The organism is Kyrpidia sp. (assembly GCF_023512215.1).
Taxonomy (GTDB): domain Bacteria; phylum Bacillota; class Bacilli; order Kyrpidiales; family Kyrpidiaceae; genus Kyrpidia; species Kyrpidia spormannii.
In genome coordinates this window covers 55251-101076 of the sequence record NZ_JAILZZ010000006.1, presented here as the reverse complement: position 1 = coordinate 101076, position 45826 = coordinate 55251, and the positions used below count along the sequence as shown (strand labels likewise).

Here is a 45826-nt window from a genome sequence, read left to right as displayed (position 1 = left end):
GGAGGTTTGGCACCTCGATGTCGGCTCATCGCATCCTGGGGCTGAAGTCGGTCCCAAGGGTTGGGCTGTTCGCCCATGAAAGCGGTACGCGAGCTGGGTTCAGAACGTCGTGAGACAGTTCGGTCCCTATCTGCCGCGGGCGGAGGAAACTTGAGAGGGGCTGTCCTTAGTACGAGAGGACCGGGATGGACCGACCGCTGGTGTCCCAGTTGTGCCGCCAGGCGCACCGCTGGGTAGCCAAGTCGGGGAGGGAGAAGCGCTGAATGCATCTAAGCGCGAAGCCCGCCTCAAGATGAGGTTTCCCACACCGCAAGGTGGTAAGACCCCTTGGAGAAGACGAGGTAGATCGGTCCGGCGTGGAAGCGCCGCGAGGCGTGAAGCGGACGGATACGAATCGGTCGAGGCTTTCTCAAGCTGTGGTGGCTTTTCGGTTTTGAGGGAACGAGGGTCGGGTGACGAGAGCGGAGGGGAAACACCTGTCACCATTCCGAACACAGAAGTGAAGTCCTCCAGCGCCGATGGTACTTGGGCCGCAGGGCCCTGGGAGAGTAGGACGTTGCCGGGCGCGTTCCCGCAAGCCCCGCAGGATCTTTCCTGCGGGGCTTTCCTATATGCACGTCGTCCATCGAAATCGACTGCCATGGGCTCCCACTGTACACCGAGCTTCGATATGTTATAACAACCTATCGGACACAGATATTTAAAAATAAAGGGGGGTCAGTTGTATGAGAAGACTTGCTTTTGGACTTGGGGCCCTTGTGTTGGGTCTAACCCTGGCCGGTTGCGGTACAGGGTCGTCAACGTCTTCGAGCAGTGGTCAGAGTGGCCAAGCCCAGCCGGTCACATTGCACGTGGGGGCCGATACGACATTTCCGCCTTTTGAAACGGAGAAAAATGGCCAGGTTACCGGTTTTGATATCGATTTAATCAAAGCCATTGCGCAGAAGGAGAATATGCAAGTCGACCTGAAGACGATGGACTTCCAGGGGCTCATTCCCGCCCTACAGACCGGGGATATTGACGTGGCCGTCGCCGGTATCACCATTACGGACGACCGCAAGAAATCTGTGAATTTCTCGGATCCTTATTATCATTCCGGGCTATCTATCCTTGTGAAAAAGGATAATACCACAATTAACGGCCCCGACGATCTCACCGGGAAGACTGTTGCCGTAAAACTGGGTACCACCGCGGATCTGATGTTTAGCAAGAAACCCGGTGTCAATGTGAAACGGTTTACCAACATCAGCGACGCCTACAGTGAACTGCAGAATGGCGGGGCAGATGCTGTCGTGTTCGACAATCCCGTTAATCTGAACTATATCAGGACGGGTCACGATAACGTAAAGATCGTAGGCCCGCTGTTGACCGGTGAGGACTACGGGATTGCTGTGCGGAAGAACGCACCAGACCTGCTTCAGAAAATCAATGACGGTCTGAAACAGGTGATGGCCGACGGCACTTATGACAAACTGTATCAACAGTATTTTGGCGACGAACCCAATGGCAAGATTAAACACTGAGAGGTAAATCTTCACCTGGCATGGAATTGGCGGCCGTCAGGATCGCTCCGGCGGGTTCTGACGGCCGATTCATGTTCCCCAGGGGTTGGTTCCGCCGGCTAGAAGCTGTAAGGAGGGGAAACATGGAAGCTTGGCAATCGGTATTGCAGAATTCCTCCATGCTGATCCAGGGACTAGGTTATACCCTGGAGTACTCCTTGTACGCCGTGGTTCTCGGGACAGTTCTGGGCTTGATCTTCGCTCTTTTTCGTCTCTCGGGTAGTCGCATTCTTCGCGCCTTGGGTACGGTATACGTTGATATTTTCCGAGGCACTCCGCTCTTGGTCCAGATCTTTTTCATTTATTTCGGCTTGCCCCAGGTCCTCCCCCTCCACCAATGGTTTGGGGATTTTTACACGTTACTAGCCGGGGCTGCAGCGCTGGCGCTGAATGAAGGCGCTTATATCACCGAGATTATCCGGGCGGGCATATTATCCGTCGATAAAGGCCAGTGGGAGGCCGCGGAGAGCATTGGTATGACGTCGTACCAAAAAATGCGATATATCATTTTGCCCCAAGCGTTCAAACGAATGATTCCGCCCCTTGTCAACCAGTTTATTCAAACGATCAAAGACACGTCTCTGTTGTCGGTCATTTCCATCACGGAGCTCGTTCGAGCAGCACAAAGTGTCATCGTTACCACTTATTTTGCTCTACAGTTCTGGACGGCGGTGGCGGTGTTGTACCTTATAGTTATTCTCCTGCTGACCAAGCTTTCGCAGTATCTGGAGAGGAGGCTGCAGGTTGATCAGCGTTAAAAATCTTCGCAAACAGTTTGGCGACCACGTGGTTTTGCAGGACATTTCCGTGGAAGTGGCGGCTCAAGAGGTTGTGGTCATCATCGGACCATCGGGTTCAGGAAAAAGCACGTTCCTGCGCTGTCTCAATGGTCTAGAAAAACCCACCTCCGGCCACATTGTCATCGCTGGCCACGAGTTGACGGGCCATAAAGCGGACTTGATCGAGATTCGAAAACAAGTCGGCATGGTGTTCCAACGCTTTAACCTGTTTCATCATTTGAACGTTATGGATAACATCACCATTGGCCCGATCAAAGTTCTGGGGAAATCAAAGGCGGAGGCCACGGAATTAGCCGAGGAACTGCTTCGTAAGGTCGGTATTCCTGAAAAGGCTAACGCAATGCCGGACCAGTTGTCGGGCGGACAGCAACAGCGGGTGGCTATCGCCAGGGCTTTGGCCATGAAACCCAAGGTGATGCTGTTTGATGAGCCCACTTCCGCCCTCGATCCGGAAATGGTCGGGGAAGTCCTCGCCGTCATGAAAGACCTGGCCAGGGACGGTATGACCATGGTGGTGGTCACTCATGAGATGGGGTTTGCCAGGGAAGTGGGCGATCGAGTGTTATTCATGGATGGCGGTTATGTCGTGGAGGAAGGCACTCCGGCGGATGTGTTCGACCATCCTCAACAAGAGCGAACCCGGGCTTTTTTGTCCAAGGTTCTGTGACCAGTATTCCGACATCCGCGGGCTGGGGGTGTCTGCCAGCCCGGGAACCATTCTGGTGCGATTCCCAGTCGCGGCCACCTGTCACGTCCTTCCCTTTTTGAGGCCGTTTAAAAACAGATCCGCCATCTGATCCGCAATCTCTTCGGCGGTGTATTTTCCTTCTTCTTTAAACCATCGGTACACCCAGTTACACGACCCCAGGATGGTGAGGGCTGCAATGCGGCTGTCCTTTACGTAGAAAACTCCTGCCGCTACCCCTTCATCAATGATCTGGGTCCAGAGGTTCAGGTAGCGATCGGTTAGATCCCGAATGACCTCATTATGAGGTTCCCCGAGTGAAAAAGCTTCCCGGAGCAGTACTGTGGACATGGAAAGGTACTGGGTGATATACTGCATGTGCGTACGGATTCCCTGGCGGAAGCGCTCTTCCACAGGCAGGTCCGTGTCAATGATCTCCTCCAGCCTGCGCACGAATCCGCTGATGGCCTGGTGGGTGATCTTGAGCAGCAGTTCTTCTTTGCTCGCGATATAGTGGTAAAGACTGCCTTTTTGAAGTCCTACCGCATCGGCGATGTCCTGAACTGATGTAGCATGGTACCCCTTTTGTTCAAACAGCTGGATGGCCGCTGCAGCGATTTCTTCGTACTTATTCCCCGCCATGGTTGGATCTCCCCTACCAATCGTTCGTTTTGTCCCAGTGTACTCAAAAATTCCACTTCTTGCAAGGGGCATGAAGGCCGCTGATCGGACGGATATCTTGAAGTATACAACCCATACTAGAAAAGAAACAGGGTGGATAAAAAATTTTCGCCGCCCTCTTGCATCCTCCCCCAAGAAAAGGTTATAATGAGGCCGAAGGTCAAAGTTAGTCAAAGTCAAACGCCTCCATAGGGCGACTCTGAAGGGGGAGGGTCGATGCGTAATATCACAGATCTGATCGAGCAACATCTAAAATCGATCCTTCAACAGAGCCGTGATGGCGTCGTAGAGATCCAGCGAGGCGAACTCGCCGAACAGTTCAATTGCGTTCCTTCTCAGATTAACTATGTCATTAGCACACGGTTTACTGTGGAACGCGGTTACATTGTTGAATCCAAGCGAGGTGGAGGCGGCTATATCCGCATCCGAAAGTTGGAATTCGGCCAGGAACGGCCCATCCACGACGAGCTCATTCGCCTCATTGGCGAGGAAGTGACACAACGAGAGGCCCACGATATTATCGATCATCTGTTTGAAGATGGATTCGTGACCGAACGGGAGGTGCGCCTGTTGCACGCCGCCGTGTGCCGGGACGTGCTGCGGGGACCGATTCCCTATCGCGATCAATTGCGCGCCAGATTGCTTCGAGCGATGCTGGTGGAGCTTCTGAGAGGGTGAGGATCGTGATTTGTCAACAATGTGGCAAACGGCCTGCCACGGTGCACATGACGAAGATTGTAAACGGCCAGAAATCGGAACGACACCTATGCGAGATTTGTGCCAACGAATCGGGGGAGTTGCAGTTTGTCCCCGGGGCGTTTTCTTTTCCTAACCTACTCGGGAGCTTTTTTAGCGGGGAGGCGGCTCCTGGGGTTCCCCAGGTTCAGACCCTTCGTTGTCCGACTTGTGGCTTGACCTATCAGCAGTTCACCCAGGTGAGCCGTTTCGGTTGTCCAAACTGTTACCAGGCCTTTGATCCAGTCTTGGACCCAATGCTCCGCCGCATCCACGGCAGCACCACTCACACCGGCAAAGTTCCGCGCCGCGGGGGCGGGAAGTTGCGGGTGCGGCGGGAACTGGAGCATCTGAAGGAGCAGTTGCAGGAAAAGGTTCGCTTGGAACAATTCGAAGAAGCGGCTCGCCTACGGGATCAAATCCGGGCTCTCGAGCAACAGCTCGGCGGGTGAACCGAGGGGGGATGTGAGGTGTCATTGGAGGATTTTGTCCATCGGACATCCAGCTATTGGATGCGCGCCGACGGTCCAGAAGATGAGATGGTAATGAGCACAAGGGTCAGGCTGGCTCGGAATCTGGCTGACCTTCCCTTCCCCATGTTGGCCACCGAGGGACAGATGGATGAGGTTTTGGAGCGGGTGAACCGGGCCCTTCGCCATCCGTCGGTCCAGGACTTGGGTCACTTTGAGATGTTGCCGATGAATCGAGTTCATGAGTTAGACCGAGAGGTGTTGATGGAAAAACATTTGATCAGCCCGGACCTCGTGGAACACCCCAGGCGGAGTGCCGTAGTGCTTCGGGACGATGAAATCATCAGCATTATGGTGGGCGAAGAGGACCATTTGCGCATCCAATGCCTTTTCCCCGGGCTACAACTCAAACCTGCCTGGGACATGGCCAGTCGGGTGGATGATGCGCTGGAAGCGACGCTCGATTGGGCATATGATGAAAAAAGAGGATATCTGACTGCCTGCCCCACGAACGTCGGGACGGGAATGCGGGCCTCGGTGATGATGCATTTGCCCGCTCTGGTGATGACCGATCAGATTCGCCGGGTCCTTCATGCCATCTCCCAAGTGGGACTCGCTGTCCGGGGGATTTATGGGGAAGGGACGGAAGCAGTAGGAAATCTCTTTCAGGTGTCGAATCAAATTACTTTAGGACAGTCTGAAGAGGAGATCGTTCACAATCTGTACGGGGTAACCCGACAGCTGATCGAACATGAACGGCGGGCTAGGCAGTTGCTGCTAGAGCAAAACAGGCCCGAGTTAGAGGACCGCATCGGTCGGTCCTACGGCATCCTGCGGTACGCCAAGCGCCTCGATTCTAAAGAAACGATGCAACGATTGTCGGATGTCCGTTTGGGGATCGACCTCGGCATCATCACCGGGGTGCCTAAAGGAATTTTGAAAGAGCTGATGGTGTTAACCCGACCGGCCCTTCTGCAGACTTATGAAGGCCGGGAACTTTCTCCTCAAGAACGCGACGTGCACCGGGCGGCCTTGATTCGAGAGCGGCTGCGTGCGCTGTCCGCCTGAAGGGCGGTGTCACGACGTGATCTGGAGTGGAATTTGGACCCCGCATCATGCGGTTAGTTGGTATAGGACAGGACATACACAAGACGATGGGGGTGTTGACGAATGATGTTCGGACGTTTCACCGAGCGGGCACAAAAAGTATTGGCCCTGGCGCATGAAGAGGCGAGTCGCCTCGGGCATTCGGGAATTGGGACCGAACATATCCTCCTGGGTCTCGTCCGGGAAGGGGACGGAATCGCAGCAAAAGCCCTGATGAGTTTAGGGCTGAGCAGCGAGAAGATTCAGCGGGAAGTGGAGAAGATCATCGGTCGGGGCCCGGGGCAAGGAGCGGCCATGACCTATACTCCCCGGGCGAAGAAAGTGATTGAGCTCTCTATCGATGAGGCTCGGAAGCTGGGCCATAACTATGTGGGGACCGAGCATATTCTGCTGGGCTTGATTCGCGAGGGCGAGGGGGTGGCCGCCCGGGTGCTCAATAACCTCGGGGTGAGCCTTCCCAAAGCCCGGCAGCAAGTCATTCAGTTGCTCGGCGGGGATTCCGCGGAAACGAATCAGGAGAATCAGCAGTCTGCCAATACGCCGACCTTGGACAGCCTCGCCCGGGATTTGACCCAGATGGCGAGGGACGGCAAACTCGACCCGGTGATTGGGCGCAATAAGGAGATCGAGCGGGTCATTCAGGTACTGTCCCGGCGCACGAAGAACAATCCGGTGCTCATCGGCGAGCCGGGAGTCGGCAAAACGGCCATCGCCGAAGGTCTGGCCCAACGCATTGTCGCCAACGAGATTCCCGAGATACTCCGCAACAAGCGGGTTATGGTTCTGGACATGGGAACGGTGGTGGCCGGGACGAAGTACCGGGGGGAATTTGAAGATCGCCTGAAAAAGATCATGGATGAGATTCGCCAAGCTGGAAACGTGATCCTGTTTATTGATGAGCTGCACACCCTCATCGGCGCCGGTGGGGCGGAAGGGGCCATTGATGCGTCCAATATCTTGAAACCAGCTTTGGCCCGAGGCGAATTGCAATGTATCGGCGCCACGACACTGGATGAGTACCGAAAACACATTGAGAAAGATGCGGCCTTGGAACGGCGGTTCCAACCGATCATGGTGGATCAACCGACGCCGGAGGAAGCTATCCAGATTCTTCACGGTCTGCGAGATCGGTATGAAGCCCATCATCGGGTGAAGATCAGTGACGAGGCCCTTGAAGCAGCGGTGCGCCTGTCCGATCGGTATATCAGCGATCGTTACCTTCCGGACAAGGCCATTGATCTGATCGACGAAGCGGCCTCCAGGGTGCGGCTCCGGACCCATACGGCACCGCCGAATCTCAAAGAGCTCGAGGAGCAGCTGGAAGAGGTGCGCAAGGAGAAAGAAGCCGCGGTGCAGAGCCAGGAATTCGAAAAGGCGGCTGCCTTGCGGGATCGGGAACAACGGCTGCGGGAAGAACTCGAGAAACGGAAGCAAGAATGGCAACAAAAGCAAGCCTCCAAGGATTCAGTGGTCACCGAGGAGGATATCGCGGAGATCGTGTCCAGTTGGACCGGTATTCCCGTGAAGAAATTGGCCGAAGAGGAGTCCGAGCGGCTGTTGCACATGGAAGAGATCCTGCACAAGCGGGTGATCGGCCAGGATGAAGCGGTGGAAGCCGTGTCACGGGCGATTCGCCGGGCGAGGGCAGGGTTGAAAGATCCGAAACGGCCCATTGGTTCTTTTATCTTCCTTGGCCCCACCGGGGTCGGGAAAACGGAGCTGGCCCGGGCCCTGGCAGAAGCGATGTTTGGCGATGAGAATGCCGTCGTCCGCATCGACATGTCCGAGTATATGGAGCGCCACACGACTTCGCGGTTGATTGGGGCGCCTCCCGGTTACGTGGGATATGAAGAGGGTGGGCAACTCACCGAAAAGATCCGGCGCAAACCCTACTCGGTGGTTTTGTTGGATGAGATCGAAAAGGCACACCCCGAGGTGTTTAACATCCTGTTGCAGGTTTTGGACGATGGGCGTCTGACTGATGGCAAAGGGCGGACCGTGGATTTCCGAAACACGGTGATCATCATGACTTCCAACGTCGGGGCCCAGAGCATCCGGCGGGGTGGCCCCCTCGGATTCGCTGCCCGCTCGGAGGAAGAAGACGCCTATAAGGATATGAAAAATAAAGTGATGGAGGAATTGAAACGCCAGTTCCGGCCGGAGTTCCTCAATCGAATCGACGAAGTTATCGTCTTCCACGCCCTGACCCAGCAAGACATCATGCGCATTGTCGACCTCATGGTGGATGATCTGCGGAAGCGGTTGCGAGACCACGATATCGATTTTGAACTCACGGACGACGCCAAGGCATTCCTGGCAAAGGAAGGGTTCGATCCCACCTATGGGGCGCGGCCGCTCAAGCGGGCGATTCAGCGGCACATCGAAGATCGACTTTCGGAAGCGCTGCTGAACGGAACCATCGTGAAGGGCGACCGGGTCCGGATCGACTTCCAAGATGGCGCTTTGACCGTACGAAAACTTGAACCGTCGTCTGCGCCCACAGTCTGATGTCTGGCCGGGGGATCCCCGGTTGGGCCGGTCCCCGGTTCCGCCGCCGGACTGCGGGTCCAAAGGCCGTCCCTGGAGGGGTTTCCCCCTCGGGGGACGGCCTGTTTCTTCTCCTTGCTTTACATTGGGATAAAAACTGGCGATCAAATAAAAATGGGTATATATTAGAAAATGGATTTTTATGCATATAGAGAAAGGACGATATCCCGTGGCCAAGGTCAAAACCCGTTATGTCTGTCACGGGTGCGGATACCAAACGGTTAAGTTTTTTGGACGGTGCCCGGGATGCGGCGAGTGGGGCACTTTATTGGAAGAAGCCATTGAGGAACCGACCCCGGGGGGGAGGGGCTGGCTCCGCCCAGCCCACCGTTCGGATCCGGTACCCATTACCGAGGTCCCGGCGGCATGTGAAGAACGCTGGCCCACCGGGTTCGGGGAGTTGGACCGGGTGCTGGGAGGGGGTCTTGTTCCGGGATCCCTCGTCCTCATCGGCGGGGATCCGGGAATCGGAAAATCGACCCTTCTTTTGCAAGCATCGGCACAAATCGCTCAGGCCAGAGGGCCGGTGCTCTACGTCTCCGGCGAGGAGTCGAGCCGGCAAATCCATCTGCGGGCCAGGCGGCTGAAGGCGATGGAACCTTCCCTTCTGGTGTTGCCCGAAACGGACCTCAGCGCCGTGGAACGGGCGGTGGAGCGTATCGATCCCAGGTGTTTGGTCATTGACTCCATCCAGACGGTCCACGATCCCGATGTCTCTTCCGCTCCGGGGAGTGTAGCCCAGGTCCGGGAATGCACCGGGCGTTTGCTGCGCTTGGCGAAGGAACGGGAATTGGCTACGTTGATCGTCGGCCACGTGACCAAGGAAGGGGCGATTGCCGGACCTCGGTTACTCGAACACATGGTGGACGCCGTGGTGTATTTTGAAGGGGCGCGCCATCATACCTATCGGATTTTGCGGGCGGTCAAGAATCGATTTGGCTCCACAAACGAGATTGGGATTTTCGAAATGCGGGATGGCGGCCTGCGGGAGGTACATAATCCCTCAGAACTGTTTCTCCCGGATCGGCAAATCGCCTCGACGGGGTCTGCGGTGGTGGCTGGGCTGGAGGGCACGCGTCCGATCCTCGTGGAGATCCAGGCTCTGGTGGCAGACTCAGGCTATGCAGTGCCCCGCCGGACGGCGTCTGGGATCGATGTTCAACGGGTGGCGCTCATGCTGGCGGTGTTGGAGAAGCGATGCGGTCTGTATCTCAGAAACCAAGACACGTACGTCAACGTCGCTGGCGGGGTGCGTCTGGATGAACCCGCCGTGGACCTGGGATTGGCTGTTAGTTTGGCTTCCAGCTTTCGCGACCGACCGGTGTCGCCCCGAGATGTGTATATTGGTGAAGTTGGCCTGACCGGAGAGATCCGTACCGTATCCCGTATGGAACAGCGATTGGGAGAAGCGGTCAAACTCGGTTTTCAGCGCTGTATCGTTCCCGCCGGGAACGCCCGGGAACTGCACGGGCCACCGGGCATGGAGATCATCGCGGTGGAGACGGTGGAGGCGGCTTTTAAGGCCGCGTTTGAGGGGTGAAAGGATGCGGGATGACCTCACTGTCAAGCAAGAGAATTTATTGATTAAGATGTTGCGGTTTATCGCGCCCGGAACGCCGCTGCGGGAAGGGTTGGAGAACGTTCTGCGGGCGAAGACTGGCGCATTGATTGTCGTCGGCAATACGCCGGAGGTCCTGCAGCTGGTGGACGGAGGCTTTCAAATTAATTCCGAGTTCACCCCTGCGAGTTTGTACGAACTGGCGAAGATGGACGGGGCCATCATTCTCAGTGAAGATGGAAAGCGTATCCTGTACGCCAATGCCCAGCTGAACCCTGACCCGTCGATTCCTTCTTCGGAAACGGGCACGAGGCATCGCACGGCGGAAAGGGTCGCCAAACAAACCGGGCAGCTTGTGGTCAGCATTTCTCAGCGCCGGGGTGTCATTACCTTGTACCAAGCCAATCTGCGCTATGCTTTGAAAGACCTGGGAGTGATTCTGACCAAGGCGAATCAGGCGATCCAGACATTGGAGAAATATAAAACGGTTTTGGATCAAGCCCTCACGAATCTGAGCGCCTTAGAATTCGAAGAGCTCGTGACGTTGCAAGAAGTGGCCCAGGTGATCCAGCGAATTGAAATGGTGTTGCGGATCAAGGCAGAAATCCGCCGTTATATCGTCGAGTTGGGGACGGAGGGGCGGCTGATCTCCATGCAACTGGAGGAGTTGGTCTCCCGGGTGGATGAGGAAGCGTACCTTCTTGTAAAGGATTATTGCCGTGAAGGGGTGGACGTCACTCCCCACCACATTCTGACCAATCTGCACGAACTGAGTGCCGAAGAATTGTTGGATCCCGGTGCCATCGTCCGGGTACTCGGGTATCCGGGTGGCGTGAATGTGGCGGAAGAGACGGTGTATCCCCGAGGCTATCGGGTACTGAATAAGATTCCTCGGCTGCCCCAGCCGGTTGTGGAAAACTTAGTAAAGCAGTTTCACGGTCTGTCTGGTGTTATGGGGGCGACGATTGAGCAATTAGACGATGTCGAGGGAATCGGGGAGGTGCGGGCTCGGGCCATCCGGGAGGGGCTGAAACGGGTCCGGGAGTTGGTGCTGATCGATCGACATATGTGACGATGCCGGCCGGAGTACGGCCGGAAATTTTTTCGTCGCGTCCCGGGGTCGGACATTGACGAATTGTGTCGGCGCGTGATATTATGTAAATTTAAAAATTGACACAAACAGTCAGATGTGATATGCTGGAGGCGTATCCCGTTGAATTCTAAACCCAGAGGTGCATGCACTTGTTTAATGTTGGGGACCGCGTGGTCTATCCGATGCACGGAGCGGGTGTGATCGAGTCGATTGAAGAACGCGAAGTGTTGGGGAAGACGGGACGGTACTACATTATGCGGATGCCGGTGGGAGACATCAAGGTGATGGTCCCCATTGAACAAACCGGGGCTGTGGGGTTGCGGGAGGTCGTCGACGCCGAAGGTGTTCACAAGATCCTCGAGATTTTGTTCGATGAGGGGATCCAGGAGACGGCTGCCTGGAATCGCCGCTACCGAGACAATATGGACAAGATCAAAAGTGGCGATGCGTTTGCCATCGCCGATGTCGTCAGGCAGTTGGCTTGGCTGGACCGCCACAAAGGCCTGTCCACGGGGGAGAAGCGGATGTATGAGATGGCCCGGCAGATCCTGCTGAGTGAATTGAGGCTGGCGGCTCCAAAGGAAGATGCGGATCGACTGGAGGAACTCACGGCTCGGCTGGGTGGGAACCGGAGAACCGGATGCTGAAAGGTCGGCGACAAAACCAGAGGGCGAAGGTTGGTGTGCCGCGGCACTGTCTATAATGGATACGTAGGAGGTGACTTCATGATCAAGCGCATCGTCCAACTGTTTTTTATCGTCATCGGCCTTGTGCTCGGGTATGCGTTGATCCCAGTGCTCTTTGAAACAGTGGGAATCAGCCGACCTCCTTTCGACAACCCATACTTTGGAGCGGTTCTTGGGGGCAGCATATTTGCGATCGTAACCGGGTGGCTCGTGGGGTACATGATGAGCTTGATCCGCTGGGTAGAGGACCGATTTCAGAGGATGCCGTTGCCCGACATGATTGCCGGCATCGTGGGATTAATCGTCGGTTTGATCGTGGCCTATCTTTTAACGCCGACAATGGTCCGGATCCCGATCGTCGGATCGGTGGTTCAGATATTCATGAGCGTTTTGTTTGGATACTTGGGATTTCGGGTGAGCTACGCCAAGCGCGAAGAGCTGAAATCTTTTCTGCCGGGAAAGATCGGCAGTAAAGAGAAGAAAACTGGGTCCCGCCCGGGAGAGCACAAGATTCTCGACACCAGTGTGATCATTGACGGACGGATCGCGGATATCGTGGGCACGGGATTTTTGGATGGGGTTCTGGTGATTCCGTCTTTCGTCCTGGAGGAACTCCAGCATATTGCCGACTCCTCGGATGTGTTGAAGCGCAACCGCGGGCGCCGAGGGTTAGACATTCTGAACCGGATTCAGAAAGAAGCCACCGTCAAAGTTCAGATTGTCGAAACCGATTTTGAGGACGTTCAGGAAGTGGACAGTAAACTCGTCCGCCTGGCGAAAAAGATGCAGGGTAAGGTTGTGACGAACGATTTTAACCTGAATAAGGTCTGTGAATTGCAGGGCGTTCCGGTGTTGAACATCAACGATTTGGCCAACGCCGTCAAACCTGTCGTTCTGCCTGGCGAGGAGATTGTCGTCCAGGTGATCAAGGATGGCAAGGAGCACGGTCAGGGAGTTGGGTATCTGGACGACGGCACGATGATTGTCGTCGAAGGAGGCCGGGACTACATCGGAACCCATGTGGACGTGCTGGTGACCAGTGTTCTCCAGACGTCTGCGGGTCGCATGATTTTCGCGAAACCGAAGTTATTGGAAAAGGCACTTTGAGCCCGGAGGCGCAGTTTGTTGAGGCAAGCGTCGGGCCGAACAAGATCTGCAGATCAGACAAAGCGGGGGAAAACCCCGCTTTGCGTCGTCATATGCCTTTCTCCAAAAGAGCTTCAGCCAGTGTGAGGTCCTCAGGGGTCGTGATTTTGAAGTTAAAAGGGGAACCCGTTACAATGTGGACGGGGATGCCAAGCTTTTCGACCAGGGATGCGTCGTCCGTTGCCGACCAATGTTCGGCCCGGGCTCGCTCGTGGGCCAGACGGAGGAGATCACTGGCAAAAGCTTGCGGGGTTTGGGATAGCCACAGTTTTTCCCTGGGAAGGGTTCGCTCGGCCCGCCCGTTTTCCACCCATTTCACGGTGTCTTTGACCGGGGCCGCAAGGATGGCGGCAGGATGATCGTGAAGCGCGGCGAGAAGCCTGCGGACGTCGTCCTGTTGGACCAAGGGACGAGCTCCGTCGTGAACGAGGAGATGGGAACTGTCTCCGGCTGCGAGGATGCCCTGGTAGACGGACTCCTGGCGTTCCGGGCCCCCGGCGGTGATCCGCGTTGGCACCGGGATATGGGCCCGTTCCACAAGATGGCTAGTGCGGACAATGTCCTCGGCGGCAGTAACCACGACGATGTCCCGGATGGCGGGAACTTGGGAGATCCGCTCGACGGCGTGGAGGAAAATCGGTTTCTGCCCGAGAAGCAAAAACTGTTTCTTTTCGGCGGCGCCCATGCGGCGGCCTCGGCCCGCCGCAACGATGATGGCGGTGACATTCATCGATTCGAAAACCTCATCTGATCAGTCATATCGTCATTATATCACGGGGAGAGGAGAGCGTGGGCGGTGAGGATTGGCATCGGGGTGGATGTCCACCCATTTCAGAACGTGCCTGGCCATTTGCGGCTGGGTGGGATCGCGATTCCTTTCGAGAAAACCCTGGCGGGCCATTCGGATGCAGACGTGGTGTTGCACGCGGTCATCGATGCGGTCTTGGGGGCCCTTGCCGAAGGGGATATCGGAGGCCACTTCCCGGACAATGATCCGACCTATCGGGGGGCGGACAGCGGGGATCTCTGTCGTCGGGTATGGGGAATCGCCCGGGAGCGCGGCTACCGACTGGGGAACGTCGACGTCGTGATTCTCGCCGAGCGTCCCCGGATCGCTCCCCATGTCCCGGCGATGCGGGGGAGATTGGCGGAGTTGCTCCAGGCGGACATTAGCCAGGTTAGCATTAAGGCGACGACCACCGAAAAAATGGGATTTATTGGCCGGGAGGAAGGACTGGGCGCGCAAGCGGTGGTTCTGTTGCTCCCAAGGTGATATAATGCTGACAGATTGTCGGGGAATCAGGCCCGGCGAGGAGGGACCCATTGGCGTGCGCATTCGGGTGCGGTACGCGCCCAGTCCCACCGGCCATCTGCACATCGGTGGGGCGAGGACGGCGTTGTTCAATTGGTTGTTCGCCCGCCAAAGCGGTGGGCAGATGGTGTTGCGCATCGAAGATACCGACCGTTCCCGGGAGGTTGCCGGGGCGGAGGGAAAGATGGTCGATGCGCTGCGCTGGTTGGGGTTGGACTGGGATGAAGGGCCGGATATCGGCGGAAAGTTTGGCCCGTACCGGTCCATGGAGAGGCTGGATTTGTACCGTTCACTGGTCAATCGCCTTCTCGAAGACGAACGGGCGTATCCGTGTTACTGTACGCCCGAAGAGTTGGAGGCGGAACGGGAGGAGATGCGACGCCGCGGGGTGATGCCGCGGTACTCGGGGCGATGCCGTCACCTGACGGCTGCCGAGAGACGGCGCTTCGCTGCGGAAGGCCGACCGTTCACCGTGAGGTTTCGAGTTCCCGAAGGGCAAACGGTCTCTTTTGACGATCTAGTACATGGCACCGTAAGCTTCGAAACCAATGGCATCGGCGACTTTGTCATCGTGAAATCTGACGGGATTCCGACCTATAATTTCGCCGTTGCGGTGGATGACCACTTGATGCAGATCTCCCATGTGATTCGAGGGGAGGAACACCTCTCCAACACGGCAATCCAGCTTCTGGTGTATGATGCCCTTGGGTTTGCGCCTCCCCGGTTTGCCCATGTTCCCTTGATTCTGAATGAATCGGGAAAGAAGTTGAGCAAGCGGGACGAATCCGTGGTTCAGTTTGTCGAGCAGTACCGGGATCTGGGATATGTTCCGGAGGCGGTGGTGAACTACCTGGCTCTTCTTGGCTGGTCTCCGGTTGGTGAGCGGGAGTTCTTGTCCTTGGAAGAGCTGGTTCAGGAGTTTTCTCTCGATCGGGTTGGCAAGAGCGGGGCGGTGTTTGATCCCGTGAAGATGCGTTGGCTCAATGCCCACTACATGCGCGGGCGGTCTGATGAGGAGCTCCTGAAGTTGTGTCTCCCGCATCTTGTTGCGGCGGGGCTTCTCGCGGACCCACCGAGCGCCGAAGACCTGGAGTGGGCGGGGCGGGCCGTGGGACTGTACCGAGACCAGTTAGAATACGCCGCACAGCTGCCGGAGTTGGTGGGCTGGCTGAAGTCTCTCCCCGATCCGGATCCAGAGGGAGAGAGGATTTTAGAAGATCCCTCGGCCCGGAGGGCGGCCGATGCTTTTTATCAAGAGGTATCGGCCCTGAGCGAATGGACTCCAGACGGGATTCATGCGGCGTTCAAGCGGGTCCAGAAAACCACCGGTTTACGCGGGCGCCAGTTATTCATGCCGATTCGGGTGGCGGTGACCGGCCGAACCCACGGGCCGGAGCTACCGAAGGTGCTGGACCTGTTGGGGCGTGAGGTCGTGTTGGGGCGGCTACGGGAGTATGCGGGCCGTTCCCGGACGGTGCCCCGGGAGAATTGATTGCTAATCCCTGGATCCGCAGGGACAAAACCGAAGATGGCAAACCCGTCGGGCGGGAGGAGTACCGTAGGGAACCGCACAGAGAGGGCCGCACCCCAAGCCGGGGGCTGAGAGTGGCCTGCGGGACTCCCTGTGGGAATGCGCCCGCCCCTGTGGGGCGAGAGGAACGGCGGCGTCTGGCCGCCCAGTAATGCTCGCCGGATAGCCTCTCCGTGATCGGAGGCCCGAGAGGAAAGAAGGACCTCTTCTTTCAAACAGAGTGGAACCGCGGGAACACCGTCTCTGATGAGATGGTGTTTTTTGCTATACACCGCACCTTGTCAGGATTCCGGAGACATGGACACCGACCGGCTGGGAGCCGGAGGAGTGAGAGGAGGCGTGAAGAGTGTTTCGAAGGTTGCGCGAAGATATCCAGTGCATCATGGACCGGGATCCTGCGGCGCGCAGCGTGGTGGAGGTGTTGTTGACCTATTCGGGCCTTCACGCGCTTTGGTTTTATCGCGTTGCCCACTGGTTGTACTTGCGCCGGAGATTCACGTTGGCGCGGATGGTTTCCCAGTTTGCGAGATTTCTCACGGGAATCGAGATTCATCCCGGTGCAAAAATCGGACGGGGGGTGTTCATTGATCACGGTAGTGGGGTGGTGATTGGGGAAACTGCAGAGATCGGGGATAATGTTACTATCTATCAGGGTGTGACTTTGGGCGGGACCGGGAAAGAAAAGGGCAAGCGCCATCCGACAGTCGGCAACAATGTCCTCATCTCCACTGGGGCGAAAATTCTGGGCGCCATCACCATCGGAGACAACAGTAAAATCGGGGCGGGCTCGGTGGTTCTGAAGGACGTGCCGCCGAATTCCACCGTTGTGGGGATCCCGGGGCGGGTGGTCATCCTGGACGGACGTCGGGTGAACGACATGGACCACGCCAATCTGCCGGATCCGGTGGCCGACTTATTGCGCTCGATGCAGCAACAGATTAACGAATTGCGGCGTGAGATCATGGAACTCAAGGGGGAAGTCGTGGATGCCGATCCGCGTGTTCAATACATTAACAAAACGAAAGGAAGTGTTTGAACCCCAGGAACCCGGTGTGGTCAAAATGTACTGCTGCGGTCCGACGGTGTACGATCATTTTCATATCGGCAACGCCAGGGCTTTTGTGGTTTTCGATTTGGTTCGGCGATATCTCAGGTATCGGGGCTATCGCGTGACGTATGTACAGAATTTCACAGACGTTGATGACAAGATCATCCGGAGGGCGGCGGAAGAACACATGGCCGTCCAAGACCTGGCTGAAAAATACATCCAGGCATATTTTGAAGACGCCGCCGCTTTAGGCATTGAGCCGGCCGATGTGCAACCGCGGGTGACGCTGCATATGGCCGAAATCATCGATATGATCCAGTCTTTGCTAGACAAAGGATTTGCCTATCGAATCCACGAGGATGTGTACTTCGACACGAACCGGGATCCGGATTATGGAAAATTGTCCGGCCAAGACCCCGCGGCTTTGATGGCCGGGGCCCGGGTAGAGGTTGACGAGCGGAAACGCCATCCTTTGGATTTTGCGCTGTGGAAAGGGAGCAAGCCCGGGGAGGTGGCCTGGGACAGCCCCTGGGGGAAGGGACGACCGGGCTGGCATATCGAGTGTTCGGCCATGAGCCGGACGTATCTCGGAGATACCTTGGACATTCACGCAGGCGGCCAGGACTTGATTTTTCCCCACCACGAAAACGAGATTGCGCAGTCGGAATGCGTCACCGGGCGTCCTTTCGCACGCTATTGGATGCACAATGGATATCTTCAATGGAACCAGGTCAAGATGTCCAAATCCCTTGGCAACGTGGTGACCGTCCGGGAGCTCCGCAAGCGGGTGCGGCCTGAGGCGATCCGATTGTACCTGTTGTCGGCCCATTATCGTCATCCGTTAAATTTCTCCTTGGAGTTGTTGGAGCAAGCCGACCGGGGTCTCGAGCGGATCGAGTCATCGCTTCGGGATTTGGGAGATTGGTTGGGGCCGGACTCGTCTTTAACGGGGGTGGGCACTGAAGGATCGGGGCACGTACCTGGGCTTGAGGTCGATGAGGTGCGGAGAATTCACGAAAAATGGACGGAGGCCATGGACGACGATTTTAATACGGCTGAAGCGTTGGGAGCGCTGTATGAAGGTGTGGGACTGGCAAACCGGGCGATTCGCGAGCAGGATGTCACCCGGGCGAAGGCCTGGCAGGGTTGGCTTTCCTATCACGCCCGATTCATGGGTTTGATCGCTGATGGGCAGAAAGAATCAGAAACAGAACGTGAGAAGATCGAAGCTCTGATTGCCCAGCGGGCCGAAGCGCGCAAAAAACGGGATTGGGCCGCTGCCGATCGCATCCGAGACCAGTTATCGGAGATGGGCATTGTATTGGAAGACACCCCCTATGGGGTGCGGTGGCGGCGGAGGGGATCGTGACATGAAAGGGCGAGAGAAAGGGGCGGCCCGCAATGCGGGCGGGTTCCGTCGGCAGGTGCGGGGTGAATCCCAAAGTCGGAGAGTGATCGGAAGGCAGCCTGTTTTGGAGTTGCTTCGGGCGGGGCGGCCGGTGAATCGGCTGTTTATTGCCGAGGGGGCGGAAGGTGGAAGTATGGCGGAGATCACAGCCAGGGCCAAGGAAGCGGGGATCGTGATCACCCGGGTGCCCAGGAACCGGTTGGACGAATGGGCGAGCGGTATGAACCACCAAGGCGTGATGGCGGACGTGGCTCCCTTCGCATATGCTGACCTGGACGAGTGTTTGCGTGCTGCGGAGTTGCACCAACGGCCCGGTCTGTTTGTGCTCCTGGACGGGATCGAAGATCCGCATAACCTCGGTTCAATCCTTCGTACCGCGGAGGCTTGTGCGGTGGACGGGGTGGTGGTTCCGAAGCGGCGGGCCGCCGCAGTGAACGAGACGGTGGTAAAGGCTTCCGCAGGTGCGGCGGAGTTCGTTCCGGTGATCCGGGTGGGCAATCTCGGCCAAACCATTTTGACGTTGAAAAGGTCGGGGTATCGGGTAATAGGGGCCGATACCGAGGGTGACTGCGACTTTACCGATGCGGATTATCGGGGTCCAACGGCCTTGGTCATCGGCGGAGAGGGGAAGGGGTTGGGTCGGCTGGTACGGGAACGGTGTGATGAAGTGGTGCATATTCCCATGGCGGGACGGGTTAATTCTTTGAATGCCGGGGTGGCGGCCGGGGTGCTCCTGTATGAGGCGATTCGGCAACGGTCCGCACCTTGATGGTGGGTGTGGACTATGGAAGAGGTCGTTATTGTCGATGGGTACAACGTCATCGGGGCGTCCCCGGAGCTGGCGGCTTTGAAGGCGGAAAGCATGGAGGAGGCCCGGGCGAGATTACTCCAGTGGTTGGGGGAGTATGGAGCGTACACCGGGAGGACGGTGATCGCCGTGTTCGACGGGCGATGCGCCCCGGAGCGCCGCGGACCGGACCGCGTGAATGGCATCGAGGTGTATTTTACGAATGACGATCAAACGGCGGATCAATGGATTGAGCGAGTGGTTCGGGAGAGGGTGGGAAACCGGAATGCGCGGATCTTTGTCGTGACATCGGATGAATTGGAACAATCCCTCTCTTTCGGATGGGGCGGGTTGCGCATTTCCTCCAGGGAATTCCTCGACGAATTGTTCAAAATACGCGCAGACATCTCCCATCGGGTGCGGACCCAGGAATCGGGGAGGGCGCCTATGAGAGAGCGCGTTCGGGACGACATTGCGAAAATATTCGAACGTTGGCGCAGATCCTAGCCTTTTCTTTCATTGACCGTACTAGACTCCCTCCGGTATAATAGAAGAACCTCAGCTTCAACCTTGGTCGGAGGGATGTGCATTGGCCCACCAATTCGAAGCGGTGTTGTCAAAAGGCCTTCAGTTCCAATCACTCTCCGATGAGGATTTAGTCGATCGAGTTCGGGACGGGGACGAAGAGGCCCTGGAGTACCTGATTCATCGCTACAAGAACTTTGTGCGTGCCAAGGCGCGCTCGTATTTTCTGATCGGTGCGGACCGGGAGGACATCGTACAAGAGGGAATGATCGGCCTGTATAAGTCGATCCGGGATTTTCGCAACGATAAGCTGGTTTCATTCCGCGCCTTCGCCGAATTGTGTATCACACGTCAGATCATTACGGCCATAAAAACGGCCACCCGCCAGAAACACATTCCGCTCAACTCCTACATTTCGTTGGACAAGCCCATTTACGATGAGGAATCTGATCGAACGCTACTGGATGTGCTGTGTGGCACGCGAGTGGCTGACCCCGAAGAATTGATCATCAATCAAGAAGAATTTGACGACATTGAAGTAAAGATGGGGGAAATCCTCAGCGATCTGGAACAACAAGTGCTTATGCTGTACCTGGACGGACGGTCGTACCAGGAGATTGCGGTGGACCTCAAACGCCACGTGAAATCCATCGATAATGCCCTTCAGCGAGTCAAGCGCAAACTGGAGCGGTATCTCGAGGTGCGCAACGTGGGAAGCAGTGCTTCCTGATGCACCGGGGAATTCCGGTCGGAGTGGAGCCGGGCGGAGTGGCTCGTGTGGTAGCACCGGGACCGGGCGTCCGGGGAAAGCGCCAGCAGGGTTGACACCAAAGTCTGGCTGTGATAGTGTAGTTGGGGTATCCGGCTGGATCATCGGGCCATTTCCTGGAGGTGTCACGGTTGCGCGTCAATATCATCCTTGCGTGTACGGAATGTAAACATCGCAATTACGTATCGCGCAAGAACAAGAAGAACAATCCGGACCGGCTCGAGCGCAGGAAGTTCTGCCGCTGGTGCAATCAGCATACCCTGCACCGGGAGACTCGGTAGTCCGGCGGCGAGGGGAACTATGGGATTTGTAGAAGCGGTGCGCAATGGCTCGTCCCGGGTTGTGGGGTATTTTCGGGACGTGATCGGCGAACTCAAACGGGTGCGCTGGCCGAATCGGAAGGAACTGGTTAGCTATACCATTGTCGTGATCACCACGGTGATCGTCATTGCCGTTCTGATCTATCTTTTCGATCTTCTTTTCTCCTTGTTCCTCAACGCCATTGGCCTGGGGACGAGGTAGGACTACAACCGCAGGGGAGGGTGGGCGTTATACGCCCGGGATTCCGATGGAACAACTGGAAAAGCGGTGGTATGTCGTTCACACCTATTCCGGGTTCGAGAACAAAGTGAAAACGAACTTGGAAAAGCGCGTCCTGTCCATGAACATGGAGGATAAGATTTTTCGCGTTTTGGTGCCGACCGAGGAAGAGATCGAAACGAAGAACGGCAAGAAACGGGCGGTCATGAAGAAAGTGTTTCCCGGCTACGTGCTCGTGGAGATGATCATGACGGATGACTCGTGGTATGTGGTGAGAAACACCCCCGGAGTCACCGGGTTTGTGGGTTCCACAGGAGCCGGCTCCAAACCGATTCCTCTTCACCCCGCCGAGGTTCGGGCGATCTTGAAACAGATGGGAATGGATGAACCGAAGGAACGGGTTGATCTTCACGTCCGGGATGCGGTCAGGGTAGTGGAGGGGCCTTTTGCTGACTTCGTCGGGAGCATCGAGGAGGTGTATCCTGAGAAGCAAAAGGTTCGGGTGCTTGTCTCCATGTTCGGACGGGACACGCCGTTGGAGTTGGAGTTTTCACAGGTGGAAAAGATTTAGTGGTGTGAGGACGCTTTGGCAAAGATCCTCCGTCGGGTGAAGGAGGTGAAAGTCGTTGGCGAAAAAGATCATCAAAGTGGTCAAACTGCAGATTCCAGCCGGAAAGGCGACACCTGCGCCGCCTGTGGGTCCTGCTCTTGGACAGGCGGGTGTGAATATCATGGGCTTTTGCAAAGAGTTCAACGCCCGCACAGCGGACCAAGCGGGAATGATTATTCCCGTGGTCATCAGCGTGTTTGAAGATCGGTCCTTCACGTTCGAAACCAAGACTCCGCCGGCATCCGATTTGTTGAAGAAGGCGGCCGGTGTCGAACGCGGGTCCGGAGAGCCGAATAAAAAGAAAGTGGCTGTTGTCAAGCGGGCCAAGGTGCGCGAGATTGCAGAGATGAAGATGCAGGATCTCAACGCGGCCTCGGTGGAGGCCGCGATGCGCATGATCGAGGGCACGGCCCGAAGCATGGGCATTACCGTCGAAGATTGACGGGTTATCGTGGGAGGTTCGCGCCGAAGGGACCACGAAGGAGGTAGACACATGGCCCATACGGGAAAACGGTATGAGGAAGCGGTAAAGTCTGTCGACCGGGATCGCCTCTATGATCCCGAAGAGGCATTGGCCTTGGTGAAACAACTGGCGAAAGCCAAGTTCGATGAAACAGTGGAGGTCGCGGTGCGCCTGGGCGTCGATCCGAAGAAAGCGGATCAGCAGGTTCGGGGCGCGGTGGTGTTACCCCACGGTACGGGGAAAACGGTTCGTGTGCTGGTGTTCGCCAAAGGTGAGAAAGCGAAAGAAGCCGAGGCCGCCGGTGCGGACATCGTCGGGGATGATGAACTGATTGCCCGTATCCAACAGGGATGGCTTGATTTTGATGTGGCGGTGGCGACTCCGGATATGATGGGGGCGGTGGGCCGTCTGGGCCGTATCCTCGGACCGAAGGGGATGATGCCCAATCCGAAGACGGGTACGGTGACCTTCGACGTTGAACGGGCAGTCCAGGAGATCAAGGCCGGGAAGATTGAGTACCGCGTGGACAAGGCGGGGAATATTCATGCGCCGATTGGAAAAGTTTCCTTTGAGACGGCGCACCTCGTCGAGAATTTCCACGCGCTGATGGATGCCTTACAGAAGGCAAAGCCCTCGGCGGCCAAAGGGCAATACATCCGTAGCGTGGCCGTCAGTTCGACGATGGGCCCTGGGGTGAGGGTCAATCCGACCAAGGCGGTGGCTGTTGTATCCTGAGGCTAGATGAAAAACCACATACCGCTGCGCCGTAGACAGCAGGGGTGCAGAAGGCACTTAATCATCCTGCCGAGGCTGAATCATGTGGAACGGGCATCCGAAAGGAAGTCCCGGGAATGCCATGTGTCGCCTCCGTCTGCGGAGGCTTTTTTCATGCCTTGGCGGCGAGGCGGTGTGGGAAGCGAGGAGGTGCGGGCAGTGGCCGTACGGCCGGAGAAAGTCCAGGCGGTTGAGGAGATTACTGCGAAATTGCGGGATGCTCGGGCGGCGATCATCACCGATTATCGGGGGTTGAATGTCGCCGAGATGACAGAGCTGCGCAAGCGGTTGCGGGAAGCGGGCGTGGAGTTTAAAGTCGTGAAGAATACGTTGACCCGCCGAGCCACCGCAGCTGTTCAAGTTCAGGATTTGGATCAGCATTTGACGGGTCCTACGGCCATCGCCTTCGGTTTTGACGATGTGGTCGTGCCTGCGAAGATTCTCAGCGAGTTTGCCAAAGATCACAAGGCTTTGGAGATCAAGGGCGGACTTATCGAGGGGAAAGCGGTGGATGCCGCAGGGGTGGATGCCTTGGCAAAACTGCCTCCCCGGGAGGGTCTGTTGTCGATGCTGCTGAGCGTCATGCAGGCGCCGATGCGCAATTTGGCGTATGCTGTGAAGCAGATCGCTGAGCAGAAAGAAACGGGTGGAGCTGCGGCTTCCGAGGCCTGATAACCAGGAATTCAGGAGGGGGATTGGAATGACGAAAGAGGACATTATCGCGGCGATCAAGGGCATGTCCGTGCTCGAGCTGAATGATTTGGTCAAAGCGATCGAGGAGGAGTTCGGCGTGACCGCGGCGGCCCCGGTGGCTGTGATGGGCGGAGCGGCCGGGGGTGCGGCGGAGGCCGTGGAAGAGCAGACCGAATTCGATGTGATCCTCACCGCACCCGGGGGCTCGAAGATCAATGTGATCAAAGTGGTGCGGGAGATCACTGGACTGGGTCTCAAAGAGGCGAAAGAGCTGGTGGACAATGCGCCGAAGCCAGTGAAGGAGAAGGTTTCGAAGGAAGAGGCCGAGACCGTCAAGAAGAAACTGGAAGATGCAGGCGCGTCCGTCGAGATCAAGTAACAAAGGGTTTCGAGCATATCCTGCCCGGGTCAGCACTCTTCGGGCAGGATTTTGCTTTTAGAATGGTTGGCGAGGGGATGGGCGTGGCGGATCAGTATTTTGTCTCACAGCCTGGGGCGCCTTCCGAGCGCCGGGCTGTGGCCCTGCGAGTGCGGGGCTTGGATGTGATGCTGATGACTGATACGGGGGTATTTTCCCGTCATCGAGTGGATTATGGAACCCGGCTACTCATTGAATCGATGGACGTGCCCGAGCGTGGCCAGGTTCTGGATTTGGGCTGCGGCTACGGACCCATTGGGATTGCCGCGGCCTTGCTTCAACCCGGGGTCCAAGTCACCATGGTGGACATCAACGAACGGGCGGTGGAGTTGGCCAAGGAAAACGCCCGGCGACTCCGGCTCGGGCGGGTTGAGGTGTACGTCAGTGACGGATTCGCGGTCCTCGGGGATCGGCGGTTTGACCGCGTGTATTGCAATCCTCCCATCCGAGCCGGCAAAGAGCAGGTGTACCGACTGTTGTCGGAAGCCGCCGGCCACCTGGCCGACAAAGGTCAGGTGTGGGTGGTCGTCCAGAAGAAGCAAGGGGCGGATAGCTTGAAGCGGGAATTGGCTCGGCATTTTCGGGAGGTTTCGGACGTGGCCCGCAGCGGCGGGTTTCACGTGTATCGGTGTATGGAACCCGTGAATCTGCCCCAATCGCCCGAATCGAGCTCTTGACCCCGTTGTTGGTCTGTGATATCTTTATACAATGCGGACTAAGATGTACTGTGTTGTTTGCGCATATTTGCGTCAGGAATTGGAAATCCCTATAGCATAATAGCAGCAGTGTGGCGGGACGACAGATGGGCTGACTCACCTGTGAATACGACCCATTTTTTGTTTATGGGGCAATCTGAGGTCGACAAGGGGCAGCCATCCACGACAAGGTGTGAGGGGTGACAGCATTGCGCGGGCAGCTCGTCGACTATGGTCGTCGCAAACGGTGGTCCTTCGCGCGGATTCATGAGGTTCTCCCATTGCCGAATCTCATTGAGATTCAACAGAATTCTTACCGATGGTTCCTCGAAGAAGGACTCCGGGAGATGTTTCAAGACATTTCACCGATCACCGATTTCACGGGGAACTTGGTGTTGGAGTTTGTAGACTACACCCTGGGAGAACCAAAGTATTCGGTCGAAGAGTCCAAGGAACGAGATGTAACCTATGCGGCGCCCCTGCGCGTCAAAGTTCGGCTGATCAATCGGGAGACCGGCGAGGTCAAAGAACAAGAAGTGTTCATGGGGGATTTTCCTCTCATGACCGAGACCGGAACGTTCATCATCAATGGTGCTGAACGGGTGATTGTCAGCCAGCTGGTGCGTTCGCCCAGCGTGTATTTTAACGCCAAGGCGGATAAGAATGGAAAACGCACCTATGGGGCTACGGTCATTCCCAATCGAGGCGCTTGGTTGGAGCTCGAGACTGACACGAAGGACGTGATCTACGCTCGAATCGATCGCACGAGGAAGATCCCGGTGACAGTGCTCCTGAGAGCGCTGGGTTTCTCCACTGATGCCGACATTCTACATCTTTTCGGAGAAGATGAGTACTTGCGCAACACCCTGGAAAAGGATAACACCGACAGCGTGGAGAAGGCGCTGCTGGAGATTTACGACCGGCTCCGGCCTGGCGAGCCGCCGACTTTGGAGAATGCCCGGGCGCTGTTGACGTCCCGGTTTTTCGATCCGAAACGGTACGACTTGGCGAATGTCGGCCGATACAAGATCAATAAAAAGCTTCATCTGAAGAATCGCCTGTTAAATCAGCGTCTGGCCGAGGATCTGGTGGACCCCCGAACCGGGGAAGTTGTGGCTGAAGCGGGGCGGGTTCTGGACCGGCGCTTGCTGGACAAAGTGGTTCCGGCCCTGGAGGCCGGCATGAATATGAAGGAGTATCGCAAATCCTCCGGGGTGGTGGAGGACGATGTGATTCGCCTTCAAGAGGTACGGATATTCAGCCCGCTTGTAGAAGGCCAGGTCATCAAGGTCATTGGCAATGGCATGGTGGATAAGTCGGTGAAATACATCGTGCCGGCCGATATCATTGCATCGGTCAACTATTTTCTCAACCTTCTTCACGGGGTGGGAGATATTGACGATATCGACCACTTGGGGAATCGTCGTCTTCGGTCGGTGGGGGAACTGCTGCAAAACCAGTTCCGGATTGGCCTGTCCCGTATGGAGCGAGTGGTCCGGGAGCGTATGTCCATCCAGGATGCCAACGCCATCACGCCCCAAGCGCTCATCAACATCCGGCCGGTGATTGCTGCCATCAAGGAGTTTTTCGGTTCCAGCCAGTTATCCCAATTTATGGACCAAACCAATCCACTGGCGGAATTGACACATAAACGCCGTTTATCAGCTCTGGGGCCTGGGGGCTTGACCCGAGAACGGGCGGGGTTTGAAGTACGGGACGTTCACCATTCTCACTATGGGCGGATGTGTCCGATTGAAACGCCCGAAGGGCCGAACATTGGCTTGATCAATTCCCTCTCCTCCTACGCCCGGATTAACGAATACGGGTTTATCGAAACGCCGTACCGCCGGGTGGACCCGGAAACGGGTGTGGTAACCGATGAGATCCATTACCTGACGGCGGACGAGGAGGACAATTATGTGATTGCCCAGGCCAATGCGGAACTGGACGAAGATGGAAGGTTCGCCCAAGAACAGGTCATCGCCCGATACAAAGAAGAGATCGGCATGTTTCCCCGGTCCAGAATCGATTACATGGACGTGTCTCCTAAACAGGTGGTTTCCGTGGCCACGGCGTTGATTCCATTCTTGGAAAATGATGACGCCAACCGCGCGTTGATGGGATCGAACATGCAGCGACAGGCAGTGCCCTTGCTTGTCACCGAATCTCCTTTTGTAGGTACAGGAATGGAGTATAAGGCGGCCAAGGATTCCGGGGTATGCACCGTTGCGAAACGGGCCGGTGTGGTGGAGCGGGTGACCGCTGATGAGATTTGGATCCGGGTGCAGGAGGAAGTCGATGGCCAAGTCGTGTCCGGAGACCTGGACAAATATAAACTGCTGAAGTTTCGGCGTTCCAATCAGGGGACCTGTATCAATCAGCGCCCGATTGTCCGCAAAGGCGAGAAGGTGCAAGCCGGCGACATCATCGCCGACGGCCCGGCGACTGACCAAGGAGAGCTCGCCCTTGGCAGGAACGTGCTGGTGGCCTTTATGACCTGGGAGGGGTACAACTACGAGGATGCCATCCTTCTCAGCGAGAAGTTGGTCAAGGAGGATGTCTACACGTCGATTCATATCGAGGAATACGAGGCTGAAGCCCGGGACACCAAGCTGGGACCCGAGGAGATCACCCGGGATATTCCGAATGTCGGGGAAGATGCCCTGCGGCACCTGGATGATCGGGGGATCATCCGGGTTGGGGCGGAGATCTACGCCGGGGATATCCTGGTCGGCAAAGTCACGCCGAAGGGCATGACGGAACTGACCGCCGAAGAGCGGTTGCTTCACGCCATTTTCGGGGAGAAGGCCCGGGAAGTCCGGGACACTTCCCTTCGGGTTCCCCACGGCGGGGCCGGGATTGTCGTAGACGTGAAGGTGTTCACCCGGGAAAACGGGGATGAACTGCCCCCGGGGGTCAACCAGTTGGTCCGGGTGTACATCGCTCAAAAGCGAAAGATTTCCGAAGGGGACAAGATGGCGGGACGTCATGGCAATAAAGGCGTGATCGCCCGAATCCTCCCGGAGGAAGACATGCCCTTCTTGCCGGACGGGACGCCGGTAGAAATCGTCTTGAATCCACTCGGGGTGCCTTCCCGCATGAACATCGGACAGGTACTGGAAACCCATTTGGGCATGGTCGCAAAAGCCACGGGGCTGCGCATGGCCACCCCGGTGTTCGATGGCGCCACAGAGCACGACATTTTTGATGCGTTAGAAGAGGCCGGCCTCGACCGGGATGGGAAGACTGTCCTATATGATGGCCGCACCGGGGAGCCCTTCGACAACCGGGTGACAGTCGGGTACGTCTACATGTTGAAACTTCACCACCTGGTGGATGACAAGATCCACGCCCGATCCACGGGCCCATACTCCTTGGTTACCCAACAGCCTCTGGGGGGCAAGGCGCAGTTTGGCGGCCAGCGATTCGGAGAGATGGAGGTCTGGGCTCTGGAGGCCTATGGAGCGGCTTATACGCTGCAGGAGATTCTCACAGTGAAGTCGGACGACGTCGTGGGGCGCGTCAAGACGTACGAGGCGATCGTCAAAGGCGAGAACGTGCCGGAGCCCGGGGTTCCGGAGTCGTTTAAAGTGTTGATCAAGGAACTGCAAAGCCTTGCGATGGACGTCAAAATCCTCTCCGAAGACGAACAGGAGATCATCATGCGGGAGTCTGACGATGACGAAGAAGATAAACTTCACCTGAATCTCGAAGCCCGCGAAATCGGTGAGGATTGAGGGAGAAGCCCAGGGAAAAGGGAGGAACGCTCCTTGTTGGACGTCAACAACTTCGAGTTCATGAAGATCGGCCTGGCATCGCCGGAAAAGATTCGCTCGTGGTCGCACGGTGAAGTCAAAAAACCCGAGACGATCAATTACCGCACCCTGAAACCGGAAAAAGAGGGTCTCTTTTGCGAGAAGATTTTCGGGCCGACCCGGGATTGGGAGTGCCACTGTGGCAAATACAAACGGGTTCGATACAAAGGGGTGGTTTGCGACCGCTGCGGCGTGGAAGTCACCCGGGCGAAAGTCCGGCGGGAGCGGATGGGACATATCGAGCTGGCGGCGCCGGTTTCGCATATTTGGTATTTCAAGGGGATCCCCAGCCGGATGGGCTTGGTGTTGGATATGTCCCCCAGGGCCCTGGAGGAGGTCATTTATTTCGCCTCCTATGTCGTGACCGATCCTGGAGACACGCCTCTTGAGAAAAAACAACTTCTTTCGGAAAAGGAGTACCGCAGCTACCGGGAGAAATACGGGTATGCCTTTGAGGCGGGGATGGGTGCAGAAGCGATCAAAAAGCTTCTCCAAGAGATCGATTTAGACAAAGAAGCGGAGCAGCTCAAAGAAGAGCTCCGCACCGCCCAAGGTCAGCGCCGGAACCGGGCCATCAAGCGCCTGGAGGTGGTGGAGGCCTTCCGCCAGTCCGGCAATCGCCCGGAGTGGATGATCCTCGACGTGCTGCCGGTCATTCCGCCGGAGTTGCGCCCAATGGTGCAACTGGACGGGGGCAGATTTGCAACGTCCGATTTGAACGATCTGTACCGGCGGGTGATCAACCGGAACAACCGGCTCAAGCGGCTGCTGGACCTGGGGGCTCCAGACATTATCGTTCAAAACGAAAAACGGATGCTTCAGGAAGCGGTGGACGCCCTCATCGACAATGGGCGCCGGGGTCGGCCGGTGACAGGGCCGGGGAATCGACCGCTGAAATCCCTCTCCCATATGCTGAAAGGGAAGCAAGGGAGGTTCCGGCAGAATCTCCTCGGCAAGCGCGTCGATTATTCCGGACGCTCGGTGATCGTAGTGGGCCCAGAGTTGAAGATGTACCAATGCGGTCTTCCCAAGGAGATGGCCCTGGAGCTGTTCAAACCTTTTGTGATGAAAGAACTGGTGAGTCAGGGGCTGGCCCACAACATTAAGAGTGCGAAACGGAAAGTGGAGCGCGTCTCTCCCGAGGTGTGGGATGTGTTGGAGGACGTAATCCGGGAGCATCCCGTCCTGTTGAACCGCGCGCCCACCTTGCATCGCCTGGGCATTCAAGCCTTTGAACCCGTATTGGTGGAGGGGCGGGCCATCAAGCTCCACCCGCTGGTGTGCACCGCGTACAACGCCGACTTTGACGGGGACCAGATGGCTGTCCACGTGCCGCTTTCGGCGGAAGCCCAGGCCGAGGCGAGAATTCTGATGTTGGCGGCCCATAACATTTTAAACCCGAAAGACGGGAAGCCAGTGGTCACGCCAACCCAGGATATGGTTCTGGGAAGTTATTACCTGACCATTGAAAAGGAGGGCGGGAAAGGCGAAGGGCGGATTTTCGCCGATCCCAATGAGGCGATCGCTGCCTATGAGCGGGGCATCGTTGGATTGCACAGCCGCATTGCCCTGCCGGCCGCTTCTCTCAACAAGACGTCATTTACCGCGGCTCAACAGGACGCCCTGTTGATTACGACGGTGGGGAAGCTGATCTTTAATGAGATTTTCCCGGCGGATTTTCCGTACATCAATACCGGGAGTAAGGAAAATCTGCTCAAGGGGACTCCGGATCGCTACTTTATTTTCGAAAAAGGCGCGGATTTGCCGGCCCGAATTCGCGACTTGAATGTGGCCGATTCCCAAGCTGTTGTAAAGGGCTATCTCGGTTCGATCATCGCCGATTGTTTCCGAAGATACGGGACCACGGAGACCGCCGTGATCCTGGACCGCATCAAGAAACTCGGATTTCATTATTCCACCAAGGCGGGTATTACCATCTCCGTGGCGGACATCACCGTTCCCAAGGAGAAGGAAGAGATTCTCGCCGAGGCTGAAAAGAACGTGCAGGTGGTCCAGAATCAGTACCGCCGGGGCTTGATCACCGAGGATGAACGGTACGGACGGGTGATCTCCATCTGGGGGAGGGCGAAAGACGATCTGACCGACGTCTTGATGCGCTCCTTGGATCGCTTTAACCCGATCTATATGATGGCCAACTCCGGTGCACGAGGTAACGTGTCCCAGATCACGCAATTGGCCGGGATGCGCGGGCTGATGGCCAATCCTTCGGGGCGGATCATCGAGTTGCCGATTAAATCGAACTTCCGGGAAGGCCTTACGGTGTTGGAGTATTTTATTTCTACTCACGGAGCGCGGAAAGGTCTCGCGGACACAGCCCTGCGGACGGCAGACTCGGGGTACTTGACCCGGCGCCTGGTGGATGTCGCCCAAGATGTCATCGTTCGAGAGGAAGACTGCGGCACCGACAAGGGGTTTGAAGTGGATGAGATTCGGGATGGTCGGGAAGTTATCGAAGACCTGTTCGATCGGATCAATGGGCGAGTGGCGTTTCAGAATGTCCATCACCCGGAGACCGGCGAGATCATCGTCCATCGCAACGAGTTGATTGATGAAGACAAAGCGCGGGCCATCGTTGAAGCGGGCATCCGGAAGGTCGTCATTCGGACGGTCTTGACCTGCCGCACGAAACATGGGGTGTGTGTGCGGTGTTACGGCCGGAATCTCGCCACGGGCAAGATGGTGGAGATCGGCGAGGCGGTGGGCATCATCGCCGCTCAGTCCATCGGGGAGCCGGGCACCCAGTTGACCATGCGGACGTTCCACACCGGTGGCGTGGCCGGGGACGATATCACGCAAGGTCTACCTCGCGTACAAGAGCTTTTTGAAGCGAGGAATCCCCGGGGCCAGGCGGTGATCACCGAGATTGATGGGACCGTGGCCGACATCCGGGACGGCAAAGACAAACGGGAGATCGAGATCGCGGGCGAAAAGGAAACGAAGGTGTACGCGGTACCCTATGGGTCCCGGATCCGGGTGACCGTGGGTCAAACGGTGGAGGCCGGGGACGAGTTGATCGAAGGGTCCGTCGATCCCAAGGATATGCTCCGGGTCAAAGGACTGAAGGGGGTCCAGAATTACCTTCTCCGGGAAGTCCAGCGCGTCTACCGGCTTCAGGGGGTAGACATCAATGACAAGCATGTCGAGGTTATGATTCGCCAGATGCTGCGCAAGGTTCGAATTGTGGATAGCGGGGATACCGATCTGCTTCCGGGGACTTACGTTGATCTCCGGGATTACGAGGAAGCGAACCGCCAGGCGTTTGCCAGCGGTCTCGAACCGGCGATTGCCCGCCCGGCTCTCCTCGGGATCACCAAGGCTTCTCTGGAGACCGATTCCTTCTTGTCGGCGGCGTCATTCCAAGAGACGACCCGGGTCCTCACCGATGCGGCGATCAAAGGAAAGGTTGACCGGCTGCTTGGGTTGAAGGAAAACGTGATCATCGGGAAGTTGGTCCCAGCGGGGACGGGAATGGCGCGCTACCGGGGCTTGACATTGGAGGAGGAGGCACTGCCGGAGCCGGCGGTGGAAGATGAAGAAAACCCCGGCTGGGAAGAGGGCGTCGAGGCAGAAACCGTCACGGAATAAACGGGATTCACAAGTTGACACCGCTTGACGCCGGGTGCTAATATATCTGAGTGTGTCCACGGCCGGTGTCTGAGGAGGCGGTTGGATGCCTTATGACCGATTAAAGCGCGCCAAACGGATCGTCATCGGCACCAATCAAACTCTCAAAGCTTTACAGGAGAAGAGTCCCGTTGAGGTTTACGTGGCAAAGGACGCCGACCGGCATGTGGTGGCGCGCGTGGTGGCGTTGTGTGAGCAAAAGCAAGTGAGCCTCGTATGGGTCGATTCCATGAAACAACTTGGCAAAGCCTGTGGAATTGACGTGGGTGCGGCCGCCGCGGCGATCATCGAAGAGAACTCGACTTGAAGGTCTCTTCCTGATCATGGGGCGGCGGCCAGGCGGGCCCGGCGGGGCCTTGCTGAGGATCTCCCGCCGGGCGCGGGGCTGACCGATGGATCGTGAATGCGGGAAGGAGGTGTCGGCATGCCGACCATTAATCAATTGGTGCGCCAAGGGCGCAAGATGGTGGAGAAAAAGTCCACTGCACCCGCGTTGTTGAAGGGATACAATACCTTCACAAAGGAGGAGACGGATCTTCCTTCTCCTCAGAAACGCGGCGTATGCACCCGTGTCGGCACGATGACGCCGAAAAAGCCGAATTCGGCGCTGCGAAAGTACGCCCGGGTTCGCTTGACAAACGGGATTGAAGTGACAGCCTATATTCCCGGGGTTGGTCACAACCTTCAAGAACACTCGGTCGTTCTCGTCCGGGGTGGCCGGGTCAAAGATCTCCCGGGTGTGCGGTACCATATCGTGCGGGGAACGTTGGATGCAGCCGGCGTGAAAGATCGGATGCAAGGACGGTCCAAGTACGGTGCGAAACGGCCAAAGCAAAAGTGATGAGCGTATGAAGGCGGGAAGGAGGGATCAATATGCCGAGAAAAGGACCGGTGCCCCAGAGGGATGTCATGCCGGACCCGATATACGATAGCAAGCTCGTAACCCGCCTCATCAATAAAGTCATGATGGACGGCAAAAGGGGTCTGGCGGAACGGATCGTCTACGGCGCCTTTGACCTGGTCCGGGAACGGACGGGCCGGGATCCGCTGGAAGTGTTCGAACAGGCGGTGAAAAACACAATGCCCGTCTTGGAGGTTAAAGCTCGAAGGGTCGGAGGGGCGAACTACCAAGTTCCCGTCGAGGTCCGCCCGGAGCGGCGGGTGACCTTGAGCCTGCGGTGGTTGGTGAATTACGCGCGGGAACGCAACGAAAAGTCGATGCAAGAGCGACTCGCCAATGAGATTCTCGATGCGGCCAACGGGGCTGGTGGCGCGGTGAAGAAAAAGGACGACACCCACCGGATGGCGGAGGCGAACAAAGCTTTTGCACATTACCGATGGTGATTCGGGGTTACCCCATAGCCTTCGGGTGATGTCAAGGGTGATCAGTTTGATAACCGGTGGAGCCGGCGTGAATCTGTAAAGAAAGGGGGACATGGGATGGCCAGGGAATTCCCGCTGGAGAAAACGCGGAACATCGGTATCATGGCCCACATTGACGCGGGAAAAACCACGACCACGGAGCGGATTCTGTTTTACACCGGCCGGGTGCACAAGATCGGTGAGGTCCATGAAGGAGCTGCCACCATGGACTGGATGGTCCAGGAGCAGGAGCGGGGGATCACCATTACGTCCGCGGCTACGACGTGCCAGTGGAAGGGTCACCGCATTAACATTATCGACACGCCCGGACACGTGGACTTTACCGTCGAGGTGGAACGCTCGCTCCGGGTACTCGACGGCGCTGTTGGCGTATTTTGCGCCAAAGGCGGCGTTGAACCCCAGTCTGAGACGGTGTGGCGCCAAGCAGACAAGTACCATGTTCCGCGTATCGCGTATGTGAACAAGATGGACATCATCGGCGCGGATTTCTATCGTGCCGTGAGTCAGATGAAGGAACGGCTGGGAGCCAATGCTGTCCCTATTCAACTCCCCATTGGGGCGGAGGATACCTTTGAAGGGATGATTGACCTCGTCGGCATGCAGGCGTATTACTACCTCGATGATCTCGGTACCCGCAGTGAAGCCCGGGAGATCCCGGCGGAATACAAAGACCGGGCCGAGGAATATCGCCAGAACCTGTTGGAAGCCGTGGCTGAGGTCGATGAAGATGTGATGATGAAATATCTCGAGGGTGAGGAGATCACCGTCGATGAAATCAAAGGTGCTCTGAGGGCGGGAACGATTTCCGGAAAGATCGTTCCGGTACTGTGCGGGTCTTCCTACCGGAACAAAGGGGTTCAGTTGTTGCTGGACGCCATTGTCGACTTCCTGCCATCTCCGGTGGATATTCCGCCGGTTCGTGGCACGGACTCAGAAGGGAACGAAGTGGAGCGCCATTCGGGGGATGACGAACCTTTTTCGGCCTTGGCCTTTAAGATCATGACCGACCCCTATGTTGGCAAATTGGCGTTCTTCCGGGTGTACTCCGGGACCCTAAGTTCCGGGTCCTATGTCCTAAACTCCACAAAGAACAAACGGGAGCGGATCGGGCGCATCGTTCGGATGCACGCGAATCACCGGGAGGACATCGACACGGTGTACGCGGGGGATATCGCGGCCGCCGTTGGCTTGAAGGATACATCTACCGGGGACACTCTTTGCGACGATAAGAATGTCGTGATCCTGGAATCGATGGAATTTCCTGAGCCGGTCATTCGGGTCGCCATTGAGCCGAAAACCAAGGCAGACCAAGATAAGATGGGGCTAGCCCTTCAAAAGCTGGCGGAAGAAGACCCCACCTTCCGGACCTGGACGGACCAGGAGACGGGGCAAACGATTATTGCCGGCATGGGAGAACTCCATTTGGAGATCATCGTCGATCGCCTGCAGCGGGAGTTCAAAGTCGAGGCCAACGTGGGTAAACCCCAGGTGGCTTATAAGGAAACCATCCGGAAGAAAGTCAAGGTGGAAGGCAAGTTCGTCCGTCAATCCGGTGGACGCGGTCAGTACGGCCACGTGTGGCTCGAACTCGAACCTCTTGAGCGCGGCCAGGGCTACGTGTTCGAGAACAAGATTGTCGGCGGCGTGGTCCCCAAGGAATACGTTCCGGCTGTGGATGAAGGGATCCAGGAGGCCATGCAAAACGGCGTGGTCGCGGGGTATCCGCTTATCGATATGAAGGCGACATTGGTGGATGGGTCCTATCACGATGTCGACTCTTCGGAGATGGCCTTCAAGATTGCAGGCTCCATGGCGCTGAAATCAGGCGCTGCCAAGGCAGACCCCTATCTCCTCGAACCGATCATGAAGGTCGAGGTCATTGTGCCGGAGGAGTATATGGGGGATATCATGGGCGACATCAATTCCCGGCGGGGGCGCATCGAAGGGATGGAGACCCGGGCCGGTGCCCAAGTGATTCGTGGTTACGTCCCCTTGGCGGAGATGTTCGGCTACGCGACCAACCTGCGTTCCCGAACTCAAGGCCGGGGCGTTTACAGTATGGAGTTTTACAGCTACGAGGAAGTACCCAAGTCTGTGGCCCAGGAGATCATCGCCAAATCTAAGGGCGAATGAGCTTCACCAAACGATTATCACAAGAGGGAGTTGAAACCCATGGCGAAACAAAAGTACGAGCGCACCAAGCCCCACGTCAATATCGGGACGATCGGTCACGTCGACCACGGCAAGACCACGCTGACCGCGGCGATCACTGCCGTGTTGGCGAAACACGGGCGCGCCCAAGCCACGAAGTACGATGAGATCGACAAGGCCCCGGAGGAAAAGGAACGCGGCATTACCATCAATACCGCTCACGTGGAGTATGAGACCGAGAAGCGGCACTATGCCCACGTGGACTGCCCGGGACACGCGGACTATGTGAAGAACATGATCACCGGAGCCGCTCAGATGGACGGTGCCATCCTGGTGGTGTCGGCGGCGGATGGCCCGATGCCTCAGACCCGGGAACACATCCTCTTGGCGCGACAGGTTGGCGTGCCTTACATCGTCGTCTTCCTGAACAAATGCGACATGGTGGATGACGAGGAGCTGTTGGAACTGGTTGAAATGGAGGTCCGGGATCTGCTCAACGAATATGAGTTCCCCGGCGATGACGTCCCGGTGATTCGGGGTTCTGCGCTCAAGGCGCTCGAAGATCCCAACGGCCCCTGGGCGGATAAGATCGAAGAGCTCATGAATGCTGTCGATGAATACATTCCGACCCCCGAGCGGGAAGTCGATAAACCCTTCCTGATGCCGGTGGAAGACGTGTTCACGATCACCGGCCGCGGAACGGTGGCCACGGGCAGGGTCGAGCGCGGGAAGGTCAAAGTCGGGGATGAGGTCGAGATCGTCGGTCTGCGGGAAGAGCCGAAGAAAACTGTCGTTACCGGCGTAGAGATGTTCCGGAAACTGCTTGATGAAGCGGTGGCCGGCGATAACATCGGCGTTCTGCTGCGCGGTGTTGATCGCAAAGAGGTGGAGCGCGGCCAGGTGTTGGTGAAACCCGGGAGCATCAAACCTCACACCAAATTCCGGGCTCAGGTCTATGTCCTGACCAAGGAGGAAGGCGGCCGGCACACCCCGTTCTTTAACGGGTATCGCCCGCAGTTCTATTTTCGGACCACGGACGTGACCGGCGTTGTCAAACTCCCCGAAGGCACCGAGATGGTTATGCCGGGGGATAACGTCACGATGGAAGTGGAACTGATTAGCCAGATCGCCCTGGAGGAAGGAACCCGCTTTGCCATTCGGGAAGGCGGCCGAACGGTAGGGGCTGGGGCCGTAACGGCGATCCTGCAATAAGTGGCGGGTCGGAAACGGTCGGGCCTTCGGGCCCGACTTTTTCCTGCCGTCCGCAACCCATGAGCAGTTTCAAGGGGGTTGACGCCTCTTTATCTCTTTTGTGGCTGAAAGATTTCGGTTGAGTTTCACGGAGGCCTTATAGTATAATTTCGACTGTTGGGCACTTGCTGCGATGAAGCAAAAGGTTGCCGATGTGCCAGGCCATATGGGCACCAATCGGGGAATTTTTGCGGAGTAGGTCCAGAGGATTGGGCGACAAAGGAGGGATACTCATATGGCGAAGCAAAAGATTCGAATCCGCCTCAAAGCCTTTGACCATCGTATTCTCGATCAGTCTGCGGAGAAGATCGTCGAGACGGCCAAACGGTCTGGCGCAGGAGTTTCGGGACCCGTGCCGCTGCCCACAGAGCGGTCGGTGATCACCATTCTCCGGGCTCCCCACAAGTACAAGGACTCCCGGGAGCAGTTCGAAATGCGGACTCATAAACGGCTGATCGACATCGTCAACCCCACGCCTCAGACGGTGGATGCGCTGATGCGACTGGATCTCCCATCCGGCGTGGACATTGAGATCAAACTCTGACGAATTCCGCAAGGTCGAGGAGGTGGAATCATGAAAGGTATCTTGGGACGGAAACTCGGTATGACCCAGGTGTTCCGGGAGGATGGACGCGTGGTCCCGGTCACCGTCATCGAAGCGGGTCCATGCATTGTCCTGCAAAAGAAAACCGTGGAAACCGACGGGTATGTGGCGATCCAGTTGGGGTTTGCCGACAAAAAGGGCCGGCGGGCAAACCGGCCGGAGACTGGCCACGCAGCCAAGTCCGGGGCAACTCCGAAGAAATATATTCGCGAGATCCGCAATGTCGATATCGCGGAATATGAAGTGGGACAGGAACTGCGGGCGGACGTTTTTGCTCCGGGGGAACTGGTGGACGTCACCGGGATCTCCAAAGGTAAAGGCTACGCGGGCGCGATCAAGCGCCACAATCAGGCACGCGGACCCATGGCCCACGGCTCAAAATATCACCGGGGCGTAGGTTCCCTGGGCTCCATTGCGCCCAACCGGGTGTTTAAGGGCCAGACCCTGCCCGGCCGAATGGGCGGAGAGCGGGTGACCGTTCAAAACCTTGAAGTGATCCAAGCCGATCCCGAGCGCAACCTGCTCCTTGTAAAAGGTGCGGTACCGGGCCCCCGGAACAGCTATGTGATCGTGAAATCGGCGGTCAAAGCAACGGTGAAGTGAATACACCCGGAAAGGAGGAAAGTCCAGTGCCAAAAGTTGCAGTATACAATGCGGCGGGAGAACAGGTCGGCGAACTTGAGTTATCGGAAAAAGTGTTCGGAGTGGACGTCAAGCCGGCCGTGCTTCACCAGGCGGTGGTGGCTCAGTTGGCCAACGCCAGACAAGGCACCCGGGCCACCAAGAACCGAGCGTTGGTACGCGGCGGCGGGCGCAAGCCATGGCGCCAAAAAGGGACGGGCCGGGCCCGGCAAGGCAGCATTCGCGCGCCGCAATGGGTGGGGGGCGGCACGGTTTTTGGACCCCAGCCCCGGGATTTTTCAATGCGGCTGCCCAAGAAGCTCCGCCGTCTGGCGATTCGCGGCGCCCTCAGCTCGAAGGTGTCCGAGGGTAGCCTGATCGTCCTGGATTCCCTCCCGATCGAGGCCCCGAAAACCAAAGAAATGATCCGGATCCTGTCTAATCTGAAAGTGCCGGGCAAGGCGCTGGTGGTCGGAGAAGGTCTCAACCAGCCCGCATACCTGTCAGCCCGGAACATCCCGGGTGTGAAATACCTCCCGGCGACGGATATCAATGTGGTCGATCTGTTACACCACGATCACCTCGTTGTCACGACGGGCGCTGTAAAGCGGATCGAGGAGGTGTTCGCCTGATGAAAAGCCCCTATGACATCATCCTTCGGCCGGTGGTCACCGAGGAAAGTACCGATCAGATGGCTTTGCGAAAATATACCTTCTTTGTGGACCCGCGGGCGAACAAAGTGGAGATCAAAAAAGCGGTGGAAGCGATCTTCGATGTGAAGGTCGCGAAGGTCAACACGATCCGCGTACCCGGCAAAAAGAAGCGTTACGGGCGGCACACCGGGTATACGGCAGAGCGGAAGAAGGCCGTGGTCACTTTGACGGAGGACTCGAAGGAGATCAAGATCTTTGACGGAGCGTGATCCGATCCCCACAGAAAAGGAGGGAGTCTAGATGCCGATTAAAAAGTTCAAACCGACCTCTGCCGGCCGGCGATTCATGACGGTGTCGACTTTTGACGAAATTACCACCGACGAACCGGAACGGTCACTGCTCGTTCCCCTGAAAAAGCACGCGGGTCGCAACAACCAAGGCAGGCTGACCGTTCGTCATCGGGGCGGGGGCACAAAGCGAAAATATCGCATCATTGATTTTAAACGCGACAAGGATGGCATTCCCGGCCGCGTTGCTTCGATTGAATACGATCCAAACCGATCCGCCAACATTGCTCTCATCCATTATGCGGATGGCGAGAAACGATACATTCTCGCTCCTCACGGTTTGTCCGTGGGAGACACGATCCATTCCGGGCCGCAGGCGGACATCAAAGTGGGGAATGCTTTGCCATTGGCGAACATCCCGGTGGGTACCATTATCCACAACATCGAGTTAAAACCGGGGGCTGGCGGTCAGTTGGTGAGGGCTGCAGGTACCGAGGCCCAACTCCTGGCAAAAGAAGGAGCCTATGCCCATGTTCGGTTGGCCTCCGGAGAAGTGCGGTTGATCCGATTGGAGTGCCGGGCGACGATCGGCCAAGTCGGCAATCTCGATCACGAGAATGTGAGCATCGGCAAAGCCGGGCGATCCCGCTGGATGGGTAAACGGCCGACGGTCCGGGGTGTCGTGATGAATCCCGTGGATCACCCCCACGGTGGCGGTGAAGGGCGATCCCCCATCGGCCGCAAAGCGCCGGTCAGCCCTTGGGGTAAACCCACTCTCGGCAAAAAGACCCGCAAGAAGAACAAGCCAAGCGATCAGTACATTGTCCGTCCTCGCAAGAAATGAGGTCATCGGATCGGTCGGATCAATAGGAAAGGAGGCGGAAGGATGGGGCGGTCCTTAAAGAAGGGTCCCTTTTGCGACGCGTATCTCCTGAAGAAGATCGAGGAGATGAACGCGAAAGGGGAGAAGAAGGTCATCAAAACCTGGTCCCGGCGGTCGACCATTTTTCCACAATTCGTAGGCCACACCCTCGCGGTGCACGACGGCCGCAAGCATGTGCCGGTGTACATTACCGAGGACATGGTCGGCCATAAGCTGGGAGAATTTGCGCCGACCAGGACGTACAAGGGACATGCAGGAGACGAAAAGTCGTCCCGCAGTCGGTAACCCACGATGACGGAAGGAGGGGAAGAGGATGGAAGCGACAGCAGTGGCGAGGTATATTCGTATCTCGCCGCGCAAAGCCCGCCTCGTCGTGGATCTGATCCGCGGAAAGTCGGTGGGCGAAGCGCTGGCAATTCTGAAGCACACCCCCAAGGCGGCCTCGCCGGTGGTGGAAAAAGTGCTCCGCTCGGCCGTAGCCAATGCCGAACACAATTACGACATGGACGTCGAGCGGCTGTATATCAGTAAAATCTGCGTCGATCCAGGCCCCACGTTAAAGCGGTTTCAGCCGCACGCCCAAGGTCGTGCTTTTCCGATTCACAAGCGCACGAGCCACATCACAGTGGTCGTCAGTGAGAAAAAGGAGGGATAGAACTGCATGGGGCAAAAGGTGAGTCCGGTCGGGCTGCGCATTGGAATCATTCGTGACTGGGAATCGAAATGGTACGCCGGGAAGAAGGAATACGGGAAGCTCCTTCTCGAAGACGTAAAAATTCGCGACTATATTTTTAAGCGGTTGAAAGATGCCGCGGTCTCCGCGGTGGAGATCGAGCGGGCGGCTAACCGCGTGAACATCACTGTTCACACGGCGAAGCCTGGGATGGTTATCGGCAAAGGCGGAACTGAGGTCGAAGCTCTGCGGGCGGCGTTGGCGCACATGACCGGAAAACGGGTACACATCAATATCGCCGAGGTGAAAAACCCGGAGTTGTCCGCCAAGCTCGTCGCGGAGAACGTGGCTTCCCAATTGGAACGACGCGTGGCGTTCCGCCGGGCCATGAAGCAGGCGATCCAGCGCACAATGCGAGCCGGGGCGAAGGGTGTGAAAATCCAGGTCTCCGGGCGGCTGGCCGGAGCTGAGATCGCCCGTACTGAAGGGTATTCTGAAGGGACGGTCCCCCTTCACACTCTGCGCGCCGATATCGATTATGCGTTGGCCGAGGCCCACACCACGTATGGGCGGATTGGTGTAAAGGTGTGGATTTATCGCGGAGAGATTCTTCCGGTTAAAGGGGACCGGAACGCGGAGAAGTCGAGCGGAGAGGAAGGGGGCAAGTAGAGATGCTAATGCCCAAGCGCGTCAAACATCGGAAAGAACAGCGCGGGCGCCTGAAAGGCCGATCGAAGGGCGGCAACGAGATTGCCTTTGGCGAATACGGCCTTCAGGCTTTGGAACCTGCGTGGATCACCAACCGGCAGATTGAGGCGGCGCGAATTGCCATGACCCGTTATATCCGCCGGGGCGGAAAAGTGTGGATCAAGATCTTCCCGGCCAAGCCCGTGACGAAAAAGCCGGCGGAGACCCGTATGGGAAGCGGAAAAGGTTCCCCGGAGCAGTGGGTTGCCGTGGTGAAGCCTGGGCGCATCCTGTTTGAGCTGGCCGGCGTTCCGGAAGAAGTGGCGAAGGAAGCGATGCGCCTCGCTTCTCACAAGCTCCCCATCAAGACGAAGTTTGTGACCCGGGGTGAAATGGGTGGTGACAGCCATGAAGCCTAAGGACTTGCGGCACCTGAGCGATGATGAGATTCAGGATAAGGTCAATGACCTCAAGGAGGAACTGTTCAACCTGCGGTTTCAATTGGCAACGGGACAGCTCGACAACCCCATGCGGATTCGGCAGGTAAAAAAGGACATTGCCCGGGCGAAGACGATCCTTCGGGAGAGGGAACTCGGGATTCGCTGAGGCGGAAAGGGGGAGCAAGGTGAGCGAAGAGCGGAATCAGCGCAAGACCAGGATTGGCAAGGTCGTCAGCGACAAGATGGATAAAACCATTGTCGTGGCGGTGGTCCAGAGCGTGACCCACCCACTGTACGGGAAAACCGTAAAGCGGACGACCAAGTTTAAAGCGCACGATGAGAATAACGAGGCCAGGATCGGGGACACTGTCAAGATTATGGAGACCCGGCCCCTTTCCAAGGAGAAGCGTTGGCGCCTCGTGGAAATTTTGGAGCGGGCAGAAGTCCTGTAATCCTCGCTTGGGAAAGGAGGGGGTTCGATGATTCAGCCGCAAACGAGACTGGTGGTAGCCGACAATTCCGGGGCCAAGGAGATCATGTGTTTCCGGGTTCTTGGCGGTTCAAACAGGAAGACGGCGAACATCGGCGATATCATTGTTGCCTCGGTGAAAAGTGCAACACCCGGCGGCGTTGTCAAAAAAGGAGATGTGGTCAAGGCGGTGATCGTGCGATCCCGACGGGGAGTGCGACGGGCGGACGGCAGTTATATCCGCTTTGACGAAAACGCAGCGGTGATCATTCGAGAAGACAAAAGTCCTCGGGGCACGCGGATTTTTGGGCCGGTGGCCCGAGAGCTTCGAGATCGGGATTTCATGAAGATCATTTCACTGGCTCCGGAAGTGTTGTAACAAGAGCCTTGCCCGACCAGGGTATCGACCCCGGATGGGGAAGGAACGAGGAGGTGTGGTGGCGGGATGTCCCAAACCAAGATGCGGATCAAGAAGGGCGACATGGTGGCGGTGATCGCTGGCAAGGACAAAGGGAAAAAGGGCCGGGTGCTGGCGGCTTATCCGAAAAAGCAGAGGGTGCTGGTGGAAGGCGTGAACATGGTCAAGCGCCATATGAAGCCAAACCCCACTTATCCCCAGGGAGGCATCATCTCCAAGGAAGCACCCCTTCACGTTTCAAACGTGATGATCGTGGACCCGAAAACCGGCGAACCGACTCGGGTGGGGATGAAGATCCTTGCGGACGGCAAAAAGGTCCGGTACGCGAAGAAGTCCGGTGAAATCCTAGATAAGTGATCGGCGAAAGGAGGGTGTGTGCGTGGCGCCCCGACTGTTAGAGCGGTACAAGCGGGATGTGATTCCCGCCCTCATGCAGAGATTCGGCTACAGGAACGTGATGCAGGTTCCTAAGGTTGAGAAGGTGGTCCTCAACATCGGACTTGGGGAGGCAGTTCAGAACCCCAAGGCTCTCGATGCGGCGGTAGATGATTTGACGGCGATCTCCGGCCAGAAACCCGTGGTCACCCGGGCTCGCAAGTCCGTGGCCAGCTTCAAGCTGCGGGCGGGAATGCCCATCGGAGTCAAGGTCACTTTGCGCGGAGATCGGATGTATTATTTTCTTGATAAGCTGTTCAACGTCGCGTTGCCCCGGGTTCGAGACTTCCGCGGCGTGTCGCCCAGGGCCTTTGACGGGCGCGGAAACTATAGTCTGGGACTTCGGGAACAACTGATTTTCCCGGAGATCGATTACGATAAAATCGACAAAGTCCGCGGCCTTGAGGTCATCATCGTAACCACGGCGGACAGCGACGAAGAGGCCCGGGAACTGTTGGCGCAGTTGGGTATGCCCTTTCGGGCGAGCTGATCCACCGATACCAGGGGGAGGTGTGCTGCGTGGCGAAAAAATCGATGATCGTGAAGGCGCAGCGCAAGCCGAAGTTCAAGACTCGGGCGTACACCCGCTGCCAGCTGTGTGGCCGTCCGCACGCGGTCTTGCGCAAATTTGGCGTCTGCCGGATCTGCTTCCGGGAACTCGCCTATCAAGGGCGGTTGCCGGGGGTCAAGAAGGCAAGCTGGTGAGGGAAGAGTTTTGACCGTTGAGGGGTTCAGGAGGGAGGGTAACTGCCATGGTGATGACCGATCCGATCGCCGATATGTTGACGCGCATCCGAAACGCCAATTTGGTCGGGCATGAGAAGGTCGAGATTCCCGCGTCCAACGTGAAGCGTGCCATCGCGAACATCCTAAAAGAAGAAGGGTTCATCCGGGACGCTGAATTTATCCCCGACAACAAGCAAGGCATGATCCGGGTGTTCCTCAAGTACGGGCCCAACAATGAACGGGTGATCACCGGTCTGAAGCGGATCAGCAAACCCGGCCGCCGCGTGTACGTGAAGAATGACGCCGTGCCCAGGGTTTTGGGCGGACTGGGCTTGGCTATTTTATCGACGTCCCGGGGGATTATGACCGATAAAGATGCGCGGAGAAACGGTGTGGGCGGCGAAGTCATTTGCTACGTGTGGTGAATACGAGGGCGGGAACGGAGGTGAAGGAACTTGTCGCGGATCGGGAGAAAACCCATTGAAATTCCGGCCGGCGTGGAGGTGTCCATCAACGGGCAGACGGTGACCGTCAAGGGGCCGAAGGGCACTCTGACCCGGAATATCCACAAAGATATGGTCGTCACCATCGAAGGCAACCAGGTCGTGGTGACCCGGCCCAGTGATGAGAAGCTGCACAAGAGTTTGCACGGGACCACCCGCAGCGTCATCGCCAACATGGTGGAGGGCGTGACGAAGGGCTTCCAGAAAAACCTCGAACTTGTGGGCGTGGGCTATCGGGCAGTGAAATCCGGCAATAAGGTCACCCTGTCTTTGGGCTTTTCACACCCTGTTGAATTGGTGCCTGATGCCGGCATCGAAATCGATGTCCCGGCTCCCAACAAACTGGTGGTGCGCGGCATCGACAAAGAGCAGGTTGGTACGGTGGCGGCGTCCATCCGGCGAATTCGAGAGCCTGAACCGTATAAGGGCAAGGGCATTAAATACGAAAACGAAAAGATTCGGCGCAAAGTGGGTAAGACCGGAAAGAAGTGATGGCCGAGTGAAGGCCGAAGACGCCATCTGGTCTGCGAAGGGAGGTTATAATCATGGCGGCGAGTGTGAGTCGGAAAGAAGCGCGCCATCGGCGCCATCTGCGGGTGCGCAAGAAAGTGTTCGGCACCCCCGACCGGCCGCGGCTTAACGTGTTTCGCTCGGCGAGGCACATTTACGCCCAGGTGATCGACGATACCAAAGGCCATACCTATGTGGCGGCGTCCACCCTGGATCCGGAATTGCGGGGGCAGATCGGATATGGAGGCAATGTGGAGGCGGCCCGTAAAGTGGGAGAGTTGGTGGCGAAGCGGGCGATGGAGAAGGGGATCACGAAGGTGGTCTTCGACCGCGGCGGGTATTTATACCACGGCCGGGTGCGGGCACTGGCGGATGCCGCGCGGGAGGCGGGTCTGGAATTCTAATCGACAGGCGAAGGAGGGGGAGACATGCGCGTTGATCCCAACCAGTTGGAACTGACGGAAAAAGTTGTGGCGATCAACCGGGTGGCCAAAGTGGTTAAAGGTGGGCGCCGGTTCAGTTTTAGCGCTGTTGTGGTTGTCGGAGACGGCAACGGATGGGTGGGGGCCGGTTTGGGAAAGGCCGGAGAAGTTCCGGACGCCATCCGCAAAGGGATCGAAGATGCAAAAAAGAACCTGTTTCACGTCCCGCTTCGGGGGACCACTCTTCCCCATGAAGTGGTGGGCCATTTTGGCGCAGGAAAAGTTTTGTTGAAGCCGGCTTCTCCGGGTACCGGCGTCATTGCCGGGGGGCCGGTGCGGGCGGTGCTGGAATTGGCCGGTGTGAAGGACATCCTCACCAAATCCTTGGGTTCAAACAATCCTTTGAACATGGTGAATGCCACCATCACGGGGCTCAAGCAATTGAAGCGACCGGAAGAAGTGGCCCGGCTGCGCGGGAAAACGCTCCAGGAAATCCTGGGATAGGGGGGAGAGATCGTGGCGAGACTGGCCATTACCCTGGTCCGGAGCACCATCGGCCGGCCAGAAGATCAACGGGCGACGGTCCGTAGTCTCGGTCTTCGTAAAA

Annotated in this window: 55 protein-coding genes, 2 rRNA genes and 1 other annotated feature (1 of these 58 running past the window's edge); of the genes, 55 read left to right on the top strand and 2 right to left on the bottom strand. The window is 57.2% G+C overall.

Annotated features, from left to right (window positions below; translation table 11 throughout):
• The 5 genes from K6T64_RS04460 to K6T64_RS04440 form a co-directional block, all read left to right on the top strand.
• Positions 1-413, top strand: a 23S ribosomal RNA gene (locus tag K6T64_RS04460); the annotation flags it as partial.
• A 35-nt stretch (positions 414-448) separates the two neighbouring features.
• Positions 449-565, top strand: a 5S ribosomal RNA gene (rrf, locus tag K6T64_RS04455).
• Positions 566-725: 160 nt separating this feature from the next.
• Positions 726-1523, top strand: coding sequence for a basic amino acid ABC transporter substrate-binding protein (locus tag K6T64_RS04450; RefSeq protein WP_100666519.1), 798 nt, complete (start codon positions 726-728; stop codon positions 1521-1523).
• Positions 1524-1645: 122 nt separating this feature from the next.
• Positions 1646-2320, top strand: a complete 675-nt coding sequence (locus K6T64_RS04445) for an amino acid ABC transporter permease (RefSeq protein ID WP_288008716.1) — start codon at positions 1646-1648, stop codon at positions 2318-2320.
• Entirely contained in the window at positions 2307-3029 is a 723-nt protein-coding gene (locus K6T64_RS04440; protein ID WP_288008714.1) for an amino acid ABC transporter ATP-binding protein, read from the top strand. The genes K6T64_RS04445 and K6T64_RS04440 overlap by 14 nt, the downstream gene beginning before the upstream one ends.
• 81 nt (positions 3030-3110) lie before the next feature.
• On the opposite strand, the gene K6T64_RS04435 is transcribed toward K6T64_RS04440, so the two are convergent.
• Positions 3111-3689 (bottom strand): TetR/AcrR family transcriptional regulator, encoded by a 579-nt coding sequence (locus K6T64_RS04435; protein WP_170084647.1) that lies wholly within the window; start codon positions 3687-3689, stop codon positions 3111-3113.
• A gap of 255 nt (positions 3690-3944) precedes the next feature.
• Here K6T64_RS04435 and K6T64_RS04430 point away from each other — a divergent pair, with 255 nt between their 5' ends.
• From K6T64_RS04430 to K6T64_RS04395, 8 genes are all read left to right on the top strand, one after another.
• Entirely contained in the window at positions 3945-4406 is a 462-nt protein-coding gene (locus tag K6T64_RS04430; RefSeq protein ID WP_100666523.1) for a CtsR family transcriptional regulator, read from the top strand.
• A gap of 5 nt (positions 4407-4411) precedes the next feature.
• Positions 4412-4915, top strand: a complete 504-nt coding sequence (locus K6T64_RS04425) for a UvrB/UvrC motif-containing protein (protein ID WP_170084649.1) — start codon at positions 4412-4414, stop codon at positions 4913-4915.
• Positions 4916-4933: 18 nt separating this feature from the next.
• Entirely contained in the window at positions 4934-6001 is a 1068-nt protein-coding gene (gene mcsB, locus K6T64_RS04420) for a protein arginine kinase (protein WP_288008712.1), read from the top strand.
• Between the two features lie 102 nt (positions 6002-6103).
• Positions 6104-8548, top strand: a complete 2445-nt coding sequence (locus tag K6T64_RS04415) for an ATP-dependent Clp protease ATP-binding subunit (protein WP_100666525.1) — start codon at positions 6104-6106, stop codon at positions 8546-8548.
• A gap of 208 nt (positions 8549-8756) precedes the next feature.
• Positions 8757-10127, top strand: coding sequence for a DNA repair protein RadA (gene radA, locus K6T64_RS04410; protein ID WP_288008711.1), 1371 nt, complete (start codon positions 8757-8759; stop codon positions 10125-10127).
• A gap of 4 nt (positions 10128-10131) precedes the next feature.
• Positions 10132-11217: a DNA integrity scanning diadenylate cyclase DisA gene (gene disA / locus K6T64_RS04405; protein ID WP_100666527.1), complete on the top strand. Its 1086-nt coding sequence runs from the start codon at positions 10132-10134 to the stop codon at positions 11215-11217.
• A 170-nt stretch (positions 11218-11387) separates the two neighbouring features.
• Complete coding sequence (locus tag K6T64_RS04400) at positions 11388-11885, top strand: CarD family transcriptional regulator (RefSeq protein ID WP_100666528.1); 498 nt, start codon at positions 11388-11390, stop codon at positions 11883-11885.
• 78 nt (positions 11886-11963) lie between these two features.
• Complete coding sequence (locus K6T64_RS04395) at positions 11964-13031, top strand: PIN/TRAM domain-containing protein (RefSeq protein WP_288008707.1); 1068 nt, start codon at positions 11964-11966, stop codon at positions 13029-13031.
• An 88-nt stretch (positions 13032-13119) separates the two neighbouring features.
• Here K6T64_RS04395 and ispD read toward each other — a convergent pair whose 3' ends face one another.
• Positions 13120-13800, bottom strand: a complete 681-nt coding sequence (gene ispD, locus K6T64_RS04390; RefSeq protein WP_288008706.1) for a 2-C-methyl-D-erythritol 4-phosphate cytidylyltransferase — start codon at positions 13798-13800, stop codon at positions 13120-13122.
• A 66-nt stretch (positions 13801-13866) separates the two neighbouring features.
• Here ispD and ispF point away from each other — a divergent pair, with 66 nt between their 5' ends.
• From ispF to rpmD, 42 genes are all read left to right on the top strand, one after another.
• On the top strand, positions 13867-14343 hold the full coding sequence (gene ispF / locus K6T64_RS04385) for a 2-C-methyl-D-erythritol 2,4-cyclodiphosphate synthase (protein ID WP_170084653.1): 477 nt from the start codon (positions 13867-13869) through the stop codon (positions 14341-14343).
• A 49-nt stretch (positions 14344-14392) separates the two neighbouring features.
• Positions 14393-15874: a glutamate--tRNA ligase gene (gltX, locus tag K6T64_RS04380; protein ID WP_288008721.1), complete on the top strand. Its 1482-nt coding sequence runs from the start codon at positions 14393-14395 to the stop codon at positions 15872-15874.
• Between the two features lie 385 nt (positions 15875-16259).
• Entirely contained in the window at positions 16260-16949 is a 690-nt protein-coding gene (gene cysE / locus K6T64_RS04375; RefSeq protein ID WP_100666532.1) for a serine O-acetyltransferase, read from the top strand.
• The gene (gene cysS / locus K6T64_RS04370; protein ID WP_288008704.1) at positions 16900-18330 is read left to right on the top strand and encodes a cysteine--tRNA ligase; all 1431 of its coding nucleotides are present in this window, start codon (positions 16900-16902) and stop codon (positions 18328-18330) included. The genes cysE and cysS overlap by 50 nt, the downstream gene beginning before the upstream one ends.
• Before the next feature lies 1 nt (position 18331).
• Positions 18332-19138 carry a 23S rRNA (guanosine(2251)-2'-O)-methyltransferase RlmB gene (gene rlmB, locus K6T64_RS04365; RefSeq protein WP_288008702.1) on the top strand — a complete coding sequence of 269 codons (807 nt, stop codon included), beginning with the start codon at positions 18332-18334 and terminating at the stop codon, positions 19136-19138.
• 15 nt (positions 19139-19153) lie between these two features.
• Positions 19154-19663 (top strand): NYN domain-containing protein, encoded by a 510-nt coding sequence (locus K6T64_RS04360; protein WP_170084655.1) that lies wholly within the window; start codon positions 19154-19156, stop codon positions 19661-19663.
• A gap of 82 nt (positions 19664-19745) precedes the next feature.
• Positions 19746-20411 (top strand): RNA polymerase sporulation sigma factor SigH, encoded by a 666-nt coding sequence (gene sigH / locus K6T64_RS04355; protein WP_013074206.1) that lies wholly within the window; start codon positions 19746-19748, stop codon positions 20409-20411.
• Positions 20412-20581: 170 nt separating this feature from the next.
• Positions 20582-20731: a 50S ribosomal protein L33 gene (gene rpmG, locus K6T64_RS04350; protein WP_013074208.1), complete on the top strand. Its 150-nt coding sequence runs from the start codon at positions 20582-20584 to the stop codon at positions 20729-20731.
• 19 nt (positions 20732-20750) lie between these two features.
• Positions 20751-20972 carry a preprotein translocase subunit SecE gene (gene secE, locus K6T64_RS04345; protein WP_100666537.1) on the top strand — a complete coding sequence of 74 codons (222 nt, stop codon included), beginning with the start codon at positions 20751-20753 and terminating at the stop codon, positions 20970-20972.
• Between the two features lie 55 nt (positions 20973-21027).
• Entirely contained in the window at positions 21028-21561 is a 534-nt protein-coding gene (gene nusG / locus K6T64_RS04340) for a transcription termination/antitermination protein NusG (RefSeq protein WP_041304592.1), read from the top strand.
• 55 nt (positions 21562-21616) lie between these two features.
• Positions 21617-22042, top strand: a complete 426-nt coding sequence (gene rplK, locus K6T64_RS04335; protein ID WP_170084657.1) for a 50S ribosomal protein L11 — start codon at positions 21617-21619, stop codon at positions 22040-22042.
• Between the two features lie 51 nt (positions 22043-22093).
• Positions 22094-22798, top strand: a complete 705-nt coding sequence (rplA, locus tag K6T64_RS04330) for a 50S ribosomal protein L1 (protein ID WP_100666539.1) — start codon at positions 22094-22096, stop codon at positions 22796-22798.
• Positions 22799-22809: 11 nt separating this feature from the next.
• Positions 22810-22959, top strand: a sequence feature (ribosomal protein L10 leader region).
• Positions 22952-23509: a 50S ribosomal protein L10 gene (rplJ, locus tag K6T64_RS04325; protein ID WP_013074213.1), complete on the top strand. Its 558-nt coding sequence runs from the start codon at positions 22952-22954 to the stop codon at positions 23507-23509. (Overlaps the previous feature by 8 nt.)
• Positions 23510-23537: 28 nt before the next feature.
• A complete protein-coding gene (gene rplL, locus K6T64_RS04320; RefSeq protein WP_100666540.1) occupies positions 23538-23909 on the top strand; it encodes a 50S ribosomal protein L7/L12 in 372 nt (123 codons plus the stop codon).
• A gap of 83 nt (positions 23910-23992) precedes the next feature.
• Positions 23993-24625, top strand: a complete 633-nt coding sequence (locus K6T64_RS04315) for a class I SAM-dependent methyltransferase (RefSeq protein ID WP_288008699.1) — start codon at positions 23993-23995, stop codon at positions 24623-24625.
• A 227-nt stretch (positions 24626-24852) separates the two neighbouring features.
• Positions 24853-28380, top strand: coding sequence for a DNA-directed RNA polymerase subunit beta (rpoB, locus tag K6T64_RS04310; protein WP_100666542.1), 3528 nt, complete (start codon positions 24853-24855; stop codon positions 28378-28380).
• Between the two features lie 33 nt (positions 28381-28413).
• Positions 28414-32064, top strand: coding sequence for a DNA-directed RNA polymerase subunit beta' (rpoC, locus tag K6T64_RS04305; protein WP_288008698.1), 3651 nt, complete (start codon positions 28414-28416; stop codon positions 32062-32064).
• Between the two features lie 85 nt (positions 32065-32149).
• A complete protein-coding gene (locus K6T64_RS04300; protein ID WP_100666544.1) occupies positions 32150-32410 on the top strand; it encodes a 50S ribosomal protein L7ae-like protein in 261 nt (86 codons plus the stop codon).
• Positions 32411-32527: 117 nt separating this feature from the next.
• Entirely contained in the window at positions 32528-32944 is a 417-nt protein-coding gene (rpsL, locus tag K6T64_RS04295; protein ID WP_100666545.1) for a 30S ribosomal protein S12, read from the top strand.
• 32 nt (positions 32945-32976) lie between these two features.
• Positions 32977-33447, top strand: a complete 471-nt coding sequence (rpsG, locus tag K6T64_RS04290; RefSeq protein ID WP_100666546.1) for a 30S ribosomal protein S7 — start codon at positions 32977-32979, stop codon at positions 33445-33447.
• A gap of 96 nt (positions 33448-33543) precedes the next feature.
• Positions 33544-35619 (top strand): elongation factor G, encoded by a 2076-nt coding sequence (fusA, locus tag K6T64_RS04285; RefSeq protein WP_288008696.1) that lies wholly within the window; start codon positions 33544-33546, stop codon positions 35617-35619.
• A gap of 39 nt (positions 35620-35658) precedes the next feature.
• A complete protein-coding gene (gene tuf, locus K6T64_RS04280; protein ID WP_013074222.1) occupies positions 35659-36849 on the top strand; it encodes an elongation factor Tu in 1191 nt (396 codons plus the stop codon).
• A 274-nt stretch (positions 36850-37123) separates the two neighbouring features.
• A complete protein-coding gene (rpsJ, locus tag K6T64_RS04275; protein ID WP_013074223.1) occupies positions 37124-37432 on the top strand; it encodes a 30S ribosomal protein S10 in 309 nt (102 codons plus the stop codon).
• 27 nt (positions 37433-37459) lie between these two features.
• A complete protein-coding gene (gene rplC / locus K6T64_RS04270; RefSeq protein ID WP_100666548.1) occupies positions 37460-38095 on the top strand; it encodes a 50S ribosomal protein L3 in 636 nt (211 codons plus the stop codon).
• Between the two features lie 26 nt (positions 38096-38121).
• Entirely contained in the window at positions 38122-38745 is a 624-nt protein-coding gene (gene rplD, locus K6T64_RS04265) for a 50S ribosomal protein L4 (RefSeq protein ID WP_170084661.1), read from the top strand.
• Positions 38745-39035, top strand: coding sequence for a 50S ribosomal protein L23 (gene rplW / locus K6T64_RS04260; RefSeq protein ID WP_100666550.1), 291 nt, complete (start codon positions 38745-38747; stop codon positions 39033-39035). Before rplD ends, rplW begins: the two co-directional genes overlap by 1 nt.
• A 31-nt stretch (positions 39036-39066) precedes the next feature.
• Entirely contained in the window at positions 39067-39897 is an 831-nt protein-coding gene (rplB, locus tag K6T64_RS04255; protein WP_170084662.1) for a 50S ribosomal protein L2, read from the top strand.
• 42 nt (positions 39898-39939) lie between these two features.
• Complete coding sequence (gene rpsS / locus K6T64_RS04250; protein ID WP_013074228.1) at positions 39940-40221, top strand: 30S ribosomal protein S19; 282 nt, start codon at positions 39940-39942, stop codon at positions 40219-40221.
• A gap of 28 nt (positions 40222-40249) precedes the next feature.
• Complete coding sequence (gene rplV / locus K6T64_RS04245) at positions 40250-40591, top strand: 50S ribosomal protein L22 (protein ID WP_013074229.1); 342 nt, start codon at positions 40250-40252, stop codon at positions 40589-40591.
• Positions 40592-40597: 6 nt separating this feature from the next.
• Positions 40598-41278, top strand: coding sequence for a 30S ribosomal protein S3 (rpsC, locus tag K6T64_RS04240; protein ID WP_013074230.1), 681 nt, complete (start codon positions 40598-40600; stop codon positions 41276-41278).
• A gap of 2 nt (positions 41279-41280) precedes the next feature.
• Positions 41281-41715: a 50S ribosomal protein L16 gene (rplP, locus tag K6T64_RS04235; RefSeq protein ID WP_100666552.1), complete on the top strand. Its 435-nt coding sequence runs from the start codon at positions 41281-41283 to the stop codon at positions 41713-41715.
• The gene (gene rpmC, locus K6T64_RS04230) at positions 41705-41902 is read left to right on the top strand and encodes a 50S ribosomal protein L29 (RefSeq protein WP_013074232.1); all 198 of its coding nucleotides are present in this window, start codon (positions 41705-41707) and stop codon (positions 41900-41902) included. Before rplP ends, rpmC begins: the two co-directional genes overlap by 11 nt.
• 19 nt (positions 41903-41921) lie before the next feature.
• A complete protein-coding gene (rpsQ, locus tag K6T64_RS04225; protein ID WP_100666553.1) occupies positions 41922-42188 on the top strand; it encodes a 30S ribosomal protein S17 in 267 nt (88 codons plus the stop codon).
• A gap of 27 nt (positions 42189-42215) precedes the next feature.
• Complete coding sequence (gene rplN, locus K6T64_RS04220; protein ID WP_100666554.1) at positions 42216-42584, top strand: 50S ribosomal protein L14; 369 nt, start codon at positions 42216-42218, stop codon at positions 42582-42584.
• A gap of 81 nt (positions 42585-42665) precedes the next feature.
• On the top strand, positions 42666-42980 hold the full coding sequence (gene rplX / locus K6T64_RS04215) for a 50S ribosomal protein L24 (RefSeq protein WP_041304594.1): 315 nt from the start codon (positions 42666-42668) through the stop codon (positions 42978-42980).
• A 22-nt stretch (positions 42981-43002) separates the two neighbouring features.
• Positions 43003-43548, top strand: coding sequence for a 50S ribosomal protein L5 (gene rplE / locus K6T64_RS04210; RefSeq protein ID WP_100666556.1), 546 nt, complete (start codon positions 43003-43005; stop codon positions 43546-43548).
• Between the two features lie 29 nt (positions 43549-43577).
• Positions 43578-43763 (top strand): type Z 30S ribosomal protein S14, encoded by a 186-nt coding sequence (locus K6T64_RS04205; protein WP_013074237.1) that lies wholly within the window; start codon positions 43578-43580, stop codon positions 43761-43763.
• 47 nt (positions 43764-43810) lie between these two features.
• The gene (rpsH, locus tag K6T64_RS04200; protein WP_100666557.1) at positions 43811-44209 is read left to right on the top strand and encodes a 30S ribosomal protein S8; all 399 of its coding nucleotides are present in this window, start codon (positions 43811-43813) and stop codon (positions 44207-44209) included.
• 30 nt (positions 44210-44239) lie between these two features.
• Positions 44240-44779, top strand: a complete 540-nt coding sequence (gene rplF / locus K6T64_RS04195) for a 50S ribosomal protein L6 (protein ID WP_288008692.1) — start codon at positions 44240-44242, stop codon at positions 44777-44779.
• Positions 44780-44832: 53 nt separating this feature from the next.
• The gene (gene rplR / locus K6T64_RS04190) at positions 44833-45201 is read left to right on the top strand and encodes a 50S ribosomal protein L18 (RefSeq protein WP_100666559.1); all 369 of its coding nucleotides are present in this window, start codon (positions 44833-44835) and stop codon (positions 45199-45201) included.
• A gap of 24 nt (positions 45202-45225) precedes the next feature.
• Entirely contained in the window at positions 45226-45723 is a 498-nt protein-coding gene (gene rpsE / locus K6T64_RS04185) for a 30S ribosomal protein S5 (protein ID WP_013074241.1), read from the top strand.
• Positions 45724-45735: 12 nt separating this feature from the next.
• Positions 45736-45826: the beginning of a 50S ribosomal protein L30 gene (gene rpmD / locus K6T64_RS04180; protein ID WP_013074242.1), read on the top strand. The gene runs 95 nt beyond the window's last position; 91 of the gene's 186 nt are visible here — the first part of the coding sequence; it begins with the start codon at positions 45736-45738; its stop codon lies beyond the right edge, outside the window.

Excerpts from the sequence above, each read along its gene's own strand:
- K6T64_RS04450 (WP_100666519.1), top strand. The coding sequence starts at position 726 with ATGAGAAGACTTGCTTTTGGACTTGGGGCCCTTGTGTTGGGTCTAACC.
- K6T64_RS04445 (WP_288008716.1), top strand. The coding sequence starts at position 1,646 with ATGGAAGCTTGGCAATCGGTATTGCAGAATTCCTCCATGCTGATCCAG.
- K6T64_RS04435 (WP_170084647.1), bottom strand. The coding sequence starts at position 3,689 with ATGGCGGGGAATAAGTACGAAGAAATCGCTGCAGCGGCCATCCAGCTG.
- K6T64_RS04430 (WP_100666523.1), top strand. The coding sequence starts at position 3,945 with ATGCGTAATATCACAGATCTGATCGAGCAACATCTAAAATCGATCCTT.
- K6T64_RS04415 (WP_100666525.1), top strand. The coding sequence starts at position 6,104 with ATGATGTTCGGACGTTTCACCGAGCGGGCACAAAAAGTATTGGCCCTG.
- disA (WP_100666527.1), top strand. The coding sequence starts at position 10,132 with ATGCGGGATGACCTCACTGTCAAGCAAGAGAATTTATTGATTAAGATG.
- K6T64_RS04395 (WP_288008707.1), top strand. The coding sequence starts at position 11,964 with ATGATCAAGCGCATCGTCCAACTGTTTTTTATCGTCATCGGCCTTGTG.
- ispD (WP_288008706.1), bottom strand. The coding sequence starts at position 13,800 with ATGAATGTCACCGCCATCATCGTTGCGGCGGGCCGAGGCCGCCGCATG.
- cysS (WP_288008704.1), top strand. The coding sequence starts at position 16,900 with ATGCCGATCCGCGTGTTCAATACATTAACAAAACGAAAGGAAGTGTTT.
- rlmB (WP_288008702.1), top strand. The coding sequence starts at position 18,332 with ATGAAAGGGCGAGAGAAAGGGGCGGCCCGCAATGCGGGCGGGTTCCGT.
- K6T64_RS04360 (WP_170084655.1), top strand. The coding sequence starts at position 19,154 with ATGGAAGAGGTCGTTATTGTCGATGGGTACAACGTCATCGGGGCGTCC.
- secE (WP_100666537.1), top strand. The coding sequence starts at position 20,751 with ATGGGATTTGTAGAAGCGGTGCGCAATGGCTCGTCCCGGGTTGTGGGG.
- rplA (WP_100666539.1), top strand. The coding sequence starts at position 22,094 with ATGGCCCATACGGGAAAACGGTATGAGGAAGCGGTAAAGTCTGTCGAC.
- rplJ (WP_013074213.1), top strand. The coding sequence starts at position 22,952 with ATGCCTTGGCGGCGAGGCGGTGTGGGAAGCGAGGAGGTGCGGGCAGTG.
- rplL (WP_100666540.1), top strand. The coding sequence starts at position 23,538 with ATGACGAAAGAGGACATTATCGCGGCGATCAAGGGCATGTCCGTGCTC.
- K6T64_RS04300 (WP_100666544.1), top strand. The coding sequence starts at position 32,150 with ATGCCTTATGACCGATTAAAGCGCGCCAAACGGATCGTCATCGGCACC.
- rpsL (WP_100666545.1), top strand. The coding sequence starts at position 32,528 with ATGCCGACCATTAATCAATTGGTGCGCCAAGGGCGCAAGATGGTGGAG.
- rpsG (WP_100666546.1), top strand. The coding sequence starts at position 32,977 with ATGCCGAGAAAAGGACCGGTGCCCCAGAGGGATGTCATGCCGGACCCG.
- fusA (WP_288008696.1), top strand. The coding sequence starts at position 33,544 with ATGGCCAGGGAATTCCCGCTGGAGAAAACGCGGAACATCGGTATCATG.
- tuf (WP_013074222.1), top strand. The coding sequence starts at position 35,659 with ATGGCGAAACAAAAGTACGAGCGCACCAAGCCCCACGTCAATATCGGG.
- rpsJ (WP_013074223.1), top strand. The coding sequence starts at position 37,124 with ATGGCGAAGCAAAAGATTCGAATCCGCCTCAAAGCCTTTGACCATCGT.
- rplW (WP_100666550.1), top strand. The coding sequence starts at position 38,745 with ATGAAAAGCCCCTATGACATCATCCTTCGGCCGGTGGTCACCGAGGAA.
- rplB (WP_170084662.1), top strand. The coding sequence starts at position 39,067 with ATGCCGATTAAAAAGTTCAAACCGACCTCTGCCGGCCGGCGATTCATG.
- rpsS (WP_013074228.1), top strand. The coding sequence starts at position 39,940 with ATGGGGCGGTCCTTAAAGAAGGGTCCCTTTTGCGACGCGTATCTCCTG.
- rplV (WP_013074229.1), top strand. The coding sequence starts at position 40,250 with ATGGAAGCGACAGCAGTGGCGAGGTATATTCGTATCTCGCCGCGCAAA.
- rpsC (WP_013074230.1), top strand. The coding sequence starts at position 40,598 with ATGGGGCAAAAGGTGAGTCCGGTCGGGCTGCGCATTGGAATCATTCGT.
- rplP (WP_100666552.1), top strand. The coding sequence starts at position 41,281 with ATGCTAATGCCCAAGCGCGTCAAACATCGGAAAGAACAGCGCGGGCGC.
- rpmC (WP_013074232.1), top strand. The coding sequence starts at position 41,705 with ATGAAGCCTAAGGACTTGCGGCACCTGAGCGATGATGAGATTCAGGAT.
- rplN (WP_100666554.1), top strand. The coding sequence starts at position 42,216 with ATGATTCAGCCGCAAACGAGACTGGTGGTAGCCGACAATTCCGGGGCC.
- rplX (WP_041304594.1), top strand. The coding sequence starts at position 42,666 with ATGCGGATCAAGAAGGGCGACATGGTGGCGGTGATCGCTGGCAAGGAC.
- rpsH (WP_100666557.1), top strand. The coding sequence starts at position 43,811 with ATGGTGATGACCGATCCGATCGCCGATATGTTGACGCGCATCCGAAAC.
- rplR (WP_100666559.1), top strand. The coding sequence starts at position 44,833 with ATGGCGGCGAGTGTGAGTCGGAAAGAAGCGCGCCATCGGCGCCATCTG.
- rpsE (WP_013074241.1), top strand. The coding sequence starts at position 45,226 with ATGCGCGTTGATCCCAACCAGTTGGAACTGACGGAAAAAGTTGTGGCG.